We start from the raw sequence: 56,323 nt of genomic DNA, 5'->3' as shown, positions 1-56,323 counted from the left end.
GGCCATCGGCGTGCACCATATGGAAGGTCACTTGCTGGCACCGATGCTGGAAGAGCAGCCGCCGGCCTTTCCGTTCGTCGCCTTGTTGGTGTCCGGTGGCCATACCCAGTTGGTGCGAGTCGATGGCATCGGTCAGTACCAGTTGCTCGGCGAGTCGCTGGACGACGCGGCCGGTGAGGCCTTCGACAAGACCGCCAAGCTGATGGGCCTGAATTATCCGGGCGGTCCGGAAATCGCCAAGCTGGCCGAGCAGGGCACGCCGGGGCGCTTCGTCTTCCCCAGGCCGATGACCGATCGTCCGGGTCTGGATTTCAGCTTCAGCGGCCTCAAGACCTTTGCGCTCAATACCTGGCAGCAATGCCGCGACAGCGGTGACGACCTCGACCAAGCCCGTCGCGACATCGCGCTGGCCTTCCAGCAGGCGGTGGTTGAGACTCTGACCATCAAGTGCAAGCGCGCGCTCAAGCAGAGCGGGCTGAACAGCCTGGTGATCGCCGGTGGCGTGAGTGCCAACAAGGCGTTGCGTGAGCACCTGGAGCGCATGCTGGGCGAGATGAAGGGCAAGGTGTTCTACGCGCGGCCACGTTTCTGCACCGACAATGGCGCGATGATCGCCTATGCCGGATGCCAGCGTTTGCTGGCCGGGCAGCATGAGGACTTGGCGATCAAGGTGCAGGCGCGCTGGCCGATGGAGTCGCTGCCGTCGATTTAACTGGGTCAGATCTTGTAGGAGCGGCTTCAGCCGCGATTTGCAGTCCGATCTGTTGCTTAAAAACGGCGCTCGCGGCCGGCGAACAGATCACGCAGATTGCTGCGGTGGCGCCAGACGATCAGCCCGGTCAGCACGCAGGCTGGCAGCAACGCCGCCGGTTGTTGCCAGGCCAGCAGCGGTAGCGTCAGCGGTGTAGCGATCAGCGAGGCCAGCGAGCTGGTGCGGGTCAGCAGAAATACCAGGGCCCATGCCGCCAGGGCGAGCAGGGCAGCCGGTGGGTAGAGGCCGAGCAGCATGCCGGCGGCAGTGGCCACGCCCTTGCCGCCACGGAAACGGAAGTACAGCGGGTAAAGATGGCCGACGACGGCCGCCAGGCCGATCCAGGCCTGTTGGTGCAGGCTGAGGCCGAGCAGCTTGGCGATCAGGATCGGTAGCAGGCCCTTGAACAGGTCGCCGATCAGCGTCATCACAGCGAGCTTCTTGCCGGCCACGCGTAGCATGTTGGTGGCGCCGGGGTTGCCCGAGCCGCTGGCACGCGGGTCTGGCCCGCCAGCGAGTCGGCTGAGCAGGATGGCGAAGGACAACGAGCCGAGCAGGTAGGCAAGGATTGCCAGAAGCCAGAACATGGTGGCCATTCCAGGGCATGGGGTGGCCCGATTCTAACGAGGTGCAGCGCCCTTGTCGTGGCGCGGAGAGTGCGGGTGGACAGAGTATTTATCGAGGGGCTGGAAGTCGACACGGTGATTGGCGCCTACGATTGGGAGCGCGACATTCGTCAGTGCCTGCTTCTCGACCTGCAGATGGCCTGGGACAACCGTCCGTCCGCAGCCGGTGACGACCTCAACCTGGCGCTCGATTACGCCAGCGTATCCACGCGTATTCAGGCCTTCGCGGCCGAATCGCAGTTCATCCTGGTCGAGGCTTTCGCCGAGCGTCTGGTGCAGACCCTGATGGAGGAATTCAACATCCCTTGGATACGCCTGAGGCTGACCAAGCCCGGCGCGGTGCCTGCCGCACGCGGTGGCGTGGGTGTGGAGATCGAGCGCGGATGTCTCTGACTCGGGTCTTTCTCGGCCTCGGCAGCAATGTCGAGCGCGAGGCTCACCTGGTTGCCGGCCTCGATGCGCTGGCCGGGCTGCTCAGCGATATGCGCTGCTCGCCGGTGTTCGAAAGTCACGCGGTGGGTATCAAGAGCGGCAATTTCTTCAATCTGGTGGTGGTGGGCGAGACGGAGCTGCCGCTACTGGAGCTGGATCGCCGGCTGAAGTTCATCGAGGCCGACAACGGCCGCTACGCGCCGGACCGCAAGGGCTTGCCACTGGACATCGACGTGCTGCTGTATGGCGAGCAGGTCGGCAACTTCAATGGTCTGGTCCTGCCGCGCGCGGAAATTCTCAAGAACGCCTTCGTGCTCTGGCCGTTGGCGCTGTTGGCGCCCGAGGCGCACCATCCGGTCGACGGCCGTTCGTTCGCCGAGTTGTGGGCGTCTGCACAGATCGATCAGCAGCTATGGCCGGCGGCCTTTCAGTGGCGTGGTGTCGAGCTGACGCCGGCTGAGGTGCTGGCTTCTGCGTAGCCCGGATGCAATCCGGGGGCTGGTCTCAGAATCGTCCCGGATTGCATCCGGGCTGCGGCTGCGGCGGCCTGCAGGAGCTGGCTTGCCGGCGATGAGCGTTGCTGGCAGCGATATCGCCCGCAAGCGGGCTCCTACGAGGGGGCATGTTGCGCCTTGTAGGCTTTCGGGTCGTAGCCTGGATGAAATCCAGGACCTGTTTCTGGACTCCCCCGGATTTCATCCGGGCTACGTTCTCTGCTGTTCCTTGTAGGCCTTGAGCGCTTGCAGGCGCTCGCGGTTGAGCGCCTCGCCCAGCTCGGCGCCCTTGAATCCCTTCTCCAATAGCGGTTTGACTGGCACTTGCCGTGCAGCCTCGGCGGCGCCCAGCAGGTAAGCGGCCTGCGGGTACTCGCGTTGCTCCAGGCCCAGGCGCCCGCGCGCATCCATCTCGCAGGCGGCGACGAACTCGGCGAAGCGCTGCGGGCGGCGAAACACGTCGAAGCGTTGCAGCAGTTCCAGCAGCGTCGAGGGGCGCAGCTCCAGCGCGCGATGGCCGTGGGTATGGAATTCACCTACCAGCGATGCCAGCTCGGCACAGTCACGAGGCGCTTTACAGCGTTCGTTGATCGCCTGTATCAGGGGCAGACCTTTGTGCTCATGGGCAATATGCCGTGGCCATTCGCCCTCCGGTGTCAGGCCTTTGCCGACGTCATGCAGCAGGCAGGCCCAGCGCACGTTCAGCGGCTGGTCGTGCTCCGCGCACTGGCGCAACACGCTCAACACATGCACGCCGGTGTCGATTTCCGGGTGGTGCGCCTGCGGTTGCGGCACGCCGAACAGATCGTCGACTTCCGGCAGCAGGGCGGCCAGCGCGCCGCAGTCGCGCAGCACCTGGACGAACACGTCCGGGCACGGCTCCATCAGGGCGCGGGAGATTTCCTTCCAGCTGCGTTCGGCGGTGAGGTGAGCCAGCTCGCCGGAATCGGCCAACTGACGCATCAGCGCCAGGGTTTCTGGCGCGACGCTGAAACCGAGCGGCGCATAGCGCGCGGCGAAGCGGGCCACGCGCAGCACGCGCAGCGGATCTTCGGCGAATGCCGGGGATACGTGGCGCAGGATGCGCGCTTCCAGGTCTTGCTGGCCGCCATAAGGGTCGATCAGGTTACCCTGGTCGTCTTCGGCCATGGCATTGACGCTGAGGTCGCGGCGGATCAGGTCTTGTTCCAGCGTAACGTCGGGGCTGGCGTGAAAAGTAAAACCGCCATAGCCGCGCCCGCTCTTGCGCTCGGTGCGGGCCAGGGCGTACTCATCGCCGGTTTGCGGGTGCAGGAACACCGGAAAGTCGGCGCCCACCGGGCGGTAGCCGAGTTCGAGCATCTGTTCGGCGCTGGCGCCGACCACGACCCAGTCCACTTCACAGACGGGGCGACCGAGCAGGCGATCACGCACTGCGCCGCCGACTTTGTAGATCTGCATGTATGTTCCTCCACTGAGCGCAGAGGATACCGAAGATCGAGGTGGGGCGCGCCTTGCGGGTCGGTATATAGGTCAGGGCGTGGTCATGGCCGGCATCTCGATCAGCAACCGCTCAAATGGGCGGAATGATCAGGTCCAGCCTCGGGTATTCGCTGTCGCCCTCCGAACTGCCGCGCGGTGGCACATGCTGGGTGGTGATCAACTGGTCGCCCTGGCAGACCTCCAGATGAATGTCGAAGCCCCACAGCCGGTGCAGGTGCTTGAGTACCTCGCCGGTGGAGTCACCCAGTGGTTTGCGGTCATGCTGCTGATGGCGCAGGGTCAGCGAGCGGTCGCCGCGACGGTCGATGTTCCAGATCTGCACGTTGGGTTCGCGGTTGCCCAGGTTGTACTGCGCGGCGAGCAGCTCGCGGATGGTGCGGTAACCCGGCTCGTCATGAATGGCCGGCACCAGCAGTTCGTCCTTCTGGTCGTCGTCGAGAATGCCGAACAGCTTGAAGTCGCGAATCACCTTGGGCGAGAGGAACTGCAGGATGAAGCTCTCGTCCTTGAAGCTGTTCATGGCGAACTTGAGCGTGGTCAGCCAGTCGCTACCGGCGATATCCGGGAACCAGCGCTTGTCCTCCTCGGTGGGCGCCTCGCAGATACGGCGGATGTCGCGGTACACGGCAAAACCCAGGGCGTAGGGATTGATACCGCTGTAGTAGGGACTGTCGAACGGTGGCTGGTAGACCACGCTGGTGTGCGACTGCAGGAATTCCATCATGAAGCCGTCGGTGACCAGGCCTTCGTCGTAGAGGTCGTTCATCAGGGTGTAGTGCCAGAAGGTGGCCCAGCCTTCGTTCATCACCTGGGTCTGACGCTGCGGGTAGAAGTACTGGGCGATCTTGCGCACGATGCGGATCACCTCGCGCTGCCACGGCTCCAGCAAGGGCGCGTGTTTTTCCAGGAAGTAGAGGATGTTTTCCTGCGGCTCGGCCGGGAAGCGCTTGCTGTCCTTCTCGCTGCCCTTGTCCGCACTCTTGGGAATGGTGCGCCACAGGTCGTTGATCTGCTTCTGCAGGTGCTCCTCGCGTTCCTTCTGGCGCCGGCGCTCCTCCTCGGCAGAGATGGGGTAGGGGCGCTTGTAGCGGTCGACGCCGTAGTTCATCAGGGCATGGCAGGAGTCGAGCAGCTCCTCCACGGCGTCGATGCCGTAGCGCTCCTCGCACTGCATGATGTACTGCTTGGCGAACACCAGGTAATCGATGATCGAGCTGGCGTCGGTCCAGGTACGGAACAGGTAGTTGCCCTTGAAGAAACTGTTGTGGCCGTAGCAGGCGTGAGCGATCACCAGCGCCTGCATGCAGATGGTGTTCTCTTCCATCAGGTAGGCGATGCACGGATCGGAGTTGATCACGATCTCGTAGGCCAGGCCCATCTGCCCGCGCTTGTAGCCTTTTTCTGTGGAGAGGAAGTGCTTGCCGTACGACCAGTGGTGATAGCCCAGCGGCATGCCGACCGAGGCGTAGGCATCCATCATCTGTTCGGCGGTGATCACTTCGATCTGGTTGGGGTAGGTGTCCAGCGCGTAACGTTCGGCGATGCGCGCGATTTCCTTGTCGTACTGGCGGATCAGGTCGAAGGTCCACTCCGAGCCGGTGGAGATCGGCTCGCGCTTTCTGCTGCTGGCATTCATGGCTTGGCCCTCAACTCACCAGGCGACGCTGGAACAGTTCGCGGAACACCGGGTAGATGTCCGCAGCGGACACCAGTTGCTGCTGGGCGAAGCTGTCGGCGAAGGCTTCGGCCACCTGTTCGTACTCGAACCACAGCGCCTGGTGCTCACGTGGGGTGATCTCGACGTAGGTGAAGTACTGCACGAACGGCATGATCTGGTTGATCAATATATCCCGGCACACCGGCGAGTCGTCGTTCCAGTTGTCGCCGTCCGATGCCTGAGCGGCGTAGATGTTCCACTCGTTGACCGGGTAGCGCTCGGCCATAACTTCCTGCATCAGCTTCAGGGCGCTGGAAACGATGGTGCCGCCGGTCTCGCGGGAGTAGAAGAATTCCTCTTCGTCCACCTCTTTCGCACTCGTATGGTGGCGGATGAACACCACGTCGATCTTGTCGTAATTGCGCTTGAGGAACAGGTACAGGAGGATGAAGAAGCGCTTGGCCACGTCCTTGGTGGCCTGGGTCATGGAGCCGGAAACGTCCATCAGGCAGAACATCACCGCCTTGGAGCTGGGGTTGGGCTGCTTGGTCAGCAGGTTGTACTTGAGGTCGAAGGTGTCGAGAAACGGCACGCGGTGGATGCGCGCACTGAGTCGTTCGATTTCCTCCTGAATCACCTGTATATCGCCGAAGTTGTCCGGTTCTTCCCGTCGCAGTCGCTCCAGCTCGGCCTTGGCTTCGCGCAGTTTGGCGCGGCTGGAACCGGACAGGGCGATGCGCCGCGCATGCGCCGAGCGCAGGGTGCGCACGATGTTGATACGTGACGGGTTGCCTTCGTTACTGATGCCGGCGCGCACGGTCTTGAAGGTTTCCGCACCGGTCAGGTGGCGCTTGACCAGATTGGGCAGCTCCAGATCCTCGAACATGAAGTCGAGAAATTCTTCCTGGGTGATCTGGAAGACGAACTCGTCCATACCTTCACCGGAGTTGCTCGCCTTGCCACTGCCGCGTCCACCGCCGCCGCCTTGTGGGCGCGGAATGCGCTCGCCAGTGGTGAATTCCTTGTTGCCCGGGTGAACGGTGGTCTGCTTGCCGCCGCGGCCGTGATGCAGCACTGGCTCGTCGATATCGCGACCGGGAATGCTGATCTGCTCACCGTGCTCCATGTCAGTGATGGAGCGCCGGCTGACGGCTTCCTCCACCGCCTTCTTGATGTGTTCACGGTAACGCCGCAGGAAGCGCTGGCGGTTAACCGTGCTCTTGTTCTTGCCGTTGAGGCGCCGGTCGATCACGTAGCTCATGACGTCTCCCTAGCCCGCCCGTGGCTACGGGCGAGCAGCGAATGACCCGGCGCGCGCCGCGCGCCGGGTAGGGCTTACTGAGACTTGCGAACCCGCAGGTACCACTCCGACAGCAGGCGCACCTGCTTCTCGGTGTAGCCGCGCTCGACCATGCGTTTGACGAAGTCGTTGTGCTTCTGCTGATCCTCCTTGCTGCCCTTGGCGTTGAAGCTGATGACCGGGAGCAGATCCTCGGTGTTGGAGAACATTTTTTTCTCGATCACCACGCGCAGCTTCTCGTAGCTGAGCCAGGTGGGGTTCTTGCCGTTGTTGTTGGCGCGGGCGCGCAGCACGAAGTTGACGATCTCGTTGCGGAAGTCCTTCGGGTTGCTGATGCCGGCCGGTTTCTCGATTTTTTCCAGCTCCTCGTTGAGCGCCACGCGGTTGAGGATCTCGCCGGTCTCCGGGTCGCGGTACTCCTGATCCTGAATCCAGAAGTCGGCGTACAGCACGTAGCGGTCGAAGATGTTCTGCCCGTATTCGCTGTAGGACTCCAGATAAGCGGTCTGGATTTCCTTGCCGATGAACTCGATATAGCGCGGCGCCAGGTACTCCTTGATGTAGCGCAGGTAGCGCTCGCGCACCTCGGCGGGGAACTGCTCCTGCTCGATCTGCTGCTCCAGCACGTACAACAGGTGCACCGGGTTGGCGGCGATTTCGTGCGGATCGAAGTTGAATACCTTGGACAGAATCTTGAAGGCGAAGCGGGTCGACAGGCCGTTCATGCCCTCATCGACACCCGCGCTGTCGCGGTACTCCTGGATCGACTTGGCTTTCGGGTCGGTGTCCTTGAGGTTCTCGCCGTCGTAGACGCGCATCTTCGAATAGATGTTGGAGTTCTCCGGCTCCTTCAGGCGCGACAGGGTGGAGAACTGAGCGAGCATCTTCAGGGTGTCCGGCGCGCAATGGGCCTTGGCCAGCGAGCTGTTGATCAGCAGCTTGTCGTAGATCTTGATCTCGTCGGTCACGCGCAGGCAGTACGGCACCTTGACGATATAGATACGGTCGATGAAGGCCTCGTTGTTCTTGTTGTTGCGGAAGCTGTGCCACTCGGACTCGTTGGAGTGAGCCAGCAGAATGCCGCTGTAGGGAATCGCGCCGAGGCCTTCGGTGCTGTTGTAGTTGCCCTCCTGGGTAGCGGTGAGCAAGGGGTGCAGCACCTTGATCGGCGCCTTGAACATCTCGACGAATTCCATCAGGCCCTGGTTGGCCCGGCACAGCGCGCCCGAGTAGCTGTAGGCGTCGGCGTCGTTCTGCGGGAATTCTTCCAGTTTGCGGATATCCACCTTGCCGACCAGGGCGGAGATGTCCTGGTTGTTCTCATCGCCTGGTTCGGTCTTGGCCACGGCGATCTGGTTGAGGATCGACGGGTATAGCTTGACCACGCGGAACTGGCTGATGTCGCCGCCGAACTCCTGCAGACGCTTGGTGGCCCAGGGCGACATGATCGAGCTGAGGTAGCGCCGTGGGATGCCGTAATCCTCTTCGAGGATGGCGCCGTCTTCGGTGGCGTTGAACAGCCCCAGCGGCGACTCGAATACCGGCGAGCCCTTGATGGCGTAGAAGGGCACCTTCTCCATCAATTGCTTGAGCTTCTCGGCCAGCGAGGATTTACCACCGCCCACCGGGCCCAGCAGATAGAGGATCTGCTTCTTCTCTTCCAGGCCCTGAGCGGCATGGCGGAAGTAGGAGACGATCTGGTCGATGCACTCTTCCATGCCATGGAAGTCGGCGAAGGCCGGATAACGGCGGATCACCTTGTTGGAAAAGATGCGTGACAGGCGTGAATCGCTGGAGGTGTCCAGCAATTCCGGCTCGCCAATGGCCATCAGCAGGCGCTCGGCCGCAGTGGCGTAGGCGCTGCGATCCTGTTTGCACAGTTCGAGGTACTCCTGCAGCGAGTACTCCTCCTGGCGGGTCGCCTCGAAACGTTGTTGGAAGTGACTGAAAATGCTCATGACTTCACCTCGCTCGATGCTGAAAGCTGGCTCGGGATCGGTCGTGCGTGCAGGTGCTGGGTAACTCCGGCTTAGAGACAAGTCGGGAAGAATCCCCCAAAACCTAAAAGTCGTTACCGATGGCCCGATGCCGGTTGGCCGGCTCTACCTTGAGTGGGATGGCCTGAGTAACAGAATAGTTCGTTCTGCCGAGGGTCAAGGGCTGGGTAACGATAACTGGATGTTACCGTACGTCGGGAAGTGGCGGCAGGCCAGAGCGGGCGCGGCTTGCCGCCTGAAGAAATTTATTCTTCGCTGCTTTGCGCCGTTTCGCTCGGGTAAGTGGCGTGCCACAGCTCGAAACCGCCGTCGAGGCTGTACACCTCAGAGAAGCCCTGGCCGACCAGATAGGCCGCTGCGCCCTGGCTGGAGTTGCCGTGGTAGCAGGAGACGATCAGGGGCGCATCGAGATCGGCATGGGTAATGAAGTCATGCAGCGAGTGGTTGTCGAGGTGACGCGAGCCGCTGATATGGCCACTGGCGAAGCTCTGTGGGTCGCGAATGTCGACCACGACGGCGCCCTGGGTGCGCAGTTCCTGCGCCTGCTGTGGGGAAATACGCTTGAATTCGCTCATGTTCGGTGCCTTCGAGTGATGCGTGGGGGCGCCTCTGGCGCTCATTCCTTGGGACAGGTGCAGCGGTGAAGTACTCCGCTGTCGACATCGAGCAGGGTCATCGCACCGCCCCAGACGCATCCGGTATCCAGTGCGTAGAGGCCCGGCTCCTGGCAGTGGCCTTCCAGCGCTGCCCAGTGACCGAAGATGATCTTCTCACCGCGCATCTTGCGCTGCGGATGGCTGAACCAGGGGGCGAAGCCGGGTGGGGCGCTGCCAACACCCTCCTTGCTCTTCAGATCCAGCGTGCCGTCGGCTCTGCAGAAGCGCATGCGGGTGAAGTAGTTGGTGATCACCCGCAGGCGGGTCACGCCATGCAGGTCCTTGCTCCACTTGGCCGGCTCGTTACCGTACATGCCATCGAGAAACAGCGGCAGGCGGGCATCGTCACGCAAGGCTTCTTCGACTTCGGCTGCGCGGCGCAGTGCCTTGCTCAGTGTCCATTGCGGGGGGATACCGGCATGTACCAGGGTCACTTTGCGTTCGGCGTCGTGGTGAACCAGCTTCTGCATGCGCAGCCAGTCGAGCAGGTCGTTGCGGTCCGGCGCGTCGAGAATCTCGCGCAGGGTGTCGCCCTTCTTCAGACGTTCGACATTGTGCGCTGCGGCCAGCAGGTGCAGGTCGTGGTTGCCCAGCACGCAGGTGACCGCATGGCGAATGGAGTAGAGAAAGCGCAGGGTTTCCAGCGATTGCGGGCCGCGATTGACCAGGTCGCCGACCAGCCAGAGCTGGTCGTGCTGCGCATCGAAAGACACTTGTTCGAGCAGGCACTGGAGCGGTTTCAGGCAGCCCTGCAGGTCGCCGACGGCGTAGACGGCCATCAGTGCAGCGCTCCGGGCACCGCCAGACGGAACGGGGCGATGGTCGCGTCGAAGCGTTTTCCGTCTTCGGCGAGCATCTGGTAGCTGCCCTGCATGGTGCCGACCTGAGTGGCCATGACCGTACCGCTGCTGTACGTGTGGCTGGCGCCGGGTTCGATATGCGGCTGCTGGCCGATCACCCCAGCGCCACGTACTTCCTGCACTCGCCCGTCGCCATCGGTGATGATCCAGTGGCGCGACAGCAGTTGAGCGGGCAACTCGCCGTTATTGACGATGGTCACGGTGTAGGAGAACGCGTAGCGGTTCTGCTCCGGCTGCGACTGCGCGGCCAGGTAGCGGGTGGTGACGCTGACGTCGATCTGATAGCGAGGGTCGGACATGCGAAGAATCCGTTGAGCGTGATTGCAGTTTAGACCTGCTCGGCCGAAGGCTGCAGGGCCAGCTGGTCGGCCAGGCGGACGAAGGCGGCCAGATCCAGCTGCTCGGGGCGCAGGCTGCCGTCGACGCCTGCGGCTTCGATGGCCGCGGCGGGCAGCAACTGCTTGAGCGTGTTGCGCAGGGTCTTGCGGCGCTGGTTGAAGGCTTCACGCACGACGCGCTCGAGCAGGCGATGGTCCTTGGCCGGGTGTGGCAGGATTTCATGCGGCACCAGGCGGACGATGGCCGAGTCGACCTTGGGCGGCGGGTTGAAGGCGCCGGGGCCAACGTTGAACAGATGCTCCACGCGGCAGTGGTACTGCACCATGATCGACAGCCGCCCCCAATCACCGCCGCCAGGGCCGGCGGCCATGCGCTCGACCACTTCCTTCTGCAGCATGAAATGCATGTCGCGAATCAGCGGTGCGTTGTCCAGCAGGTGGAAAATCAGCGGTGTGGAGATGTTGTAGGGCAGGTTGCCGACTACGCGCAGGCTGCGCGGCGCCGCCTCGAGGCGGGCGAAGTCGAACTTCAGGGCGTCGCCCTGATTCAGGCGAAAGCGCGGATTGTCACCGAACTTTCCCTGCAGGATGGGAATCAGGTCGAGGTCGAGTTCGATCACGTCGAGCTGCGCGCCGCTGCCGAGCAAACCCTCGGTAATGGCACCCTGACCTGGGCCGATTTCCAGCAGATGCTCGCCTTCCTTGGCGCGAATGGCGCGCAGGATACGGTCGATCACCCCGGCATCATGCAGGAAGTTCTGGCCGAAGCGCTTGCGCGCGCGGTGTTGGTATTCGGACATGTGCGGCTCCGCGGAGCGCCTCGAGGCGTGGCGCTCGAGGCTGGATGCAAAAAAGAAAGTCGCACAGTCTACCAGCGAATGGCGCCGCGGGCGCGGGCTGCGGCCTCAGTGGTTCACTCCGTGCGGTTGGCGGCCATCTGGTAGGCGGTTTCCAGCGCCACCTGCAGGCTGCCGATATCCACCTTGCCAGTGCCGGCCAGATCCAGGGCGGTACCGTGATCCACCGAGGTGCGGATGATCGGCAGGCCCAGCGTGACGTTGAGCGCCGCGCCGAAGCCCTTGAACTTGAGCACGGGCAGTCCCTGGTCGTGGTACATGGCCAGCACCGCATCGGCATGTTCGAGATACTTGGGGGTGAACAGGGTGTCGGCCGGCAGCGGGCCGATCAGGTTCACGCCTTGAGTGCGCATGCGCTCCAGCGTCGGTTCGATGATCTCGATTTCCTCGCGGCCCAGATGACCACCTTCGCCCGCATGTGGATTGAGCCCGCAGACCAGGATGCGCGGCTCGGCAATACCGAACTTGCTTTGCAGATCGGCATGCAGGATGCGGATAACGCGCTCCAGGCGTTCGGCCGTAATGGCGGCCGCGACGTCTTTCAGCGGCAGGTGCGTGGTGACCAGCGCCACGCGCAAGCCGCGGGTCGCCAGCATCATCACCACCTGCTGGGTGTGGGTGAGTTCGGCGAGAAACTCGGTGTGGCCGGAGAAGGCGATACCGGCCTGGTTGATCACGCCCTTGTGCACGGGGGCGGTGATCATCCCGGCGAACGTGCCGTCCAGGCAGCCCTGGCCCGCGCGGGTGAGGGTCTCCAGCACGTAGGCAGCGTTGGCTGGTGCCAGCTTGCCGGGCTCGACCGTGACTGCCAGTGGAGTATCCCAGACGTACAGAGCGCCCGCTGCGGCAGGACGATCAGGCCATCCTTGCGGGCCGACGCCCAGCAGTTCGATATTCAGCCCCAGCTGCTTGGCGCGCTCAGCCAGCAGCTCGCGACTGGCGATAGCCACCAGTGGTGCAGGCTGCGCCATCTGCGCCAGCAGTAGGCAGAGATCGGGGCCGATGCCGGCGGGCTCGCCTGGTGTGAGGGCAAAGCATTGCTGCACAGTCATGGTCGCTCTCTATACGGGCTGGGGCGTCAGTTTACGCTGCCTGGCCAATAACGAAAAAGCCCGGCGCTGGGCCGGGCTTTGCTGATCGATACCGCTATTACAGCTTGGTCTCGACGTAGGCTTCGTCGCGGATCTGGCGCAGCCAGGCCTGCAGTTCCTCGTCGTACTTGCGGTTACGCAGCACGTTTGCGGCCTGTTGCTCGCGGAACTGCGCGCTGCTGTCAGTGGCGCGGCGGCCCATGACCTGCAGCACGTGCCAGCCGTAAGGGCTCTTGAACGGCTTGGACAGTTCGCCGCTGGCGGTGTTGTTCATCACTTCACGGAACTCGGGCACCAGCGCGTTGGGGTCGATCCAGTTCAGATCGCCGCCGTTGAGCGCAGAACCCGGGTCTTCGGAGAAGCTCTTCGCCAGTTCGGCGAAGTCCTCACCATCGACAATGCGCTGATACAGGCGCTCGACCAGGCGACGGGTTTCTTCTTCGCTGCGAATCTCGCTGGGCTTGATCAGGATGTGGCGAACATGCACTTCGTCACGCACCTGGGTGTCGCCACCGCGCTTCTCGATCAACTTGAGGATGATGAAGCCGCCCGGCGTGCGCACCGGCTCGGTGACTTCGCCTGGATTCAGCTGGCTGATCATGTTGTCGAACGGTGGCGGCAGCTGACCGGCTTTACGCCAGCCCATCTCGCCGCCTTCCAGGGCGGTTTCACTGGCGGAGCGGGAAATCGCCAGTTGGGCGAAGTCTGCGCCTTGTTGCAGTTGCTGATACACCTCCTGCGCCTGACGGTCAGCCGCCTGGATTTCGCTGGAGGAGGCACCCTCGGATACCGGGATCAGGATATTGGCCAGACGGAACTCTTCCGACAGCTGCATCTTGCCCAGGTCAGAGGCGAGGAAGTTCTGCACTTCCTGATCGGTGACCTGGATGCGTTCTGCCACGCGGCGCTGGCGGACACGGCTGATGACCATCTCGCGGCGCACCTGATCACGGGCATCGGCATAGGACAGGCCGTCACGTGCCAGCGCTTCGCGGAACTGCTCCAGGCTCATGCCGTTGCGCTGGGCGATGGTGCCCATGGCCTGGTTCAGCTCTTCGTCGGTGATACGAATGCCGGAGCGGTCGCCGATCTGCAGCTGGATGTTCTCGATGATCAGACGCTCGAGCACCTGCTGGCTGAGTACGTTCTCGGGCGGCAGGGCACCGCCGCGCTTGTCGATGGTTTGTTGCACTTCACGCAGGCGAGCTTCGAGTTGGCTCTGCATGACCACGTCGTTGTCGACGATGGCCACGACGCGATCCAGTGGGCGAACCTGGGCCTGAGCCGTTGCCGCCAGCAGTGCTGCGCCCAATAGCAGGGGGCGCAGGCGATCAGAAAGCTTGGTCTTCACGTTCACGGTAACCTTGAATGCCTTGGTCGAGGAAAGTTTCCACCTTGTTGCCAACAACGCCGCCGAGGCCCTTGAGGACGATCTGCAGGAAGATGCCGCGGTCCGGCTCGTCGTTGCGCGATGGGTCGAGGCTGACTTCGTCGTAATCGATCCAGTAGCGGTTGATCAGGCGCAGCTTCCAGCAGCAGCTGTCGTATTCGAAACCACCGAAGGCTTCGAGGGTACGGTTGCGGCCATAGTCGTACTGCCAGCGCGAGATCAGGCTCCACTGCGGAGCCAGCGGCCAGATGACGGAGAAGTCATGCTGGTCGATCTTGTAGTAGTTCTTGATGTAGTTCGGGTTCGGCGAACCGTCGGCAAGGGTCGAGCTGCCGTAGTCCGGGTTGGTCGTCCAGGTACCGCTGTCGCGGTCGTAACGTACGGTGTCGTTACGATAGCGATAGCCGAAGTTGACGATCTTGTTCGGATTGTCTTCCGGCTGGTAATGGAACATTGCGCTGCCCGAACGGGTGGCGTGCTGGTCCGGATCCCAGTTGAAGGTCGAGGAGAAGCGCCAGTCGCGGTTGAAGCGATACAGGTACTCCAGCGCGTAAGGCGACACGTCGGCGGTGGCTTCCTGGCGGGCACGATAATCGATACCCGGTAGTTGAACCTTGCGGTCTTCGAAGTAGAAGGCCTGGCCGATGCTGAAGCGCTGACGTTCGAAACCGTTCGGCTCGATCCAGCGACTGGTCACACCCAGCGACAGCTTGTTCTCGTCACCGATGCGATCCTTGCCGCTGAAGCGGTTTTCACGCCACAGCGAGGCGTAGCTGAAGGTCGGTTCGCCCGTGTCGAACACCGGGATATCGGTCTGGTCTTCTTCCGGCACATAGAGATAGAAGGCGCGCGGTTCCAGAGTCTGGCGGAAATCCTTGCCGAACAGCTGGGTGTTGCGGTCGAAATACAGGCCGCTGTCGACGCTGAACATACCGACGCCACGGTTGGGTGAGCGCTTGTAGTCGACGCCGAACCACTGGCGGTTCAGGTCGTCGGGATCGTTTGTAGCGCCAGCAATATCAGCCTTGCCCCGACCGTCCAGGTTTACCTGGTACTGCGTCTGCAGATATTTCACCTGAGGTTTGATGAAGCCCCAGCTCCAGTTCAGCGGCAGGCTGACGCCAGGCTCCAGGTGCAGGCGTTCGCCATCCGCACGGTTCAGGCCGGTCAGGCGTTCGTCGTACCAGAGGTCCTGCGGGCGGCCGGTTACGCCGTCTTTGTCAGTGAAAAAGCCGGAGCGCAGGTTGCGATCGAAGCGCACGTATTCGGTGCCGTAGGTGAAGTCCAGGCCGCCCGGATTGAACGGCAGCTTGCCGTCCAGGGTGATCTGCGGCAGGCGATCGTATGGCGTCACATCGGTGATGTTGGCCAGTTCATACGCATGCACGTTCAGGCGTGCGGTATAGCTGTCACCGCGATAGGTCAGGGTGCCGCGCTGGTCGACGTAGGTTTGCTTGTCGATGCCCAGATCGGTATCGAGGTCCTGGAAGTAGTACGGGTCGCTGATGTCGGTGTAGTCGACTTCGGCGAGCAGGCGCGAGTTCAGCCCTTGCTTGTGTTGCCAGCTGTACATCCAGCGCTGATCTTCGTACTCGGACTGCAGTTTGCGCTCGTCTTCGCTGTCGTTCAGCCATGCACCACCGACCTGGCCTTCGCTGCTCTCGGTCAGGTAGCGGAACTCACCCTCCATCAGCAGGCCGCGTTTGGCCATGTAGGTCGGGTACAGCGTGGCGTCGTAGTTCGGTGCCAGGTTGAAGTAGTACGGCGTTTGCAGCGAGAAGCCGTTGCTGCTCGACGTGCCGATGCTTGGTGGCAGGAAGCCGGACTGGCGACGGTCGTCGATGGGGAAGTAGATGTACGGGGTGTAGAACACCGGAATGTCCTTGACCCGCAGCGTCACGTTGGTCGCGGTACCGAAGCCGGTCGCCGGGTTCAGGGTGACGTTGTTGCCCTTCAGGTGCCAGGCATTGTCGCCCGGTTCGCAACGGGTGTAGGTACCATCCTTGAGGCGGATGATCGCGGTTTCTTCGCGCTTGGCGTAGAGCGCGCTGCCGCGCACGTGGGCCTGGTGCATCACGTATTCGGCATTGTCGATACGCGCTTCGCCGTTATCCAGCTGCAGTTCGGCGCGGTCGCCGACCACCAGCATGCCCTTGTCGCGCAGGCGTACGTTACCGACCAGCTCACCACGGTTTTCCGTCTGGTGCAGGCTGGCTTCGTCGGCCTCGACCTGCATGCCGGACTGGCGCAGGACCACATCACCGGCGAGGGTGGCGATCTGCTTTTCCTGCTCGAAGCGTGAGGCTTTGGCGGAAACGAACATCGGCGACTCGTTCAGCGGCGTGGTGTCATCCATGCCCGGACGCAGTGGCTCGACGTAGGCGCCTGCGCAGTAAGGACCGGCCTCGGCCAGCTGCGCGGCAGTCAACTTATCGCGCGGTACCCAGTCCAAGTGACTGTAGTCAGGGCTGCGCGAGGTGAGGGCGCGGCCCTTGCTCTCGGTGACCAGTACCGGGGCGGCATCCTGCTTGGCTACGGCCGTGCTGCTCGAGCCACCGCTGCTGACAGCATCACGGCTGTGCACCGGGCGCGGAGGCAGGGCGCTGGCCGCGGATTTCGGCGCGCAGGCCCAGCCGCCCGTGGGCGACGCCTGGCAATCGTATTGCTCGGCGGCAAAGGACTGTAGGCTGAACGCGGGCTGTAAGGCCAGGAGGCTGCCGGTGACCAGCAGCGGGAATTTCTTGCGGAACGCGGGGTATTTTACTGCCATCTTGTTAGTCCGGGCTTCCTGCGCGCTATCGGCCCAGGGGCCGCACGCCTCTCGATGGGCTGAAAAAGATGCTGGATAATAAAGCATGACCCGCGCAACGGCTAGCGCCGTCGGAGACCCCTTGATGTCTGAACACGATGTACGTCTGCAACAGTTGCAAACCTGGCTCGGCGAGCAGCTGCCCGCCCTCTTCGCAGTGCGCGACTGGGGCGCGGTGCCTGAGGCCGAGCTCACGCCTGCCAGCAGCGATGCCAGCTTTCGTCGCTATTTTCGTTGGCAGGCCGGTGAGCGCAGCCTGATTCTGATGGATGCGCCGCCGCCTCAGGAAAACTGCGAACCTTTCGTCCGTATCGCTGCGTTGCTGGCCAGCGCCGGTGTGCATGTGCCGCAGGTGTTGGCTGCCGATCTCGAACAGGGCTTTCTGATCCTCGATGACCTGGGCCGCCAGACCTACCTGGATGTGATAAACGAACACAACGCCGACGAGCTGTTCGACGAGGCCATCGAAGCCTTGTTGTTGCAGCAGCGTTTGCCGCTGGACGGTGCTCTGCCGCATTACGACGAGGCGTTGCTGCGTCGTGAGTTGCAGCTGTTTCCCGAGTGGTACGTACAACGCCATCTGGGGCATGCCTTTACACCCGAGCAGGAAGCAGCCTGGCAGCGCATCTGTCGCCTGTTGATCGACAGCGCCCTGGAGCAGCCCAAGGTGGTGGTGCACCGCGACTTCATGCCGCGCAACCTGATGCAGAGTGCGCCCAACCCCGGCGTGCTGGATTTCCAGGATGCCGTCAACGGTCCGGTGACTTATGACATCACCTGCCTGTTCAAGGATGCCTTCCTCAGTTGGCCAGAGGCGCGCGTGCAGGCCTGGTTACACGGCTACTGGGAGCGCGCCAAGGCGGCGGGCATTCCGGTGCAGGCATCGTTCGAAGACTTTCTGCGCGCCAGCGATCTGATGGGCGTGCAGCGTCACCTCAAGGTGATCGGCATCTTCGCGCGCATCTGCCACCGCGATGGCAAGCCCAAGTACCTCGGCGATGTGCCGCGTTTCTTCTCTTATATAGAGGTTGTGCTGGCGCGTCGGCCGGAGCTCGCCGAGTTGGCTGAGCTGTTCGCCAGCCTGGCGAAAGATGAAGGGGCGCGTGCATGAAGGCGATGATCCTCGCGGCGGGCAAGGGCGAGCGCATGCGTCCTTTGACGCTGCATACACCCAAACCACTGGTGAAAGCGGCAGGCGTGCCGCTGATCGAGTACCACATCCGCGCCCTGGCCGCTGCTGGCTTCACCGAGCTGGTGATCAACCACGCCTGGCTGGGCCAGCAGATCGAAGATTACCTCGGCGATGGCTCGCGCTTCGGCGTACCAATCGTCTATTCCCCTGAAGGTGAGCCGCTGGAAACGGGGGGCGGTATCTTCAAGGCACTGCCGCTGTTGGGGGCCGAGCCGTTTTTGGTGGTCAACGGTGATGTTTTCACCGACTACGCCTTCGCCGCGCTGCGCGAGCCGCTCGCCGGCCTGGCGCATCTGGTGCTGGTGGATAACCCGGCGCATCACCCGCAGGGTGACTTCGTTCTGGCGGCAGGTCAGGTTCATGACGGCGAGGCGGCAGGCGAACGGTTGACCTACAGTGGTCTCGCCGTGCTGCACCCGCGTCTGTTCGCCTCTTCTCAGCCCGGTGCCTTCAAGCTGGCGCCGCTGTTGCGCGAGTCGATGGCGGCAGGGCAGGTCAGTGGCGAGCACTATGGCGGCTGCTGGGTCGACGTCGGTACGCACGAGCGTCTGGCCGAAGTCGAACGCTTGTTGCAGGAGGCGCGCTAGGTGTTGTGGCCGGCCACCATGCTCGGGGCAGCGGCCGGGCTCGCCCTGGCCAGCATCCCAGGTGCTTTGCTTGGCGGTCTGCTCGGGCAGGTGCTGGATCGCCGTCTGCGCCTGCATGGCTGGGACAATCTGCGCGAGCGGTTGGGCGGCCGTGCGGCACCGGCGGATGATGATTTGCTGTTTCTGATGCTGGGGCGTCTGGCCAAGAGCGACGGCCGGGTAGTGCAGAGTCATATCCAGCAGGCGCGTTCGGAAATGCAACGGCTCGGATTGAACCCCGTCGCTCAGCGGCGCGCCATCGAAGCCTTCGCCCGTGGCAAGACCGGGCGTGACAACCTGCGTGCGCCCCTGCAGCGTCAGCGCGACCGCGCGGATGCCATGCTGCGGGCCTGCTGGCGCATGGCCTGGGTCGACGGGCGGGTATCGGCCAGTGAGCATGAGTTGATCCTGCTCTGGGGCAAGTGGCTTGGCTGGGACAGTGCCCGGCTCGATAGTCTGGGCGAGGAATACGCGCCGCGCCGCAGTCAGCAGCCGGCACCGGCTGGCGGCAGTTACCAGGAGGCGCTGCGTCTGTTGGGCGTGAGTGAAGGCAGCGAGCCTGAGCAGATCAAGCGCGCCTACCGACGGCTGCTCAGTCGGCATCACCCGGACAAGCTGGCCGGCTCCGGCGCCTCGCCTGAGCGCATTCGTGAAGCCACCGACACCACGCGACAACTGCATCAGGCTTACGCGTTGATTCGCCAGCGTCGAGGGATTCGCTAGCAGGTAGTTTTCAGCTGCCTGCTGCGCGGATATGCAGCGTCAGCCAGCCGCGCAGACGGCGGTAGAGCTGCTCTTGCTGAACATCCAGATTGCCCGGCAGGGCCTTCATCGATACCTGTATGTAAGTGGGCAGTTTGGCCCGCTTGCTCGCCTGCAGGCGCTTCAGCGCAGCCATGCGCTCGGTGGCTTGATCCTTGTAGTAGAAGTCGCCGGTGGCCACGGTTAGCTGTGCGACCATCTCATCCAGTGGCGGCGCGAAGCCGGCAGGTAGTTCGGCCGCCACCATCAGCAGATTCTGCACGTTGTCCGGCTGACGTTCGCTCAGGTAGCGCGCAGCCCAGTAGGCGCCACTGCCATGCCCGAGGAGGACGATGTCTCTGGCCTGCTGCTGGCTGGCAAAGGCGATGGCGGCATCGATACGCGCCATTACCCGTTCGACATGCGCCTGGCGCCTTTGCTCGGCGGTGAGTTCCGTTGCGGCTGGTGTGGTTGTCTGCTCTGGCGCGACATCGGCAACGCTTTCATCTTCGCCATTGGTGGCTTCACCGTCAGTTGGCGCAGGCGTTTCGGAGGCCGCGCTGCGTGGCGGCAACGGGTCGCCGTCCGGGTCCGGCAGCGTCAGGCTCAGACTGTGCCAGCCGGCGTCGGGCAGTTTGCGCCGGAGCGGGCCCACCGCGGCGGCGCCATCGGCGTTTTCCACATCGCCGGGCAACAGGATCACCGCACCACTGGGCTCGCCGACGTTGGCTGGTAGCCACAGTGCGAGGAAGCTTTCGGCGCTGGCCTGCAGCATCTGCTGTTCACGTTTGTCCAGGCGTTGCTCCAGCGTCTGCGCGTCGCTGACGCTGCGTTCGGGCAACAGCGGACGTTCGCTTGCCGCAGGGGCGTCGGCGCTATCAGCCGGCGCGTCCTCGACCGGCTCCTCGGCCCAGACCGCGGGACAGGAGAGCAGGCAGAAACCGAGCAGTGCTAGTGAGTGAAGGCGCATCGATGAGGCTCCTGATCGTCTGCTACAGAGCCTAATGCCGGGCTCCGCTTTTGTCAGGCGATTGGTGCAAGACTGGAGTAAGGTAGGGGATCGCGTCACCGGATTCGCCGTGCATGAACTCCCTTCTCCGTTCCCTCTCTCTCCTGCTGATGCTGGCTGTTTCCACCGCCTGGGCCGAGAGCGCGCGCATGCCATTGCGCCCGGCCTTCGATGCCGAGCAGCGCGCCTGGCTCAAGGAGCATCCGGTGTTGCGCGTGGGCCTGCTCCAGCAGGCACCCTGGGTGCAGCGTGGTCAGAATAGGCAGTTGACGGGCGCCAACGTCGAACTGATGCAGCGTTTGCTCGAAGGCATGGGCGTCGCGCCTGACTGGCGTCTATATCCGAACCTGGAGGCCCTGGAACGGGCTGCCAGTGCTGGCGAGGTGGATCTGGCGCCAGGTCTGCAGCAGACGCCGGCGGGTCTGCGCATCTGGCATTACTCGATGCCCTACCTGCGGGTGCCGCATCTGGTGGTTGGCGAGCGTAGCGGCAATGGTGCGGTGGATCTCGATCAGTTGCCGCTGGAGCAGATGGTCGCCCTGCGTACGCCGAGCCAGGCTGCCGAGTATCTGGAGCGCACCCATACCAATCTGCGTTTGCGGGCGACGCCATCGGAGCGCGCGGCGTTGTTGCTGGTGCTGAATCAGGAGGTCAGTTATGCGGTGCTGGACGAGGCGAGCCTCAGCCTGCTGCTGCGCGAATCACGTTTCTCCAGCCTGAGCATCGTTGGCGACATCGGTTTGCCACAGCTAATGCGCCTGGCAACGCGCCGCGATCAGCCGCTGTTGTCCGGCATCGTCGATCAGACCCTGCAGGTGCTGCCAGCTCGCGAGCTGGAGGAATGGCGGGAAACCTGGATGCCTCTGCGCTATCCGCAGTCCACCGATTTCGTCGGCTTCTGGAAGACGCTCGCGCTGTTTTTCGGCCTGGTGCTGATGCTGGGTGCAACCGCGCTCTATCGGCAAAGGCAACAGACGCGTTTGCTGGAGCGTGGGCTGCTGGGCGCACGTGGCGAGCTGGATCGTCACCAGCAGGCAGCCGAGGCGTTGCGCCTGAGCCAGTTCTCCATCGATCACAGCACGGTGGGCATTCTCTGGGTCAACTGGGACAGCCACCTGCGCTACGCCAACCGTGCCGCCGAACGCATGCTCGGCTACGCCAGCGGCGAGCTGGTGGACAAGCCATTGAGCCAGCTCGAGCCCAGCCTGCACATGGATCGCTGGCTCAGCCTGTGGAAGCGCGTGCGCGAGCAGGATGAGGGCTCACCCAGCTTCGAGGTCGACTGCCTGCGCGCCGATGGCAGCCGCATGCCGGCCGATGTTTCCCTGAGTTTTCTGCGTTACCGCCAGGCCGAGTACCTGGTGGTATTTCTCAGCGACGTCACCGAACGCCGCCGTGCCCGCGCGGCGCTGGAGGAAAGCGAGGCGCGCTTCAAGGGCATCGCTGGCAACGTCCCCGGCCTGGTGTTTCGCCTGGAGCGCGCCGGGCCAGGGCAGACGGTCAACTTCGCCTATATCAGCGAGGCCAGCCAGGAAATGGTTGGCTGGCCGGCGCATGAGCTGCAACGTGAGGATCGTGGTATTCGCAGCCTGGTGCATCCGCAGGATCTGAACAGCTACCTGAACAGTCAGACGCTGGCGCTGGAGGGCGAAAGCGACTGGTACTGGCAGGGGCGCATTCTCACTGCCGAGCAGGAGGTGCTGTGGGCCGATATCCGCACCACCGCGCGCCCGCTGGGCAATGGCCGAGTGGTTTGGGACGGCATTCTCTGGGACATCACCGAGAACAAGCTGGCCGAGCTGGCGCTGGCCGATTCGCGGGCGCGCCTGCGTGAGCTGTCGGCGCATCTGGAAAGTGTGCGGGAGGAGGAAAAGGCGCGGATCGCCCGCGAAGTGCACGACGAGCTGGGTCAGGTGCTGACCGTGCTCAAGCTGGAAACGGCGATGTGCGAGCTGGCCTGCGCCGGTCAGGTTGCAGAGCTGGACGAGCGTCTGGCCAGCATGAAGCGCCTGATCGCTCAGTTGTTCCAGCTGGTGCGCGACGTGGCCACTGCCTTGCGGCCGCCGATTCTCGATGCCGGCATTGCCTCAGCCATCGAATGGCAGGTGCGTCGCTTCGAGGAGCGCACGCAGATTCCCTGTCTGGTCGATGTGCCCGAGCACTTGCCGCATCTGCCTGATGCCCAGGCCATCGGCCTGTTCCGTATCCTTCAGGAGGCGTTGACCAACGTCATGCGCCACGCCGGTGCGCACAGCGTCGAGGTGCGCCTGTGGCAGGAGGGGGGCGCCTTGTGTCTGTCGGTCGTCGATGATGGCAAGGGCTTCGATCCGGCGCTGCGCAAGCCGGGGCAATCCTTCGGCCTGGTTGGCATGCAGGAGCGCATGCTCATGCTCGGTGGCCAGTTGCAGATTGACAGCCAGCCGGGCGAGGGCACTACCCTGTGCGCGCGCATCAATCTGGAAGAGGAGATCGCAGCGTGATTCGGGTACTGGTGGCCGAAGACCACACCATCGTGCGGGAAGGCATCAAGCAACTGATCGGCATGGCGCGCGATCTCGAGGTGGCTGGCGAAGCCTGCAATGGCGAGCAGCTGATCGAGGTGCTGCGTCGCACGCCTTGCGACGTGGTGCTGCTGGATATCTCCATGCCCGGCGTCAATGGTCTGGAGGCCATTCCGCGTATCCGCGCGCTGAACGAGGCACCGGCGATTCTGGTGCTGTCGATGCACGACGAGGCGCAGATGGCGGCGCGTGCGCTCAAGGCCGGTGCCGCCGGCTACGCCACCAAGGACAGCGACCCGGCGTTGCTGATCACGGCGATTCGCAAGGTAGCCAGCGGTGGTCGTTATATCGATCCGGCGCTGGCCGACCGCATGGTCTTCGAGGTCGGCCTGACCGACTCGCGCCCGCCCCACGCACAACTGTCCGAGCGCGAGTTCTCGGTGTTCGAGCGTCTGGTGCGGGGCGAGGGCGTCAACGATATCGCTCTGCACCTGGCGATCAGCAACAAGACCGTGAGCACGCACAAGGCGCGCCTGATGCAGAAGCTCGGCGCGCATTCGATGGCCGATCTGGTGCGCTACGCGATGGAGCACCGCCTGGTCTGATCGGGCGCTTTCGTAGGAGCGGCTTCAGCCGCGATGAATCGCCCACCGGAGCTTCGCGGCTGAAGCCGCTCCCACGGTTTTCATGCACTGTATAACCGATGCGATCACTCGGATTTTGTAGGGCAAGCCCTACACGAGATTCTCCTCGCGCCTGATATCAGCTTGTCATCCCGCCCGATTTTTCACCCTGTCTCGCCGACCTAATCTTGGCTCATCGGCCTGAGACAAGAACAAGGGTGTGGTGTGATGGCAAACGATGTACTGGTGAGCTTCCGTGGCGTACAGAAGAGCTATGACGGCGAAACGCTGATCGTCAAAGACCTCAACCTGGATATCCGCAAGGGTGAGTTTCTGACCCTGCTCGGCCCGTCCGGTTCCGGCAAGACCACCAGCCTGATGATGCTGGCCGGTTTCGAGACGCCGACCGCCGGCGAGATCCTCCTCGATGGCCGCTCTCTGAACAAACTGCCGCCGCACAAGCGCGACATCGGCATGGTGTTCCAGAACTACGCGTTGTTCCCGCACATGACCGTGGCCGAGAACCTGGCCTTCCCGCTGAGCGTGCGCGGCATGTCGCGTACCGACATCAGCGAACGGGTCAAGCGTGCGCTGTCGATGGTGCAGCTCGACAGCTTCCGCAACCGTTATCCGGGCCAGCTCTCCGGTGGTCAGCAGCAGCGCGTGGCACTGGCCCGCGCGCTGGTGTTCGAGCCGCAACTGGTGCTGATGGACGAACCCCTTGGCGCGCTGGACAAGCAACTGCGCGAACACATGCAGATGGAGATCAAGCACCTGCACCAGCGCCTGGGCGTGACTGTGGTCTACGTGACCCACGACCAGGGCGAGGCACTGACCATGTCCGACCGCGTGGCCGTGTTCCACCAGGGGGAAATCCAGCAGATCGCTCCGCCGCGCGAACTCTACGAAGCGCCGCACAACACCTTCGTCGCCCAGTTCATCGGTGAGAACAACCGCCTGGCCGGCGAGCTGGTCAGCCACGATGGCGAGCAGTGTGTGGTGCGCCTGGCGCGGGGTGAAGAAGTGCGTGCCACGGCGGTCAACGTCGGCGCCGTGGGGGAGGCGGTGAGCCTGTCGATCCGCCCCGAGCGCATCCGCCTCAACGGCCACAGCGAAGCCTGCCCGAACCGCTTCTCCGGGCGCATCGCCGAGTTCATCTACCTGGGCGACCACGTGCGTATCCGCATGGAGGTCTGCGGCAAATCCGATTTCTACGTCAAGCAACCCGTGGCCGAGCTCGATCCGGCCCTGACGGTTGGTGACCTGGTTCCGCTCGGCTGGTCTGTCGAGCATGTCCGCGCGCTGGATCCACTCCAAGTCGAGTGAGCCTTTTGCGCAGTGCTTCACCTTTACCCCGTAACACAGAGGAGCTGATAAGAATGACGAAATCCCTGAAGCTCGCGGCGTTGGCCCTGGGCGTTAGTTGCGCCATGCCGGCACTGGCGGTGGATCTGACCGCGGTTTCCTTCGGCGGCGCGAACAAGGCGGCGCAGGTCAAGGCGTTCTACGAACCCTTCGAGAAGGAAACCGGCAACAAGGTGCTGGGCGGCGAATACAACGGTGAGATGGCCAAGGTCAAAGCCATGGTCGACACCCGCAGCGTGAGCTGGGATCTGGTGGAGGTGGAGTCGCCGGAACTGGCCCGTGGTTGCGACGAAGGCCTGTTCGAGGAACTCGACCCGGCGCAGTTCGGCGATGAAGCCAACTTCATCGACGGCGCCATCCAGCCCTGCGGTGTGGGCTTCTTCGTCTGGTCCACGGTGCTGGCCTACAACGCCGACAAGCTCAGCGCGGCGCCGACCAGCTGGGCCGATTTCTGGGACGTGAAGACATTCCCGGGCAAGCGCGGCCTGCGCAAGGGTGCCAAGTACACTCTGGAATTCGCCCTGATGGCCGACGGCGTGCCGGTCAAGGACGTGTACAAGGTGCTGGCCACCAAGGAAGGCCAGGATCGTGCGTTCAAGAAGCTCGACGAACTCAAGCCCAACATCCAGTGGTGGGAAGCTGGCGCCCAGCCGCCGCAGTATCTCGCCTCCGGCGACGTGGTGATGAGCTCGGCCTACAACGGTCGTATCGCTGCCGTGCAGGCCGAGAGCAACCTGCAAGTGGTGTGGAACGGCGGCATCTACGACTTCGACTCCTGGGCCATCCCGCGTGGGGCCAAGAATGCCGAACTGGCCAAAGAGTTCATCGCCTTCTCGGTCAAACCCGAAGCGCAGAAGACCTATTCGGAGAACATCGCCTACGGCCCGGCCAACAAGCAGGCCATCGAGCTGCTGGCGCCGGAGCGTCTGAACCTGATGCCGACCACCCCGGAAAACATCGCCAACCAGGTGGCCATCGACGTGACCTTCTGGGCTGACTACGGCGAGCAGCTGGAGCAGCGCTTCAACGCCTGGGCCGCCCGCTAACCAGGGCGTCGCGCAGCGACGCCTTCCTCGCCCCCTTCTCCTGCGGGAGAAGGGGATGAGGGTGACGGAGCTGCCCAAGCGATGTTTGTCGTATCCCCGAATTTCTGCCGCCTGGTGCGGCCTTAGCTTGCGGAGTTGTCCATGGCCGCCGTACTGCCTGCCAATGATTTGCCCGGGCCGAGCCTGAAGCAGCGACTGGCTCGTGCCGAGCGTTTCAATCGCCTGAAATCCAAGGCGCTGATCCTGCCGCTGTTGCTGTTTCTTCTGCTGACCTTCCTGCTGCCCATCGGCGCGCTACTCATGCGTAGCGTGGATAACCCCGAGGTGGTCGGCAGCCTGCCACGCACCGTCGAGGCGATCGCCGCCTGGGATGGCCGTGGTCTGCCGGATGAGTCGGTGTACCGGGCGATTGCCAGCGATATGCTCGAAGCGCGGCGTAATCAGAGCCTGGGCGATCTGTCCAAGCGCCTGAACATGGAACTGGCGGGCTTTCGCAGCCTGGTCAGCAGCACCGCACGCAAGCTGCCGCTGGGCGAGGAGCCGGCGTCCTACCAGGAAGCCTTCCTCGATATGGACGAGCGCTGGGGCGACCCCGCCTACTGGCAGGTGATACGCCGCAATGCCTCGTCGGTGACGCCGTACTACCTGCTGGCCGCGCTCGATCATCGTATCGACGACCTCGGCGAACTGGCCAAGGCCACGCCGGATCAGGCCATCTATCTGGACATCTTCACCCGCACCTTCTGGATGAGCCTGGTGATCACGGTCATCTGTCTGGTGTTGGCCTATCCACTGGCCTACCTGCTGGCCAACCTGCCGACGCGGCAGGGCAACCTGCTGATGATTCTGGTGCTGCTGCCGTTCTGGACCTCGATCCTGGTGCGCGTCGCCGCCTGGATCGTGTTGCTGCAGTCGGGCGGGCTGATCAACAGCGCGCTGATATCGCTGGGCATCATCGAGCAACCGCTGCAACTGGTGTTCAACCGCAGCGGCGTGTACGTGGCCATGGTGCACATCATGCTGCCGTTCATGATTCTGCCGATCTACAGCGTGATGAAGGGCATCTCACCCAGTTACATGCGTGCGGCGGTGTCGCTCGGCTGCCACCCGTTCGCCAGCTTCTGGCGGGTGTACTTCCCGCAGACCCTGGCCGGTGTCGGCGCCGGTTGCCTGCTGGTGTTCATCCTGTCCATCGGCTACTACATCACCCCGGCGCTGCTGGGCAGCCCGAACGACCAGATGATCAGCTACTTCGTCGCCTTCTACACCAACACCACCATCAACTGGGGCATGGCCACGGCTCTTGGCGGTCTGCTGCTGGCCGCGACCCTGGTGCTCTACGTGGTGTACAGCTGGCTGGTCGGTGCCAGCAAGCTGAGGCTTGCCTAGAAAACGGCCTGCGCAGCAGGCCATCTGATGACCCTCTCCCGCTTGCGGGAGAGGGTGCCCGAAGGGCGGGAGAGGGTGCTTGTTTAGGCACTCTGCTTCTCGGTAACCGAACACGGGAGGATGGCGCAAGAAGAGCGCTCTCTCTCCCAGCCCCTCTCCCATAAATGGGAGAGGGGAGCTTAACGCTCACTGGAGTAAAACCCATGCTCAGCCCCTACATGTCACCCGTCGAGCGCCTCTGGTACTACGGCCTGCGCATTCTCTGCGGCCTGGTGCTGCTGTTTCTGATCCTGCCGGTGCTGGTGATCGTGCCGCTGTCGTTCAACTCCGGCACTTTCCTGGTCTACCCGCTGCAGGGCTTCTCGCTGCGCTGGTATGAGGACTTCTTCATGTCCGCCGACTGGATGCGCTCGCTGAAGAACAGCCTGATCATCGCCCCGGCCGCGACGCTGCTGGCCATGGTCTTCGGCACCCTGGCCGCCATCGGCCTGACCCGTGGCGAGTTTCGCGGCAAGGCGCTGGTGATGAGCCTGCTGATCTCGCCGATGATCGTGCCGGTGGTGATCATCGGTGTGGCCAGCTACCTGTTCTTCGCGCCGCTGGGCATGGGCAACAGCTACCTGTCGCTGATCCTCGTGCATGCGGTGCTCGGTGTGCCGTTCGTGATCATCACCGTGTCGGCCACGCTGCAGGGCTTCAACCACAACCTGGTGCGTGCCGCCGCCAGCCTTGGCGCCTCGCCGCTGACGGCATTTCGCCGGGTGACCCTGCCGCTGATCGCGCCGGGGGTGATTTCCGGGGCACTGTTCGCTTTCGCCACCTCGTTCGACGAAGTGGTGGTGACCCTGTTCCTCGCCGGCCCCGAGCAGGCCACCCTGCCGCGGCAGATGTTCAGCGGCATTCGCGAGAACCTGTCGCCGACCATCGCCGCCGCCGCGACACTGCTGATCGGCTTCTCCATCCTGTTGCTGCTGACCCTGGAGTGGTTGCGCGGGCGTAGCGAGAAGCTGCGTACCTCCACGCCGGAGTAGATCGCCGCAGCTGCATGTTCAGGGCCTCGCCGGGAAACCGGCGGGGCCTTGCTCGTTTCCGGGCGTAGAATGTGCAGTTTCTCCTGACCCAACAAGGCGGCCAGATGGACTTCGATGATCCCGGTTTTCGCGAGCTGATCGATGCGTTGCACGATGGCGTCTACATCACCGACGCCGATGGCATCACCCTCAAGGTCAACAGTGCCTATGAGCGCCTGACCGGGTTGCGTGCCGAGGACGTCGTCGGCCAGCACATGCAGGCGTTGGTGGAGCAGGGCGTGATCTCGCAGTCGGTGTCGCTGCGCGTGCTCAAGGAAGGCAAGGCGCTGTCGCTGATGCAGAGCGTCAGCCAGGGCAAGCGTCTGCTGGTCAGTGGTACACCGATCTTCGCCGCCGATGGCCGGGTGCGCTACGTGGTCAGTACCGTGCGCGACATGACCGAACTGCTGCGCATGAAGCATGAGCGCGACGAGCTGCAGCAGCTGAAGCAGTTACGCAACAGCACCGCCAAGCTGCATGCCGGGCAGCGTGACGATCTGCTCGATGCCTCGCCAGTGGCCAGCCTGCCGGCGTCAGGGCGGGTCTTCGCTCAGGCCCGGCAGGTCGCCGCCAGTGACGTGAAGGTGCTGCTGCAGGGGGAAACCGGCGTCGGCAAGACCCTGATCGCGCAGTACATCCACAAGAGCAGCCCGCGCGCGGCGCAGCCGTTCCTGGCGCTGAACTGTGGCGCGCTGCCGGAAAACCTGATCGAGGCCGAGCTGTTCGGTTATGTGCCGGGCGCTTTCACCGGCGCCGGCAGCAAGGGCAAACGCGGGCTGCTGGAACTGGCGCACCAGGGCACGGTTTTTCTCGATGAGATCGGTGATCTGCCGCTAGCGCTACAGGTCAAGCTGCTCAAGGTCATCGAGGAGAGCCGCTTCATTCCGGTCGGTGGCCTGGAGCTGAAAGAGGTGGACGTGCGCATCATCACCGCCACCCACCATGATTTGCGCAAGATGGTCGCCGACGGGCGTTTTCGCGCCGACCTCTATTACCGGCTCAACGTGGTGCCGATCCATATCCCGGCCTTGCGCGAGCGGCCCGAGGAAATTCAACCGCTGCTGGACTTCTATCTGAGCGAATTCAACCAGCGTTATGGCCGCGCACTGAGCTGGGAGCTCGAAGCGCTCGATGCACTGACCGACTACGCCTGGCCCGGCAACATCCGCGAGCTGATCAATCTGGTCGAGCGCCTGGTGGTCACCGTCAGCGGCGAACGCATCGAGCTGTTCGACCTGCCGGAGGAGATGCGCATCGCCCGTAGCGACGCCGGCGAAGACGATCTGCTGCCACTGCGCAAGCAGGTGGAGAACCTCGAACGGCGCCTCATCCGCCGTGCGCTGATGCAGCACAAGACCACCCGAGAAGCGGCCAAGGTGCTGGGTCTCAGCCAGGCGACCCTGGTGCAGAAGATGAAGCGCTGGGAACAGGGGTGATTGGAAAATGGATCGAATTACGGTCTTTTGATTGATTTTCTGATCAAGCGCGTTCTGCGCAGCACTGTGACAAATCGACGCAAGCCTTCTACCACGCCGCTTTCAGCAAGCTGGCACAGGAATGGCTATGACAGGTCCTGAACCCGTTCAGCACAACAACGCATAAAGGGCCTGCTGATGAGTATTGCTGCATTCAAGATCGCCAATAAGCTGCTGACCGGCCAGGGTGCCGTGGAGCAACTGGCGGTCGAACTGCCCCGTCTGAATATCACCAACCCGCTGATCGTCACCGATGCCATCCTGATCAAGTCCGGTACGGTCGAACATGTCCTCAAGCAGCTCGGCGAGCGCCGCTATGGCATCTATGACGGTGTCGAGCCGGAGCCGGAAATCGCCATCGTCGAAGCCTGCGCCAAGGTCTATCGCGACGGCGGCCACGATGGTCTGATCGGCGTCGGTGGCGGCAGCGCCATCGATATCGCCAAGGCCGTGGCCGGTTACGTTGGTCATGACGGTGCGCTGGAAGAGCTGTTCGGCGTCGATCAGATCAAGCGCAAAGGGCCGCCGCTGATCGCCATTCCGACCACTGCCGGCACCGGCTCGGAAGTGACCAACGTATCGATCCTGTCGGACAAGAAAGCGCAGCTGAAAAAGGGCATCGTCAGCGACTACCTGCTGCCCGACGTCGCCCTGGTCAGCCCGGTGATGACCCTTACCTGCCCGCGCGGCGTGACCGCAGCCAGTGGCGTCGACGCCCTGGTGCACGCGGTGGAGTCCTACCTGTCGGTCAATGCCTCGCCGATCACCGATGCCCTGGCCATTGGCGCGATCAAGCTGATCGCCAAGGCACTGCCCAAGGCCTACGCCAACCCGGCTGACCTGGTGGCGCGCGAAGACATGGCCACCGCCAGCCTCATGGCCGGCATGGCCTTCGGCAATGCCGGTGTCGGCGCCGTGCATGCGCTGGCCTATCCCCTGGGCGGGCGCTTCAACATCGCTCACGGCGTCAGCAATGCCTTGCTGCTGCCCTACGTGATGGCCTGGAACAAGCTGGCCTGTGTCGAGCGCATGGCCGAGATCGCTGCCGCCTTGGGCGTGCAGACTCACGGTCTGAGCGACAAGGTCGCCGCCGACCTGGCCGTCGAGGCCATGGCCGAGCTGTGCGCCAGCGTCGACATTCCCAAGGGCATGCGCAGCTTCGGTGTGCCGGAAGATGCCATCCCGGCGATGGCCGAGGAAGCGAGCAAGATCGACCGCCTGATGCGCAACAATCCGCGTCGCCTGACGGCGGGCGATATCGAGCAGATCTACCGCGCTGCCTACTGATCTACGCAACAACCGATGAACAGCCCCGGCAATGTCGGGGCTCGCTGCTTACAACTCTAATAAAGCTGGGTGACTCAAATGTCCGAACTGCATCAGCAAGACCTTGGTGTGGAAGCCCCCTACTGGCCGGTGGGGCCATTCAAGGTGCGTCTGCCTTTCATTCATTACCGCTTCGAACTCTCCGACTACATGCAGGGCCTGCTCATGTGTGCGGTGGATCTGGCGGCGATTCCGCTGATGACCGAATTCCTCGGCATGCCTTTCGAGGTGGCGCTGGCGGTGGTCATGCTCAACGGGCTGCTGTACCTGACCCACCACTTGCTGGGCGACCCCGTCGTCCCGGGCTGGATCACCCCGGCGATTCCCTTGCTCATGGCTTACTGCAGCCAGTTCCCGGAGGGCCCGGAGCGGGTGCATGCGCTGATCGCCTTTCAGTTGATGCTGGGGATATTTTCCATCGGCCTGGGCATGACCGGCATGGCGCGCAAGGTGGTGTCATTGGTGCCCTCTGCACTCAAGGCCGGCATCATCATGGGCGCGGGCCTGAGTGCGGTGGTGACTGTGTTCAAGGAGGGCGGTCGCTTCGACAGCTTCCCCTGGACCATTTCCATCGCCGTCGGTATCGCCTTCTATCTGGTGTTCTCCCTGCACTTCCAGCAGTTGAAGAAGCGCAGCCGCTTGTGGTGGAACTTCGCCAAGCTGGGCATTTTCCCGATCATCCTCCTGGCGGTCTTCGTCGCGCCGATCTTCGGTGAGGCGCCTTGGCCGAGCATCGAGTGGGGCATCAGCAAGCCGGACTTCGTCACCCTGTGGAACGAGTACACCGTGTTCGGCCTCGGCATGCCGCCGCTGATGATGTTCGTCACCGCCATTCCTACCGTCCTGGCCGCCTACCTGGTGGTGTTCGGTGACGTGCTGGGTGCCAAGGCGATCCTCGGCGAGGCCGACCACATCCGCAGTGACGAGAAGGTCGACTTCAACCCCAACCGTTCGCACCTGATCTTTGGCGGGCGCAACGCCTTCATGAGCATCTTCGGCCCGGACGTGGCCATGTGCGGCCCGCAATGGTCGGCCATGCAGGTGGTGATCACCGAGCGCTTCAAGGGCGGCGCCAAGGCGATGAAGTCCATCTACGGCGGCGTCGGCTCGTTCCGCTGGGGCACCAATACCGGCCTGTTGCTGCTGCCGGTGGTGACCCTGTTGCAGCCGATTCTCGGCGTGGCACTGGCGCTGACCCTGCTGATCCAGGGCTACGTCAGCGTGCGCCTGGGCATCATGGAGGCGCGCAGTCAGCGCGACCTGGGCATCGCCGGGGTCATTGGCGCGGTATTGGCGATCAAGGGCGCTGGCTGGGCTTTCGCCATCGGCGTCGGCCTGTGTGCGCTGATCTACGGGGCACAGATGTTCCGCGGTGAGAACGACCAGACCTTCACCAAGGACCTGCCGCCCGGCGAGTGAGGCCTTTCGAGTCCCTTATCCAGCCGGGGGGCGATTTCTTCCCTCGGCTGCAGGAGAAAATCATGCAATTGAACGATCCCGATCTGCTGCGCCACCAGGCCTATATCGACGGCCAGTGGTGCGAAGCCAGCGATGGCTCCATCACTGAAATTCTCAATCCGGCCAATGGCGCGTCTCTGGGGACGGTCCCGAACATCGGGGCCGAGCAGACCCGCCAGGCCATCGAGGCGGCGCAGGCTGCCCAGCCGGCCTGGCGTGCGCTCACTGCCAAGGAGCGCGCGGCGCGCCTGCGCAAATGGTATGAGCTGATGCTGGCCAACCAGGAGGACCTGGCGCGGATCATGACGGCCGAGCAAGGCAAGCCGCTGACCGAGGCCCGTGGCGAAGTGCTGTACGCGGCATCCTTCATCGAGTGGTTCGCCGAAGAGGCCAAGCGTGTCTACGGCGACACCATTCCCGGCCATCAGCCGGACAAGCGCCTGATCGTGACCAAGGAACCCATTGGTGTGGCCGCGGCCATCACACCGTGGAACTTCCCGGCGGCGATGATCACCCGCAAGGCCGGCCCGGCGCTGGCCGCCGGCTGCGCCATGGTGCTCAAGCCCGCGCCACAGACACCGTTTAGCGCGCTGGCGCTGGCGGTACTGGCCGAGCGCGCGGGCATCCCGGCCGGGCTGTTCAGCGTGTTGCCGGCCGATACCGAGCGTTCCCGTGAGGTGGGCCTTGAGCTGTGCGCCAACCCGATTGTGCGCAAGCTGTCGTTTACCGGCTCCACGGGGGTGGGCATCAAACTGATGGAGCAATGTGCGCCGACCCTGAAGAAGCTTTCACTCGAGCTGGGCGGCAATGCGCCGTTCATCGTCTTCGAGGATGCCGACCTGGATGCCGCAGTCGAAGGCGCACTGGTCGCCAAGTACCGCAACGCCGGGCAGACCTGCGTCTGCGCCAATCGCCTGTATGTGCACGATGCCGTCTACGACGCCTTTGCCGAGAAACTGGCCGCTGCCGTGGCCAAACTGCGGGTCGGCCCTGGTGATGAAGAGGGCGTCGTCATTGGTCCGCTGATCGACGGCAATGCCGTGGCCAAGGTGCAGGCGCATCTGGCCGATGCGCTGGAGAAGGGCGCCAGGGTGCTGCAGGGCGGCAAGGCGCACGCGCTGGGCGGGCATTTCTTCGAGCCGACGGTCATCACTGGTGTCACCGCGGATATGCGCGTGGCCCGCGAAGAGACCTTTGGGCCGCTGGCGCCGTTGTTCCGTTTCAGCGATGAAGCCGAAGTGGTGCGACAGGCCAACGACACCGAGTTTGGCCTGGCAGGCTACTTCTATACCCGCGATCTGGGCCGCACCTTCCGTGTAGCCGAAGCGCTGGAGTACGGCATGGTCGGTATCAACACCGGGCTGATCTCCAATGAAGTGGCGCCATTCGGTGGCATGAAGGCCTCGGGGCTCGGTCGCGAAGGCTCCAAGTACGGCCTGGATGAGTACCTGGAGATCAAATACCTCTGCCTCGGCGGTATCTGAGGCAGGCGGCTCATTGGGGGAGGGGCTTTAGCCGCGATTGGCACCAACGCTCGCCGCTGAAGCACCTTCCACTATGCAGTGCATAGGGTGGACAGCGCGAAGCTTGTCCACCTTTCTTGTTGCGTTGCTGCCGGCCCATGGTGGACAAGCCTTCGGCATGTCACACCCTACGCGAGGCTGGCTTCGGTCGATTGAAGGCTCTACAGCCGTTACAATGCGCGCCACCGTGACCCAAGCCCTTAGAGGTGCGCCATGCAACCCTTCGCCATCGCCCCGTCGATCCTATCCGCCGACTTCGCCCGCTTGGGCGAGGAAGTGGACAACGTACTCGCCGCCGGTGCGGACATCGTCCACTTCGACGTGATGGACAACCACTACGTACCCAACCTGACCATCGGCCCGATGGTCTGCTCGGCGCTGCGCAAGTACGGCATCACCGCGCCGATCGACGCGCACCTGATGGTCAAGCCGGTGGATCGCATCATCGGCGACTTCATCGAGGCCGGCGCTTCGTACATCACCTTCCACCCGGAAGCTTCCGAGCACATCGACCGCTCGCTGCAGCTGATCAAGGCGGGTGGTGCCAAGGCCGGCCTGGTGTTCAACCCGGCCACCCCGCTGGACGTGCTCAAGTACGTGATGGACAAGGTCGACATGATCCTGCTGATGAGCGTCAACCCCGGTTTCGGTGGGCAGAAGTTCATCCCCGGCACCCTCGACAAGCTGCGCGAAGCCCGCGCGCTGATCGACGCCAGTGGCCGCGAGATCCGTCTGGAGATCGACGGTGGCGTCAACGTGCAGAACATCCGCGAGATTGCCGCGGCGGGCGCCGACACCTTCGTTGCCGGTTCGGCGATCTTCAACCAGCCGGACTACAAGGCGGTGATCGACGCCATGCGCGCCGAACTGGCCCAGGTGCGTGGATGAAACCGCTGCGCGCGCTATGCGGCGGTGAGCTGCCGCGCCTGGTTATGTTCGACCTGGACGGCACGCTGATCGACTCGGTGCCGGACCTGGCCGCAGCGGTCGACCGCATGCTGGTGGAACTGGGGCGCGCGCCGGTTGGCGTTGAAAAAGTCCGCGACTGGGTCGGCAATGGCGCGCGCGTGCTGGTGCGCCGCGCCCTGGCCGGCGGTCTGGATCACGCGACAGTGGGCGAGGCCGAGACGGAAGAGGCGCTGGCGCGCTTTCTCGATATCTACGCCGATTGCCATCACCTGACTGCGCTGTACCCGGGCGTGCATGAGCTGCTCGAAGCGCTGAGCACGGCGGCCGTCGAGCTCGCGGTGGTGACCAACAAGCCGGAGCGCTTTGTCGCGCCGCTGCTGGAGCAGGTCGGCCTCGGCGGCTATTTCCGCTGGATCATCGGTGGCGACACCCTGCCGCAGCAGAAGCCTGACCCGGCAGCACTGCTGCAGGTGATGCATCTGGCTGGGGTCGACGCGGCGCAAGCGCTGTTCGTCGGCGACTCGCGCAACGACGTGCTGGCCGCGCGCGCTGCCGCGGTGCCCTGCGTCGCCGTGAGCTACGGCTACAACCATGGCCGCCCGATCGCCGAAGAAAAACCGAACCTGGTAGTCGATAACCTCGCCGAGTTGTTCTGACGAATCTTCAGCTGCGCCATTCGGCTTTTGTAGGAGCGGATTTATCCGCGAAACTGGCGATTGAGATCGCGGATAAATCCGCTCCTACCAAGCTATCGCTTTGCCCCGCTTGCAGCGCTTGGCGTGTAGCTGCTACCTTGGCCGCTCTCCTTATTCCCCCGCCTGTCGAGATCGCACCGTGGTGGTTAGCTGCAAACTCTGGATGAAAGTGATCAAGGCTCTGGCCCGTTGGCGCTGGCGCGCCTGATCTCGTCCTGCCGCCGCCGCGCGGCCCGTTTGCACCCGACCGTTTACCCCGAGCCATGAGGCTGATCATGACCCATGAAGAATTCCTGCGTTTAGCCGCTGAAGGCTACAACCGCATTCCGCTTGCCTGCGAAACCATCGCCGACTTCGATACGCCGCTGTCGATCTACCTGAAACTGGCCGATGCGCCCAACTCCTACCTGCTGGAATCCGTGCAGGGCGGCGAAAAGTGGGGTCGCTACTCGATCATCGGCCTACCGGCGCGCACCGTGCTGCGTGTGCACGGTCATGAGGTGGTGATCACCACCGACGGCGTCGAGGTCGAGCGTCATGAGTGCGCCGATCCGCTGGCCTTCGTCGAGCAGTTCAAGGCGCGCTACAAGGTGCCGACCATCGCCGGGCTGCCGCGTTTCAATGGTGGCCTGGTCGGTTACTTCGCCTATGACAGTGTGCGTTACGTGGAGCCCAAGCTGGCTGCCGGGGTCAATCCCGATGCGCTGGGCACGCCGGACATCCTGCTCAACGTCTCCGATGCCGTGGTGGTGTTCGATAACCTGGCGGGCAAGATGCACGCCATCGTTCTGGCTGATCCGGCCGAGGCGGATGCCTTCGAGCGTGGCCAGGCGCACCTGCAGGAAATCCTGCACAAGCTGCGTCAGCCGTTCGCCCCGCGTCTGGGCGTGGATCTGAACAAGCCTGCAGGTGAGGAGCCCGCGTTTCGCTCCAGCTTCAGTCGCGAGGATTACGAACGCTCGGTCAGCGCCATCAAGGATTACATCCTGGCTGGCGACTGCATGCAGGTGGTGATTTCCCAGCGCATGACGATCGGGTTCAAAGCGGCGCCCATCGACCTGTACCGCGCGCTGCGCTGCATCAATCCGACGCCTTACATGTACTTCTTCAACTTCGGCGATTTCCATGTGGTGGGTTCGTCGCCCGAGGTGCTGGTGCGCGTCGAGGATAACCTGGTCACCGTACGGCCCATCGCCGGCACCCGTCCGCGAGGTGCGACCGAAGAGGCCGACCTGGCGCTGGAAGAAGATCTGCTGGCCGACGCCAAGGAAGTCGCCGAGCATCTGATGCTGATCGACCTGGGCCGCAACGACACCGGGCGCGTCTCGGAAGTCGGCTCGGTGAAGCTGACCGAGAAGATGGTCATCGAGCGTTATTCCAACGTCATGCACATCGTTTCCAACGTCACAGGCGAGCTGAAGAAGGGCCTGACCTCGATGGACGCGCTACGTGCGATCCTGCCGGCCGGCACCCTGTCCGGTGCGCCGAAGATCCGCGCGATGGAGATCATCGACGAGCTGGAACCGGTCAAGCGTGGCGTCTACGGCGGCGCGGTCGGTTACTACGCCTGGAACGGCAACATGGACACCGCGATTGCGATTCGTACGGCGGTGATCAAGGACGGTGAACTGCACGTGCAGGCCGGCGCCGGCATCGTTGCCGACTCGGTGCCCGCGCTGGAGTGGGAAGAAACCCTGAACAAGCGCCGCGCCATGTTCCGCGCCGTCGCGCTCGCCGAACAGACTGCCGTCCAGGCCCAGGAATAAGAGGAGCCGTACCATGCTTTTGATGATCGACAACTACGACTCCTTCACCTACAACGTCGTGCAGTACCTGGGTGAGCTGGGCGCCGACGTGCACGTGATTCGCAACGACGAACTGACCATCGCCGAGATCGAAGCGCTCAAGCCCGAGCGCATCGTCGTCTCGCCCGGCCCGTGCACGCCGACCGAGGCGGGCGTGTCCATCGAGGCCATCCTGCATTTCGCCGGCAAGCTGCCGATCCTGGGTGTCTGCCTCGGCCACCAGAGCATCGGCCAGGCCTACGGCGGTGACGTGGTGCGTGCGCGCCAGGTGATGCACGGCAAGACCAGCCCGGTGTTCCATGAAGACAAGGGCGTGTTCGCCGGCCTCAACAACCCGCTCACCGTGACCCGCTATCATTCCCTGGTGGTCAAGCGCGAAACCCTGCCGGACTGCCTGGAGATCACCGCCTGGACCCAGCATGAAGACGGCTCGGTCGACGAGATCATGGGCCTGCGCCACAAGACCCTGAACATCGAGGGCGTGCAGTTCCATCCCGAATCCATCCTCACCGAGCAGGGCCATGAACTGTTCGCCAACTTCCTCAAGCAGACCGGAGGCGTGCGCGCATGAATATCAAGGAAGCCCTGGGCCGCATCGTCGCTCAGCTCGATCTGACCACCGAGGAAATGCAGGCGGTGATGCGCGAGATCATGACCGGTCAGTGCACCGACGCGCAGATCGGCGCCTTCCTCATGGGTATGCGCATGAAGAGCGAGACCATCGACGAGATTGTCGGTGCCGCCAGCGTCATGCGCGAGCTGGCCGCGCCCGTGGTCATCGATGCCGAGCGACTGGTCGACACCTGCGGTACCGGTGGCGATGGCATGAACATTTTCAACGTCTCCACCGCTGCGGCCTTCGTCGTCGCGGCAGCCGGTGGCAAGGTGGCCAAGCACGGCAACCGCGCAGTCTCCGGCAAGAGTGGCAGTGCCGATCTGCTCGAGGCTGCCGGCGTCTACCTGGGACTCAAACCGGAGCAGGTGGCGCGCTGCGTCGAGAGCGTGGGCGTCGGTTTCATGTTCGCGCCGTCCCATCACGGGGCGATGAAGCATGCCATCGGCCCGCGTCGCGAGCTGGGCCTGCGTACCATCTTCAATATGCTTGGCCCGATGACCAACCCGGCCGGCGCCAAACACCAGGTGATCGGCGTGTTCAGCCAGGCCCTGTGCCGACCGATGGCCGAAGTGCTGCAGCGTCTGGGCAGCGAGCACGTACTGGTGGTGCACGCGCAGGACGGTCTGGACGAGATCAGCCTTGCCGCGCCGACCTTCATTGCCGAGCTGAAGAATGGCGTGGTCAGCGAGTACCGCATCCAGCCTGAGGATTTCGCGATCAAGAGTCAGAGCCTGATCGGCCTGACCGTCGACAACGCCGAGCAGTCGCTGGCGCTGATCCACGATGCCCTCGGTCGGCGCAAGACCGACAACGGCCAGAAGGCCGCCGACATGATCGTGCTCAATGCCGGTGCCGCCCTCTACGCTGCCGATCATGCCAGCAGCCTGCGCGAAGGCATGCAGCTGGCGCATGATGCACTGCACACCGGCCTGGCGCGCGAGAAGCTGGAAGAGCTGGTGTCCTTTACCGCGGTATTCAAACAGGAGAACGAAGGGTGAGCGTACCAACCGTACTGGAGAAGATCGTCGCCCGTAAGTTCGAGGAAGTGGCGGCGCGTCGCGCTCAGGTCAGCCTGGCTGAGGTTGAGACTGCCGCGCGCAGTGCCGATGCACCGCGTGGCTTTGCCCGTGCGCTGCTCGAGCAGGCTGCGCGCAAGCAGCCGGCAGTGATCGCCGAGATCAAGAAAGCCTCGCCGAGCAAGGGCGTGCTGCGCGCCGACTTCGTGCCGGCGGATATCGCCCGCAGCTACGAAGCGGGCGGCGCCACCTGCCTGTCGGTGTTGACCGATATCGATTTCTTCCAGGGCGCCGACGAATACCTGCAGCAGGCCCGCGCGGCCTGCGCGCTGCCGGTGATTCGCAAGGACTTCATGGTCGATCCCTACCAGATCGTCGAAGCCCGTGCCCTCGGTGCGGACTGCGTGCTGCTGATCGTTTCCTGCCTGGATGACGTGCGCATGGCCGAACTGGCCTCAGTGGCCAAGGACGTCGGTCTCGACGTGCTGGTGGAGGTGCATGACGGCGACGAGCTGGAACGTGCGCTGAAGACTCTGGACACACCGCTGGTGGGCATCAACAACCGTAACCTGCACAGTTTCGAGGTGTCCCTGGAAACTACTCTCGACTTGCTGCCGCGTATTCCGCGTGATCGCCTGGTGGTGACCGAAAGCGGCATTCTCAACCGCGCCGATGTCGAGCTGATGGAGATCAACGAGGTCTACGCCTTCCTGGTCGGCGAGGCTTTCATGCGCGCGGAAAGCCCGGGCAGCGAATTGCAGCGTCTGTTCTTTCCCGAACGCGGCCGGCCTGCAGTAATCGGCACGGACCCGGAATAACGCGCATGAAAAAGCCGGCAATCAAGCCGGCTTTTTCTATTGGGGGCTGGTTCAGCGCGTGCCGAAGACCACCATGGTCTTGCCCTTCACATGTACCAGGCCCTGTTCTTCCAGGGACTTGAGTACACGGCCGACCATCTCACGGGAGCAGCCGACGATGCGGCCGATTTCCTGACGCGTGATCTTGATCTGCATGCCATCCGGGTGGGTCATCGCGTCCGGCTGCTTGCACAGGTCGAGCAGGGTGCGCGCGACACGGCCAGTGACATCGAGGAACGCCAGGTCGCCGACCTTGCGCGTGGTATTGCGCAGGCGCTCGGCCATCTGGCTACCGAGGGCGAAGAGGATTTCGGGGTCTTGCTGGGTCAGCTCGCGGAACTTGGCGTAGCTGATTTCCGCTACTTCGCATTCGGTCTTGGCGCGAACCCAGGCGCTGCGTTCCTTCTCGGAGCCATCCTTCTCGAACAGGCCCATTTCGCCGAAAAAGTCGCCAGAGTTGAGATAGGCGATGATCATCTCGCGGCCATCGTCATCCTCGATCAGGATGGTGACCGAGCCCTTGACGATGAAGAACAGAGTTTCGCAGCGATCACCTGCGTAGATGATGGTGCTTTTGGCTGTGTAACGACGACGATGACAATGTGCAAGAAGCTTGTCGAGGTTCTTGATTTTTGGTGTAAGGGTAATAGCAACCATGCCCGAGTCCCGAATATGAAAAGTGAAGGCCTTTGTCCAACGGCAATTTCTTATTTGTTATCCGGCCAAGTGTGCCAGCATTCCGACGCCAGCTTAACAGACATACTATGACCAGGTAGTTTTTTGCGACCTGGGTAACGTAACTGTGCGGAACTTTCGCGCATTCGGTGCACATCGGATTGCAGCCTGCCTGTGCTAATCTGCCGAACTTTTCCACTCTGGGAGCCAATCTCGATGAAAGCGCGTGTGCAATGGGCCGGTGAAGCTCTGTTCCTCGGCGAGTCCGGTAGTGGCCATGTCGTGGTGATGGACGGTCCGCCCGATGCTGGTGGTCGTAATCTCGGTGTTCGACCGATGGAGATGCTGCTGATCGGCCTCGGTGGCTGCAGCAACTTCGATGTGGTCAGCATTCTGCGCAAGGGCCGCCAGCCGGTAGAAAGCTGCGAAGTCTTCCTCGACGCCGAGCGTGCCGACGAGGAGCCCAAGGTGTTCACCAAGATCCACCTGCACTTCGTGGTCAAGGGCCGCGGGCTGAAAGAGGCGCAGGTGAAGAGGGCGGTGGAACTGTCGGCGGAGAAGTACTGCTCGGCCTCGATCATGCTGGGTCGTGCCGGCGTCGATATCAGCCACGATTACGAAATCGTCGAGCTGGGTTGAATCGAGTCGTGTCAGTAACGAGGGCGCCAATGGCGCCCTCGTTCGTTTCAGACGCGGTAGGTGCTCTTGGTCATCACCTTCGACAACAAGGTCATGCCGAACTTCACCGGTGCCGGGAAGCGTACGCCGCCCGCTGCCAGGGCGCTGTTGGCGTGCTGCTGTTCGTCGATGCGCATCTGCTCGAGGATGGCGCGTGACTTGGCGTCGTGCTCGGGCAGTTGCTCCAGGTGCTCGTCCAGGTGTTTACACACCTGATCTTCGGTGGCGGCGACGAAACCCAGGCTGACGCGATCACTGACCAGTCCGGCAACGGCACCAACGCCGAAGGACAGACCGTAGAACAGCGGGTTGAGCACGCTGGGCTGGCTGCCCAGTTCGCGAATACGCTGTTCGCACCAGGCCAGGTGGTCGATCTCCTCGTCGGCCGCATGCTCCATGGCGCTGCGCACTTCCGGCAGCTTGGCGGTCAGCGCCTGGCCCTGATAGAGCGCCTGGGCGCACACTTCACCGGTGTGATTGATGCGCATCAGGCCGGCGACGTGGCGCGACTCCTCACTGCTCAGCTCGGTCTCGTTCTGCACGATGGCAGGCGAGGGGCGACTCGACGCGCCGCTGAATGGCAGCAGCGTGCGCAACGCGGCATCGGCTTGCAGCAGCAGGCGGTCGACGGGGGAATACTGGCGTTCGCTGGCCATGGGGCACCTCCAGAGGTAACAACCCGGCTAGTTTACTGCAAAGTCGCCAAGTCGTCCGTGGCTCAGAGGCTGTTCTAAAGTCTCGCGAGCCAGGATCGTGCAATACCGATGACGGCCCCGCAAAAACAGATGAGGAACGGTCGGAGTCGCGGGCGACTGTACTTTTGTACATGAGCATGACTCGCTCCGCTCGCCCCTTCGGGGCCGCCCTGAAGGATGTTGGCCGCAAGCGGCCTCCGAGCCTGTTTTTAACGCAGCAGGGCCGACGCGCAGCAGACTTTGGGCAGTCTCTCAGGGTAGCTCGCGCAGCACGCGAAACCCCAGGGCATAGTCGCGGTGATGCGGTTGCTTGAGATCGCGCATGCTGCTGCGCAGGTAGACCGGGCCACTGTTCCAGGCGCCGCCGCGCACCACGCGCGGGCTGCTGTCGAGCAGGCCGGCGCTCTGCGTTTCGCTGCCGTCGAAGCGCTGGGTGAAGTTCGAGGCCGTCCACTCCCAGACGTTGCCCGCCGTGTCGTGCAAGCCGAAGCCATTGGCCGGGAACTGGCCGACGGCTGCCGTCTTGTTGCGTAACAGGCGCGAGCTGGCGCAACCGCGGCAGTGAGCGCGTGGCGCCTGCTCGCTGCTGTCGAGTTCGTCGCCCCACCAGTAGTAGCTCTGGCTGCCTCCGCGCGCTGCATACTCCCATTCGGCTTCGGTCGGCAGGCGATAGCGCGCGCCCGTCTCGCGTGATAACCACTGGGTGTAGGCGTGAGCGTCACGCCAGGACACATGAATCACCGGGCGCTGCGCCGAAAGGCCCCAGCCCTCGTTGTCAGGCATGGGCAACTGGTTGGCGTCGGCGTACTTCTGCCAGTCGGCGAAGGTGACTTCGTAGCGGCCCATGGCGAAGGGTTGAGCGAACGCAATAGATCGTTGTGGACGCTCGTTGTCATTGCCGCGACCGCTGGCATCGCCCATGCGGAACTCGCCAGCCGCAATGACCACCATTTCGGGGCCCTGAGCGCCGCCGGGCAACGGGTCGCTGAAGGTTTCGATAGCAACGGCCGGCAGGTTGACCAGCAGGCCGGCTGCGATGGCCATGGATACTGTGACGCAACGCGCTTTCAGCACTTGCACGGCGTGATGCCTCCGGCGACGATCTGCGTGTTCAGGCGGTCCATGCGGTAAGTTCTCGATTCTGTGAAACCGCGGATGGTAACCCTGCGTGCCTGGCTGGCCAAATCTCACAAGGAGTCGGTGTTGAAGAACGATATTCATGATCTTGGACTGGTGCTGGACTCCAAGGTCAAGCTGGTGGTGATCGAGTCCTGGGACGAGCTGCGCGTGCTGGAGACCCTGACTGGCCTGGCGATCAAGCGCGGCCTCGGTCTGCACACCTGGTCGGTGACCGAGGGCCTGCAGCGTCTGGGTTTCGGCGGTGCACCAGTGGACGAGTCGCCGACCCTGGAGCCCGAAGCGGCGCTGCGCATGATCAAGGTCGATCCGCAGCCGAACCTCTACGTGATGTGCGACCTGCATCCGTTCCTCGATGACAACCCCAGGCTGGTGCGTCTGCTCAAGGAAATCGCCATGAGCGAGGCCGCGCACAAGCCGACACTGGTGCTGGTGTCGCATGCGATCAAGCTGCCTGCCGAAGTACAGCGTTTCGCGGCACGTTTCAGCCTGGCCTTGCCGTCGGAGGACGAGCTGCTGAGCATCGTGCGTGACGAGGCGACGCGCTGGAGCGAAGGCAATCGCGGTGCGCGAGTGCGCACCGATAACCGTACCCTGCAGCAGGTGGTGAAGAACCTGCGCGGCCTCAGCCACGCCGAGGCACGCGCGCTGGCACGCAACGTGATCTGCGACGACGGGGCGATCACCCAGGAAGACATCCCTGAGCTGAACAAGACCAAGTTCCAGCTGCTGGATCTGGAGGGCGTGCTCAGCTTCGAATACGACACTGCACGCTTCGCCGAAGTCGGCGGGTTGGTCAACCTCAAACGCTGGCTGGCCGAACGTCAGGCCGGCTTTCTCGAAGGCAAACTCCTGGATGCGCCGAAAGGCGTGATGCTGGTCGGGGTACAGGGCGGCGGCAAGAGCCTGGCGGCCAAGGCAGTGGCCGGACTCTGGGGCTTGCCACTGCTGCGTCTGGATTTTGCCTGCCTGTACAACAAGTTCTTTGGCGAGACCGAACGCAATCTGCGTGAGGCGCTGCGTCTGGCCGAGCAGATGGCGCCCTGCGTGCTGTGGATGGACGAGGTAGAGAAAGGGTTGGCCAGTGGCGATCACGATGGCGGCGTGAGCCAGCGGGTGCTCGGCACCTTGCTGACCTGGATGGCCGAGCGCAAGGCGCCGGTGTTCGTGGTGGCCACGGCCAATGCCATCGACCGTCTGCCGCCCGAACTGGTACGCAAGGGGCGCTTCGACGAGCTGTTCTTCGTCGACCTGCCCAGCGCCGAGGTGCGCGCCGATATCTTCCGTATCCACCTGCAACGCCGTGAACTGGAACCAGGCGGCTTCGATCTCGCGCAGCTGGCTGCTGCCAGTGAGGGCTACTCGGGCGCCGAGATCGAGCAGGCAGTGGTTAGCGCGCTATACGCTGGTCAGGCGCAGCAGCAGGCGGTCGATCAGGGGTTGCTGCTGCGCGCACTGCAGAGCACCGCGCCGCTGTCCGTGGTGATGGCCGAGCGCTTGATGGCGTTGCGCGAGTGGGCCGATGGGAGGACGGTCAACGCCGGCTGAGTGCCTGGTCAGGCGCTGGTGAAGGGGCGGGTCAGTCGACCACTGATTTTGCGCACCAGCCAGCGCGGCCCCAGGCGCGGACTCAGGGCCAGCAGGCGATTGCGCCAGCCGGGAATGATGATGGCGCGGTTCTTTTCCAATGCGCGAACGGTGATCAGCGCGACTTCTTCGGCGCTCATCATCAGCTTGCTACCGGCAATCCGCGTGACGTCCATCTGCGCCGCGCGGAAGAAGGCGCTGTGGGTCGGGCCGGGGCAGAGTACAGATACACGTACGCCGCGGCTTTTCAGCTCTTCGCGCAAACCCTCGGAAAAGTGCAGCACATAGGCCTTGCTGGCGTAGTAGCTGCTCATCCAGGGGCCGGGCTGGAAGGCGGCCACCGAGGCGACGTTGAGAATCTGCCCGCTGCCGTGCTCGGCCATGCGCTGACCGAGTGCGTGACACAGGCGGGTCAGCGCCAGCACGTTGACTTCCAGCTGCTCCAGCTCGCGACTCCAGTCCTGCTCCAGGAACGGACCGGCGCAACCCAGGCCGGCGTTGTTCACCAGCAGGTCGACATGCCACTGACCTTCTTCCAGCTCCAGCAGCAGGCCGGACAGTTGCAGCGGCTCGCTCAGGTCGCAGAGGCGAAACAGCACCTCGACGCCGAAGCGTTGCGCCAGCTCGCAGGCGATGCTTTCCAGCGCATCACGTCGGCGCGCCACCAGGATCAGGTTGCGCCCCCGGCGTGCCAGGGCTTCGGCCAAGGCCAGGCCAATGCCGCTGGAGGCGCCGGTGATCAGTGCATAGCTGCGCATGGTCGAGGGCTAGCGCTCCTGGTACTCGGCGGCGCGCTCGACATAGCTCTGATACTGGGGCAGGGCGATGGCGGCCACGATGCCGGTTACTGGCACCAGCAGGAACAGCCAGGCCAGCACCTTGACCCCGGTGCTGTTCGGCGGTGGCGGCGGACCGTAGCGGTTGACGCCTTGAGTGCCAGGGATGATCAGCATCAGCAGGGCAAAGACGGTGCCGATGAAGGGAACAAAGTTGACCAGCCACAGCCAGCCGGACCAGCCCATGTCGTGCAGGCGCTGAACGCCGATGAACACGCCAACCACGATCATGGCGATCACCGCGACACCCAGTATCAGCGTACCCAGCACGCTGGACATGACCGAGGCGCCGGCGAACACCAGCATCAGCGGCAACATGCACAGCAGCATGGCCATGGTCCAGCCCAGATAACGCACGCGGCCGATCCGGCCGCTGACGCTGAACACCTTGAGCTCGGAGTACTGCGGCAACTGCTCGGCGACATTCGCCTGAGGTGGCGCGTAGGGCGATGCCGTCGCTGCGACGGGAGCCGGGGCAGGAGCGGCTTCGGCCAGTTGTGCCTGGCGGGCGAGGTATTTCTCGATGATGATGCCGCAGGCGGAGCACTCGATCGCCTTGGCTTGCTCGTGGCCGCATTTGGGGCAGGTCATGCTCGAGGTGGCGGCTTCCACGGCCTGCTCGGTTTCGGCTTCGGTTGGCACCAGGCTGAGGCTGGCAGCCTGATCCAGCTCCTTGCGCACATTGGCGCCCGCTTTCTGCAGCGCGTTGAGGTACTGCTCTGCCTCGCCCTCGCCCAGATCACGCTTGAGCGCCACCGGCGCCCCACTGAACAGATTTTCGATGCGGGCAGGGTCGCTCTTGAACAGGCGAGCCAGGTTGTCCTTGACCGTTTCCAGTGAGGCCTCGGGCATCAGTTGGCCGTCGAACACGATCTTGTAGCGCGGTTGATTCATGCGAGCTTCCTTGTCGGCGGGAAGTGGAGGTGGGCGCAGCGCCCGTTGAGCAAGCGAGGCATAAGCCTAGAGTGCCGCGAGGCCAATATACAAGCGGCCTGACGCGCCGCTCATGGCTATTTTTCAGGTGTTGCCTATTGTGCTCCAGCGGCCGACCAGTTGGCCGCGGCGTAGTAGACGTATTTCGCTGAAATCGCCCAGCACCCCTTCGCTGATCGTGGGGCGCAGAAAAACCCAATCATTGCTCGTCAATTGTGTGCCTTCACCACCCATCAGGCGCTCTTGATTGGCGCTACGGCCGTACAGTTCGTCGTAGCCGAGCCCGGCCGGTGAGACGGGCTGCGCCGGCCAGCGACCGCCGTAGAGGTAGTAGGCGGTCTGTCGGTTGGGGTTCCAGGCTCTGACCAGCGGTTGGAGCGGTTGCAGATAGGGCAGGGCGCCGTCGACCACCTTGAGCACGGGGCTGGCGATCCACAGGGCTGGTTGATGCTCTTCCAGCAGTGGCGTGTCGAACTCCGCGGGTTTGAGCAGGGCAGAACCGACGGCGACTTCATTGAGCGACGTCTCCTGCTGGCTGTGCAGCAGGTAGGTCAGACTGCCGGCACCGTTGAGCAGCGGCTTTGCTGGCCAAAGATCGCTGAACCCCTGCGCGCTGTTGATGAACTGCCGATAGCGGGCCTCGGCTTCGTTGAATGCCCGTTGCTGACTCTGCCAGGGCGGGCTGTGCGCGACATGCGCGTCATAACCCATCAGGCCCTGCAGTCGCAGTGCCGGTTGCTGGCGAAGCTGTTGCAGCGCCTGGCTCAATGCCTGCGGCGTGGCGAAGCCACCGCGTTCCAGGCCAACGTCGATTTCCAGCACGATGCGCAGCGGTCGCCCCAGCGCCTTGGCCAGCTCACTGTATTGCATCAGGCGCAGCTGGCTGTCGATCAGCCAGGTCACCTGGCGGTCGGGATCGAAATCCAGGCGCTGCGGAAGCTGGCGATAGAAGTTCAGGGCTGCTGCCACCGGCAAGGGTTTGCCAAGCAGCAGGTCGGCCTGGGGAAAGCTCCTGGCCAGCTGGTTCAGCTGCGGCTGATGAAAGACCATGAAACGCTGGGTTTGCAGACGTTTGGCGAGGTATTCCAGCAGGCCGATGCTGGCCAGCGATTTGGCTACCAGGCGCAGCTGGAGGCGGCCGCCTAGCCTTGCTGCCAGCAGGTCGGCGTTGGTGTCGAGCCGATCGAGATCGAGCAGCAGGGTGGGGATGCCCTCGCCATCGCGCTGCAGTTGCCGATTGAGCTCGGCGAAGTAGGCGTCATGCTGGCGAGCTCGATCAGTTGGGCGCAGCGCCCAGCCGCCGAGTAGACCGAGCGCGCCCAGCCCCAGCAGGTGGCGACGCTTCATCGCGGCCAGCGTTGCCCCAGCTGTTGGCTGCGTGTCAGGGCGGCGCGATATTCGCGGTCGAGACGCGCCACCAGCTCCTGCACCGATGGCAGATCGTCGATGCCGCCGACGCCCTGGCCGGCCGACCAGACGGTTTTCCAGGCCTTGGCTTCTTCATCCATCGGCTTGAGCTTCTCGCCGTAGTTGATATCGCCCTTGTTCTGCAGCTGTTTCAGGTCGTAGCCAGCCTGTTCCAGGCTCTGGCGCATGAAGCTGGCCGGCACACCGGACACTGCGGGCGTGTGAATGATATCGGCGGCCCGTGCGTCGAGAATCATCGCCTTGTAATCGGCCGACGCGTTGTTCTCGGTCGTGGCGATGAAACGGGTGCCCATATAGGCCAGGTCGGCGCCGAGCAATTGCGCCGCGAGAATTTCGTGGCCGTGGTTGAGGCAGCCGGACAGCAGTACGGTCTTGTCGAAGAACTGACGAATCTCGGCCAGCAGGGCGAATGGACTCCAGGTACCGGCGTGGCCGCCAGCCCCGGCTGCCACGGCGATCAGGCCATCCACGCCGGCCTCGGCAGCTTTTTCGGCATGGCGGCGAGTGGTCACGTCATGGAACACCAGACCGCCATAACTGTGCACGGCATCGACCACTTCCTTCACCGCGCCCAGGCTGGTAATGACGATGGGCACACGGCGCTCGACGCAGATGGCCAGGTCCGCCTGCAGGCGGGGGTTGCTGTTGTGCACGATCAGGTTGACGGCGAAGGGCGCGGCGTCAGCTGCGAGGCTGGCTTCGATCTCGTCGAGCCAGGCGGCGAAGCCGGCGCTCTCGCGCTGGTTCAGGGCTGGGAAACTGCCGACGATGCCGCTGTTGCAGCAGGCACTGACCAGCGCCGGGTTGGATACCAGAAACATCGGCGCAGCTACCAGAGGCAGGCGCAGGCGTTGTTCGAGCAGGGCGGGCAGAGACATGGCGAACTCCTTAGAAGGGGCGGACGACGACCAGGATTACGATGCCCAGCAGGGCTAGCACCGGCGCCTCATTGAACCAACGATAGAACACGTGACTGCGACTGTTCTCGCCGCGGGCAAAGCGCTTGAGCTGAGCGCCGCAGAGGTGGTGATAGATCACCAGCGCCACCACCAGCGTGAGCTTGGCGTGCATCCAGCCCTGCGTGAAGTAGTACGCCGAGTTGAGGCTGAGCAACCAGATACCCAGGCCCAGCGTGGCGATCATCGACGGGATCATGATGCCGCGATACAGCTTGCGCTCCATGATGCAGAAACGTTCGTGGCTGGCAGCGTCGCTGCTCATGGCGTGATAGACGAACAGGCGCGGCAGATAGAACAGGCCAGCGAACCAGCAGACCATGGCGATGATGTGCAGAGCCTTGAGCCAGAGATAGAGCATTTTCGCTTCTCGCGCTGAAAAATGGCCTCGATAGTAGAGGCAGCTGACGGTCTGCGTCACCTCCGCGGTTGGAGCTTGGCCGATGCGGCTTTATCATCGGCAACTTTCCAATGGCTTTTGCAAAGGGGCATGTGATGATCAAGGTCGGTATCGTCGGCGGCACGGGCTACACCGGTGTCGAATTGCTGCGTCTGCTGGCGCAACACCCGCAGGCAGAGGTGACCGTGATCACTTCCCGTTCCGAGGCCGGCCTGCGCGTCGACGAGATGTACCCCAACCTGCGCGGCCACTACCCCGAACTCGCGTTCAGCGTGCCGGATGTCGCCACCCTGGGCGCCTGCGACGTGGTGTTCTTCGCCACCCCGCACGGCGTGGCCCATGCCCTGGCTGGCGAGTTGCTCGCTGCCGGTACGCGGGTGATCGATCTGTCCGCTGACTTCCGTCTGCAGGACGCCGAGGAGTGGGCCAAGTGGTACGGCCAGCCGCATGGCGCCCCCGAGCTGCTGAGCGAGGCGGTGTATGGTCTGCCCGAGGTCAATCGTGAGGCGATCAAGACTGCCCGCTTGATTGCTGTACCCGGCTGCTATCCGACCGCTACTCAGCTGGGTCTGATCCCGCTGCTCGAAGCCGGGCTGGCTGAGACCGGCAGCCTGATCGCCGACTGCAAGAGCGGTGTCAGCGGTGCCGGCCGTGGCGCCAGCGTTGGCTCGCTGTTCTGCGAGGCCGGCGAGAGCATGAAGGCCTACTCGGTCAAGGGCCACCGCCACCTCCCGGAAATTCGTCAGGGGCTGCGCCAGGCCGCCGGCAGCGACGTCGGCCTGACCTTCGTCCCGCACCTGACCCCGATGATTCGCGGTATTCACGCGACCCTGTATGCGCGTGTGGCCGATACCTCGGTCGATCTCCAGGCGCTGTTCGAGAAGCGTTACGCCGGCGAGCCCTTCGTCGATGTGATGCCGGCGGGCAGTCACCCGGAAACCCGCAGCGTGCGTGGCGGCAACGTTTGCCGTATCGCCGTGCACCGTCCGCAGGGCGGCGATCTGGTGGTGGTGCTGTCGGTAATCGACAACCTGGTCAAGGGTGCCTCCGGTCAGGCCGTGCAGAACATGAACATCCTCTTTGGTCTCGACGAGCGTCTCGGCCTGTCGCACGCGGCCCTGCTGCCGTGATACCGGGCTGGGAGGTCCGCCTCAGCGATCCGCGTCGTGAGCGCAGACGCCGTTGGCTGCTGGTGCTGCTGGTGCTCGCCGTACCAGCGGCCTTTGCCCTGGGTTGGTATTGGCCGCAAGTGCAGCTTCGGCAGGCACCCGAGGATTCGCACGCACTGCTGACTCGCGTTGCCGAACAGGAGCAGGAACTGGAGTTGTTGCGCCAGCGCCTGGCGGTGGTCGGCAGTAGCGACAAAGTCACTCAACAGGCCATGGAGCAGAATCGTCGCACCATCAAGCTGCTGGAGGAGCAGATCTTCAAGCAGCAACAGGACTTGGCTTTCTACAAAGGCGTGCTGGCACCTGCCAGTCGTCGTGAAGGCATTCGCATTCGCGCCTTTGAGCTGCAAGCCACGGACGTGTCGCAGCGATTCCGCTACAAATTGCTGCTCAGCCGAGTCGGTACCAGTGATGAGGCCTTGCAGGGGCATTTGCGTATTACTGTCGAAGGGCAGCAGGACGGTAAGCCGGCCACTCTGGAGCTGGCGGCGCTGTCCGACGAAGTAAGCGAGAGCAGCATTGCGTTCTCCTTCAAGCACTTCCAGTCCTTCCCCGAAGCGGGTCGCTTCGGCGAGCTACAACTACCTGAGGGCTTCGAGCCGCGTCAGGTCAAGGTTCAGGCGGAGGTCAAGGGCGACAAACCGCAGAGCCGTACATTCGAATGGATAAAATCAGGAGCGATAGCCACCCATGTGGAGTAAAGACAAGACCAAACCCGACTTGCAGCGTTTCAGCGGTAAGACCAGCCTGATTGCCGCTGGCGCCGAGCTGGTAGGCGACATGCGCTTTCAGGGCGCGGTGCAAGTGGATGGTCGGGTCACCGGTAATCTGCTGGCTACCGAGGGACTGGTGCGCGTGAGCGCAGGCGGCCTGGTTGAAGGTGAGATACGTGCACCCCATATAGTGATAGATGGAGAGGTGAGTGGCGATGTGTTCGCCAGCGGCCATCTTGAGTTGGGTTCACGCTCCCGGGTTCGCGGCAACCTGCACTACGGCCTGATGGAGATGGCCATGGGGGCGCAGATCGAGGGGCGCCTCTGTCACCTCAAGGACGGTGAGCGGCCGCTCGAGCTTCCGGCAACGCTGGAAATCGAGCAATAGTTGACCAATTTCGTAGGGCAAGCGGATAATGCACGCCCAAAGCAGTATGGCGCATGGCGCCGGGAGTCCAGAATGAGCGTCGAAACCTTCACCCCTGCCCCCTTGCGCTTTACCCAAGGCGCGGCCAGCAAGGTGAAGAACCTGGTCGATGAAGAGGGCAATCCGCGCCTGAAGCTGCGCGTGTTCGTCACGGGCGGTGGCTGCTCGGGCTTTCAGTACGGCTTCACCTTCGATGAGGACGTGGCCGAGGACGACACCATCGTCGAGCGTGAAGGCGTGAGTCTGGTGGTCGATGCCATGAGCTTCCAGTATCTGGCTGGCTCCGAGGTCGACTATCAGGAAGGGCTGGAAGGTTCGCGTTTCGTGATCAAGAACCCCAATGCCACCACCACCTGTGGTTGCGGGTCGTCCTTCTCGATCTGAATGATTGGCCTGATGACAGACGCCGCGCTCGATGCGCGGCGTTTTCGTTTCAGGCCGGGTAGATGGCGCCGAGCACGCGCAGGCCTTTGGCGCCGGTCACGCTCGGGCGATTGCCAGCAATGCCTTCAAGTGCGCAATGTGCCAGCCAGGCGAAGGCCATGGCTTCGACCCAGTCCGGGTCCACCCCTTCAGCTGCGGTGCTGCTGACCTCGGTTCCAGCCAGCATCTCGCCCAAGCGCTTCATCAGGCAAGCGTTGTGAGCACCTCCGCCACACACCAGCAGAACATCGGTGTGAGCTTGTGCGCTGCGCAAGGCGCTGACGACACTACGCGCGGTGAGTTCTACCAAGGTGGCCTGAACGTCTTCGCCGGCCAACTGTGGCAACGCTTGCAGATGGCCAAGCAACCAGCCGAGGTTGAACAGCTCGCGACCAGTACTCTTCGGTCCCTGGGTGGCGAAGAAGGGATCGCTCAGCAGTCGTTTCAATAGCTCCGGGTGTACGGTGCCGCTGGCTCCCCAGGCACCGTCACGGTCATAGGCGAGGCCCTGGCAGTGCTGTATCCAGGCATCGAGCAGAACGTTGCCGGGGCCACTGTCGAATCCCAGAACTTGTTGCCCCGGGGACAGCAGGCTGAGGTTGCTGAAGCCGCCGACATTGAGCACGGCGACCTGCCGCTGGCTATTGCCGAACAGATCATGGTGGAAGGCTGGGACCAGAGGAGCCCCTTGACCGCCGGCGGCAACATCGCGACGGCGAAAGTCTGCGACCACACAAATGCCTGTCAGCTCTGCCAGCAGTGCCGGGTTGCCGATCTGGATGGTGAAGCCGCGTGCGGGCTCATGGCGCACGGTCTGGCCATGGCTGCCGATGGCGCGAATTTGCTGCGCGGTCAGGTTCTGTTGTTGCAAGAGCTCGTTGATCGCGGCGGCGGCCAGTTCGACCCAGTGCTGTTCGGCAATGGCCGCGCGCGCCAGCTCATCATCGCCCGAGGTGCACAGCGCCAGCAGGTCGCTACGCAGCTGTTCTGGCATGGGGCGGTAGAGTGTCGCGAGGAGGTGAGGGCGCTGATCCTGATCGATCAGCGCGATGTCCAGCCCATCCAGGCTGGTGCCGGACATCACACCAATATAGAGGGGCACGGCTTACTGCTGGTTGGCGGCTAGCATGGTGGCCTTTTCCTGGTCCATGCGCGCCATCAGCGGTTTGCTCAGTTGCATGAAGCGCTGCTTCTCGCTCGCTGCAATGGGGTCGGCCATCGGCAGCTTCTGGCTGAGAGGGTCGACGTGTACGCCGTTGACTTGGAACTCATAGTGCAGGTGAGGACCGGTGGACAGACCGGTCGTGCCGATATAGCCGATGATCTGGCCTTGCTTGACGTTCGCGCCGTTGCGCACACCTTTGGCAAAACCCTGCATGTGTGCGTAAAGAGTGCGATAGCGCTGGCCGTGCTGGATGATCACGGTATTGCCGTAGCCACCGTTACGCCCTGCCAGCGTCACGCGGCCGTCACCGGCAGCTTTGATCGGCGTGCCACGGGGGGCGGCATAGTCGACGCCCTTGTGTGCGCGGATCTTGTTCAGGATCGGGTGCTTGCGGCCGGTGGAGAAGCGCGAGCTGATGCGAGCGAAGTCCACCGGCGTACGGATGAACGCCTTGCGCATGCTTTCGCCATCGGCGTTGTAGTAGCTGGTGGTGCCTTGCTTGCTGGTGTAACGCACGGCGGTATAGGTCTTGCCGCGGTTGGTGAAGCGTGCCGAGAGGATGTTGCCGGTGCCGACACGCTTGCCGTCCACCATCTTCTCTTCGTAAATCACCTCGAACTCGTCACCTTCACGAATATCCATGGCGAAGTCGATGTCGTAGCCGAACACGTTCGCCAGATCCATGGTCAGGCTATGCGACAGACCGGCACGCTTGGCAGAGAGGAATAGCGAGCTGTTGATCACGCCGCGGCTATAAGCAGTCACCACCTCTGGCTTGACCTGATCGCGCTGGAAATCGAAACCCTTGTCGCTGCGGCTGAGGCGAATGGTTTCCAGGTCGCTGAGCTTGCTCTGCAGATTCTTCAGCTTGCCGTCTTCGTTCAGTTCGAACTCCAGCACCTGGCCCACTTTGAGGCGGCTGAACTGCTTGGCGTCCTTGCTGCTATTGAGCGCTTCATGCAGATCATTGGCGTTCAGACCGACCTTGGCGAACACGGTAGAAAGCGTATCGCCATTGCTGACCGTGATGTTGTGGTGGTTGGGGTCGGAAGGAGGAGTGGTGTCAGCTGTTTCTAGGAGGTCTTTGTCAGCGTCTTCTGCGCTGTTCTCGGCGGTGTTCGCGCTTTGCTCGATCTTGGCGAAGGGCGAAGCGGCGCCAGGCACTGGCAGTCCCGCTCGGAGGTCGTCCTTTTCCTGCAGCACCTGCTCGGTATCGTTACCGAGATCCAAGTCGAGAAAGGTTTTCTGCGCTTCGACTTCACGCGAAGGAAACACCAGGAGGGCAAGGCTGAGCAGCGCGGCCACGCCGCTCGCTGCAAGGATATGGGTCTTTGGATAGAGTGGCGGCGCTTTAGATGTAGAGGTCATAGGGCTGCTTTTGAAGTGAAAAGGTGAAGATTAAAAGAAGAGCATGATGAATATGCACTAACTGTATAAAATATAACCAAAACCGCCCGGAGGCAACCCTGCGGATGATGATCGACGCCTGGTCTGCCTTGCGCTGAGCAAAACTTGTGATTTGTCAGCGTTCTTGTATGGTTGGTTCCCTTTTGAATGTGGTCATTGTGAGTCATTTTATGAAGTCGGTCGAAGAGCAGCTGGTGCTGATCAAGCGCGGTGCGGAAGAGGTTCTGGTTGAGGCTGAGCTGGTCGAAAAACTCAAGCGTGGTCAGCCGCTGCGGATCAAGGCGGGTTTCGACCCTACTGCGCCGGATCTGCATCTCGGTCACACCGTCCTTATTAATAAGCTGCGTCAGTTTCAGGAGCTTGGTCATCAGGTCATCTTCCTGATTGGCGACTTCACCGGGATGATCGGCGATCCCAGCGGCAAGAGCGCTACCCGTCCGCCGCTGACTCGCGAGCAAGTTCTGGACAATGCCGAGACTTATAAACAGCAGGTCTTCAAGATTCTCGACCCGGCCAGGACCGAGGTGGCTTTCAACTCTACCTGGATGGATCAGATGGGGCCTGCCGATTTCATTCGTCTGACGTCGCAGTACACCGTAGCGCGCATGCTCGAGCGTGATGACTTCGACAAGCGCTACAGCAGCAACCAGCCGATCGCCATTCACGAGTTTCTCTACCCGCTGGTTCAGGGCTACGACTCCGTGGCGCTGAAGGCTGATGTCGAGCTGGGCGGCACCGATCAGAAGTTCAACCTGCTGATGGGGCGCGAGCTTCAGCGCGCCTATGGTCAGGAGTCTCAGTGCATCGTCACCATGCCGTTGCTGGAAGGTCTCGATGGCGTGAAGAAGATGTCCAAGTCTCTGGGCAATTACGTGGGCATCCAGGAAGCGCCGGGGGTGATGTACAACAAGCTGGTATCCATGCCGGATGCCTTGATGTGGCGTTACTTCGAGCTCCTCAGCTTCCGCTCCATGGAGGAAATCGAGCAATTCAAGCGTGATGTCGAGCAGGGTGCCAATCCGCGTGACATTAAGATCAAGCTGGCTGAAGAGCTCGTTGCGCGCTTCCATGGCGAAGAGGCTGCTGCCAATGCTCACCGCTCTGCAGGTAATCGCATGAAGGATGGCGAGCTGCCGGAGGATCTGCCGGAGGTCGAGCTGATCTCGGCTGAAGATATGCCGATCTCATCCGTCCTTAATAAGGCAGGCCTGGTGAAGAACGCTGCGGTCGCTCGCGACCTGTTGGGTTCGGGCGGTGTGCGTGTTGATGGCGAGGTGGTTGATCGCGCCTTCTTGTTCACGCTGGGTTCGACCCATGTCTGTCAGGCCGGCAAGAAGGCCTTTGCGCGTATCACCCTCAAGGCCGAGTAACAAAACTGCAAAATAAGCTTGACGCGCATTCTGCTGGCGGTAGAATGCGCGCCACTTCAGCGATGAAGCGCTTCAAAAACTGCTTGTTAATCAATAAGTTAAGTTGAATGAAGGGTTTGCAAAGCTGAGTGAGGCGTGTAGAATGCGCGCCGGTCGACAGGGTGGTGGTTTGATCCTGTTGACGCTTCGGTCGAATGGATCGAAAGCGGTTTGAAAGAGGTGGTTGACAGCGGTTTTGAACGCTGTAGAATGCGCCTCCCGCTGGAGAGAAGAAGTTCAGATCGAAGGCGCAAGTGGTTGAGTAGAAAGAAGTTTCTCCGGAAACAAATTCGAAAAACAGCT

Annotated in this window: 52 protein-coding genes and 1 pseudogene (1 of these 53 cut by a window edge); 29 read left to right on the top strand and 24 right to left on the bottom strand. The window is 63.1% G+C overall.

Features of this window, described 5'->3' with window-relative positions; genetic code table 11:
• Positions 1 to 712, top strand: the 3' portion of a protein-coding gene (gene tsaD / locus BLR77_RS16485; RefSeq protein ID WP_074679663.1) for a tRNA (adenosine(37)-N6)-threonylcarbamoyltransferase complex transferase subunit TsaD. It extends 314 nt beyond the left edge of the window; 712 of the gene's 1,026 nt are visible here — the last part of the coding sequence; the start codon falls outside the window, past its left edge; the stop codon is at positions 710 to 712.
• 56 nt (positions 713 to 768) lie between these two features.
• Here tsaD and plsY read toward each other — a convergent pair whose 3' ends face one another.
• On the bottom strand, positions 769 to 1,338 hold the full coding sequence (gene plsY / locus BLR77_RS16480; protein WP_024309705.1) for a glycerol-3-phosphate 1-O-acyltransferase PlsY: 570 nt from the start codon (positions 1,336 to 1,338) through the stop codon (positions 769 to 771).
• 75 nt (positions 1,339 to 1,413) lie between these two features.
• On the opposite strand from plsY, the gene folB reads away from it, so the two are divergent.
• Both folB and folK read left to right on the top strand, forming a co-directional pair.
• Positions 1,414 to 1,770, top strand: a complete 357-nt coding sequence (gene folB / locus BLR77_RS16475) for a dihydroneopterin aldolase (protein WP_074679661.1) — start codon at positions 1,414 to 1,416, stop codon at positions 1,768 to 1,770.
• Entirely contained in the window at positions 1,761 to 2,288 is a 528-nt protein-coding gene (gene folK, locus BLR77_RS16470; RefSeq protein WP_074679659.1) for a 2-amino-4-hydroxy-6-hydroxymethyldihydropteridine diphosphokinase, read from the top strand. The genes folB and folK overlap by 10 nt, the downstream gene beginning before the upstream one ends.
• A gap of 225 nt (positions 2,289 to 2,513) precedes the next feature.
• Here the strand turns inward: folK and BLR77_RS16465 are convergent, their stop codons facing one another.
• The 11 genes from BLR77_RS16465 to BLR77_RS16415 form a co-directional block, all read right to left on the bottom strand.
• Positions 2,514 to 3,743: a multifunctional CCA addition/repair protein gene (locus BLR77_RS16465; protein WP_074679657.1), complete on the bottom strand. Its 1,230-nt coding sequence runs from the start codon at positions 3,741 to 3,743 to the stop codon at positions 2,514 to 2,516.
• A 112-nt stretch (positions 3,744 to 3,855) separates the two neighbouring features.
• The gene (locus BLR77_RS16460; RefSeq protein WP_074679655.1) at positions 3,856 to 5,421 is read right to left on the bottom strand and encodes a SpoVR family protein; all 1,566 of its coding nucleotides are present in this window, start codon (positions 5,419 to 5,421) and stop codon (positions 3,856 to 3,858) included.
• A gap of 10 nt (positions 5,422 to 5,431) precedes the next feature.
• Positions 5,432 to 6,703: a YeaH/YhbH family protein gene (locus BLR77_RS16455; RefSeq protein WP_074679645.1), complete on the bottom strand. Its 1,272-nt coding sequence runs from the start codon at positions 6,701 to 6,703 to the stop codon at positions 5,432 to 5,434.
• 74 nt (positions 6,704 to 6,777) lie between these two features.
• Entirely contained in the window at positions 6,778 to 8,700 is a 1,923-nt protein-coding gene (locus BLR77_RS16450; RefSeq protein WP_074679643.1) for a PrkA family serine protein kinase, read from the bottom strand.
• Positions 8,701 to 8,984: 284 nt separating this feature from the next.
• Positions 8,985 to 9,314, bottom strand: coding sequence for a thiosulfate sulfurtransferase GlpE (gene glpE, locus BLR77_RS16445; protein ID WP_074679641.1), 330 nt, complete (start codon positions 9,312 to 9,314; stop codon positions 8,985 to 8,987).
• A 41-nt stretch (positions 9,315 to 9,355) separates the two neighbouring features.
• Positions 9,356 to 10,174 carry a symmetrical bis(5'-nucleosyl)-tetraphosphatase gene (locus BLR77_RS16440; protein ID WP_074679639.1) on the bottom strand — a complete coding sequence of 273 codons (819 nt, stop codon included), beginning with the start codon at positions 10,172 to 10,174 and terminating at the stop codon, positions 9,356 to 9,358.
• Positions 10,174 to 10,554 carry a Co2+/Mg2+ efflux protein ApaG gene (gene apaG / locus BLR77_RS16435; protein ID WP_074679637.1) on the bottom strand — a complete coding sequence of 127 codons (381 nt, stop codon included), beginning with the start codon at positions 10,552 to 10,554 and terminating at the stop codon, positions 10,174 to 10,176. Before apaG ends, BLR77_RS16440 begins: the two co-directional genes overlap by 1 nt.
• A gap of 29 nt (positions 10,555 to 10,583) precedes the next feature.
• Entirely contained in the window at positions 10,584 to 11,393 is an 810-nt protein-coding gene (gene rsmA, locus BLR77_RS16430) for a 16S rRNA (adenine(1518)-N(6)/adenine(1519)-N(6))-dimethyltransferase RsmA (RefSeq protein ID WP_074679635.1), read from the bottom strand.
• A gap of 113 nt (positions 11,394 to 11,506) precedes the next feature.
• Positions 11,507 to 12,502: a 4-hydroxythreonine-4-phosphate dehydrogenase PdxA gene (gene pdxA / locus BLR77_RS16425; RefSeq protein WP_074679633.1), complete on the bottom strand. Its 996-nt coding sequence runs from the start codon at positions 12,500 to 12,502 to the stop codon at positions 11,507 to 11,509.
• A gap of 97 nt (positions 12,503 to 12,599) precedes the next feature.
• Complete coding sequence (locus BLR77_RS16420) at positions 12,600 to 13,892, bottom strand: peptidylprolyl isomerase (RefSeq protein WP_139203010.1); 1,293 nt, start codon at positions 13,890 to 13,892, stop codon at positions 12,600 to 12,602.
• On the bottom strand, positions 13,873 to 16,701 hold the full coding sequence (locus BLR77_RS16415) for an LPS-assembly protein LptD (protein ID WP_074679629.1): 2,829 nt from the start codon (positions 16,699 to 16,701) through the stop codon (positions 13,873 to 13,875). Before BLR77_RS16415 ends, BLR77_RS16420 begins: the two co-directional genes overlap by 20 nt.
• Before the next feature lie 124 nt (positions 16,702 to 16,825).
• Between BLR77_RS16415 and BLR77_RS16410 the strand changes: the two genes are divergently transcribed.
• From BLR77_RS16410 to BLR77_RS16400, 3 genes are read left to right on the top strand one after another with little or no spacing between them, the layout of a single operon-like run.
• Positions 16,826 to 17,851: an aminoglycoside phosphotransferase family protein gene (locus tag BLR77_RS16410; RefSeq protein ID WP_074679627.1), complete on the top strand. Its 1,026-nt coding sequence runs from the start codon at positions 16,826 to 16,828 to the stop codon at positions 17,849 to 17,851.
• Positions 17,848 to 18,519 (top strand): N-acetylmuramate alpha-1-phosphate uridylyltransferase MurU, encoded by a 672-nt coding sequence (gene murU / locus BLR77_RS16405; RefSeq protein WP_074679625.1) that lies wholly within the window; start codon positions 17,848 to 17,850, stop codon positions 18,517 to 18,519. The genes BLR77_RS16410 and murU overlap by 4 nt, the downstream gene beginning before the upstream one ends.
• On the top strand, positions 18,520 to 19,281 hold the full coding sequence (locus tag BLR77_RS16400; protein WP_074679623.1) for a DnaJ domain-containing protein: 762 nt from the start codon (positions 18,520 to 18,522) through the stop codon (positions 19,279 to 19,281). It abuts the gene before it with no gap.
• Between the two features lie 10 nt (positions 19,282 to 19,291).
• Here the strand turns inward: BLR77_RS16400 and BLR77_RS16395 are convergent, their stop codons facing one another.
• Positions 19,292 to 20,269, bottom strand: a complete 978-nt coding sequence (locus BLR77_RS16395; protein WP_074679621.1) for an alpha/beta hydrolase family protein — start codon at positions 20,267 to 20,269, stop codon at positions 19,292 to 19,294.
• A 113-nt stretch (positions 20,270 to 20,382) separates the two neighbouring features.
• Between BLR77_RS16395 and BLR77_RS16390 the strand changes: the two genes are divergently transcribed.
• The 16 genes and pseudogenes from BLR77_RS16390 (at position 20,383) to trpC (ending at position 39,943) form a co-directional block, all read left to right on the top strand.
• A complete protein-coding gene (locus tag BLR77_RS16390; protein ID WP_074679619.1) occupies positions 20,383 to 22,788 on the top strand; it encodes a PAS domain-containing sensor histidine kinase in 2,406 nt (801 codons plus the stop codon).
• Positions 22,785 to 23,414: a response regulator gene (locus BLR77_RS16385; RefSeq protein WP_074679617.1), complete on the top strand. Its 630-nt coding sequence runs from the start codon at positions 22,785 to 22,787 to the stop codon at positions 23,412 to 23,414. The genes BLR77_RS16390 and BLR77_RS16385 overlap by 4 nt, the downstream gene beginning before the upstream one ends.
• Before the next feature lie 246 nt (positions 23,415 to 23,660).
• The gene (locus tag BLR77_RS16380; protein ID WP_074679615.1) at positions 23,661 to 24,758 is read left to right on the top strand and encodes an ABC transporter ATP-binding protein; all 1,098 of its coding nucleotides are present in this window, start codon (positions 23,661 to 23,663) and stop codon (positions 24,756 to 24,758) included.
• Between the two features lie 53 nt (positions 24,759 to 24,811).
• Entirely contained in the window at positions 24,812 to 25,843 is a 1,032-nt protein-coding gene (locus BLR77_RS16375) for an ABC transporter substrate-binding protein (RefSeq protein ID WP_074679613.1), read from the top strand.
• A gap of 141 nt (positions 25,844 to 25,984) precedes the next feature.
• Positions 25,985 to 27,232, top strand: a complete 1,248-nt coding sequence (locus BLR77_RS16370; RefSeq protein ID WP_074679611.1) for an ABC transporter permease — start codon at positions 25,985 to 25,987, stop codon at positions 27,230 to 27,232.
• A 203-nt stretch (positions 27,233 to 27,435) separates the two neighbouring features.
• Positions 27,436 to 28,263: an ABC transporter permease gene (locus BLR77_RS16365; protein ID WP_003463515.1), complete on the top strand. Its 828-nt coding sequence runs from the start codon at positions 27,436 to 27,438 to the stop codon at positions 28,261 to 28,263.
• Between the two features lie 104 nt (positions 28,264 to 28,367).
• Positions 28,368 to 29,738 carry a sigma-54 interaction domain-containing protein gene (locus BLR77_RS16360; RefSeq protein ID WP_074679609.1) on the top strand — a complete coding sequence of 457 codons (1,371 nt, stop codon included), beginning with the start codon at positions 28,368 to 28,370 and terminating at the stop codon, positions 29,736 to 29,738.
• Positions 29,739 to 29,915: 177 nt separating this feature from the next.
• The gene (locus BLR77_RS16355; RefSeq protein WP_074679607.1) at positions 29,916 to 31,064 is read left to right on the top strand and encodes an iron-containing alcohol dehydrogenase; all 1,149 of its coding nucleotides are present in this window, start codon (positions 29,916 to 29,918) and stop codon (positions 31,062 to 31,064) included.
• Positions 31,065 to 31,142: 78 nt separating this feature from the next.
• Positions 31,143 to 32,522 carry a hypothetical protein gene (locus BLR77_RS16350; protein WP_074679605.1) on the top strand — a complete coding sequence of 460 codons (1,380 nt, stop codon included), beginning with the start codon at positions 31,143 to 31,145 and terminating at the stop codon, positions 32,520 to 32,522.
• A 62-nt stretch (positions 32,523 to 32,584) separates the two neighbouring features.
• Complete coding sequence (gene gabD / locus BLR77_RS16345) at positions 32,585 to 34,045, top strand: NADP-dependent succinate-semialdehyde dehydrogenase (protein ID WP_074679603.1); 1,461 nt, start codon at positions 32,585 to 32,587, stop codon at positions 34,043 to 34,045.
• Positions 34,046 to 34,297: 252 nt separating this feature from the next.
• Positions 34,298 to 34,972 carry a ribulose-phosphate 3-epimerase gene (rpe, locus tag BLR77_RS16340; RefSeq protein WP_061242602.1) on the top strand — a complete coding sequence of 225 codons (675 nt, stop codon included), beginning with the start codon at positions 34,298 to 34,300 and terminating at the stop codon, positions 34,970 to 34,972.
• Positions 34,969 to 35,896: pseudogene (locus tag BLR77_RS16335) on the top strand (phosphoglycolate phosphatase). Before rpe ends, BLR77_RS16335 begins: the two are co-directional and overlap by 4 nt.
• 67 nt (positions 35,897 to 35,963) lie before the next feature.
• Positions 35,964 to 37,454, top strand: coding sequence for an anthranilate synthase component I (gene trpE, locus BLR77_RS16330; RefSeq protein WP_074679599.1), 1,491 nt, complete (start codon positions 35,964 to 35,966; stop codon positions 37,452 to 37,454).
• Between the two features lie 13 nt (positions 37,455 to 37,467).
• Entirely contained in the window at positions 37,468 to 38,064 is a 597-nt protein-coding gene (locus tag BLR77_RS16325; protein ID WP_074679597.1) for an aminodeoxychorismate/anthranilate synthase component II, read from the top strand.
• Positions 38,061 to 39,107 carry an anthranilate phosphoribosyltransferase gene (trpD, locus tag BLR77_RS16320; RefSeq protein WP_074679595.1) on the top strand — a complete coding sequence of 349 codons (1,047 nt, stop codon included), beginning with the start codon at positions 38,061 to 38,063 and terminating at the stop codon, positions 39,105 to 39,107. Before BLR77_RS16325 ends, trpD begins: the two co-directional genes overlap by 4 nt.
• Complete coding sequence (gene trpC / locus BLR77_RS16315) at positions 39,104 to 39,943, top strand: indole-3-glycerol phosphate synthase TrpC (RefSeq protein ID WP_074679593.1); 840 nt, start codon at positions 39,104 to 39,106, stop codon at positions 39,941 to 39,943. The genes trpD and trpC overlap by 4 nt, the downstream gene beginning before the upstream one ends.
• A gap of 51 nt (positions 39,944 to 39,994) precedes the next feature.
• Here trpC and crp read toward each other — a convergent pair whose 3' ends face one another.
• Positions 39,995 to 40,639: a cAMP-activated global transcriptional regulator CRP gene (gene crp / locus BLR77_RS16310; RefSeq protein ID WP_017675648.1), complete on the bottom strand. Its 645-nt coding sequence runs from the start codon at positions 40,637 to 40,639 to the stop codon at positions 39,995 to 39,997.
• A 234-nt stretch (positions 40,640 to 40,873) separates the two neighbouring features.
• Here crp and BLR77_RS16305 point away from each other — a divergent pair, with 234 nt between their 5' ends.
• Entirely contained in the window at positions 40,874 to 41,296 is a 423-nt protein-coding gene (locus BLR77_RS16305; RefSeq protein ID WP_074679591.1) for an OsmC family protein, read from the top strand.
• A gap of 47 nt (positions 41,297 to 41,343) precedes the next feature.
• Here BLR77_RS16305 and coq7 read toward each other — a convergent pair whose 3' ends face one another.
• Positions 41,344 to 41,991, bottom strand: coding sequence for a 2-polyprenyl-3-methyl-6-methoxy-1,4-benzoquinone monooxygenase (coq7, locus tag BLR77_RS16300; RefSeq protein ID WP_074679589.1), 648 nt, complete (start codon positions 41,989 to 41,991; stop codon positions 41,344 to 41,346).
• Positions 41,992 to 42,282: 291 nt separating this feature from the next.
• Positions 42,283 to 43,110, bottom strand: coding sequence for a formylglycine-generating enzyme family protein (locus BLR77_RS16295; protein WP_074679587.1), 828 nt, complete (start codon positions 43,108 to 43,110; stop codon positions 42,283 to 42,285).
• 123 nt (positions 43,111 to 43,233) lie between these two features.
• Here BLR77_RS16295 and BLR77_RS16290 point away from each other — a divergent pair, with 123 nt between their 5' ends.
• Complete coding sequence (locus tag BLR77_RS16290; protein WP_139203024.1) at positions 43,234 to 44,715, top strand: AAA family ATPase; 1,482 nt, start codon at positions 43,234 to 43,236, stop codon at positions 44,713 to 44,715.
• An 8-nt stretch (positions 44,716 to 44,723) separates the two neighbouring features.
• Here the strand turns inward: BLR77_RS16290 and BLR77_RS16285 are convergent, their stop codons facing one another.
• The 5 genes from BLR77_RS16285 to hemJ form a co-directional block, all read right to left on the bottom strand.
• Positions 44,724 to 45,512, bottom strand: a complete 789-nt coding sequence (locus BLR77_RS16285; RefSeq protein WP_074679583.1) for an SDR family NAD(P)-dependent oxidoreductase — start codon at positions 45,510 to 45,512, stop codon at positions 44,724 to 44,726.
• Between the two features lie 9 nt (positions 45,513 to 45,521).
• Positions 45,522 to 46,484 carry a DUF805 domain-containing protein gene (locus BLR77_RS16280; protein ID WP_074679581.1) on the bottom strand — a complete coding sequence of 321 codons (963 nt, stop codon included), beginning with the start codon at positions 46,482 to 46,484 and terminating at the stop codon, positions 45,522 to 45,524.
• Positions 46,485 to 46,607: 123 nt separating this feature from the next.
• Positions 46,608 to 47,870: an alanine racemase gene (locus tag BLR77_RS16275; RefSeq protein WP_074679579.1), complete on the bottom strand. Its 1,263-nt coding sequence runs from the start codon at positions 47,868 to 47,870 to the stop codon at positions 46,608 to 46,610.
• The gene (locus BLR77_RS16270; RefSeq protein WP_074679577.1) at positions 47,867 to 48,829 is read right to left on the bottom strand and encodes an NAD(P)H-dependent flavin oxidoreductase; all 963 of its coding nucleotides are present in this window, start codon (positions 48,827 to 48,829) and stop codon (positions 47,867 to 47,869) included. Before BLR77_RS16270 ends, BLR77_RS16275 begins: the two co-directional genes overlap by 4 nt.
• Positions 48,830 to 48,839: 10 nt before the next feature.
• Positions 48,840 to 49,268 carry a protoporphyrinogen oxidase HemJ gene (hemJ, locus tag BLR77_RS16265; protein ID WP_017675639.1) on the bottom strand — a complete coding sequence of 143 codons (429 nt, stop codon included), beginning with the start codon at positions 49,266 to 49,268 and terminating at the stop codon, positions 48,840 to 48,842.
• Between the two features lie 134 nt (positions 49,269 to 49,402).
• Here hemJ and argC point away from each other — a divergent pair, with 134 nt between their 5' ends.
• The 4 genes from argC (at position 49,403) to erpA (ending at position 52,000) form a co-directional block, all read left to right on the top strand.
• Entirely contained in the window at positions 49,403 to 50,437 is a 1,035-nt protein-coding gene (gene argC, locus BLR77_RS16260) for an N-acetyl-gamma-glutamyl-phosphate reductase (RefSeq protein WP_003463435.1), read from the top strand.
• A complete protein-coding gene (locus BLR77_RS16255) occupies positions 50,434 to 51,177 on the top strand; it encodes a DUF6776 family protein (protein ID WP_238380586.1) in 744 nt (247 codons plus the stop codon). Before argC ends, BLR77_RS16255 begins: the two co-directional genes overlap by 4 nt.
• A complete protein-coding gene (locus tag BLR77_RS16250; protein ID WP_017675636.1) occupies positions 51,167 to 51,577 on the top strand; it encodes a bactofilin family protein in 411 nt (136 codons plus the stop codon). The genes BLR77_RS16255 and BLR77_RS16250 overlap by 11 nt, the downstream gene beginning before the upstream one ends.
• Positions 51,578 to 51,649: 72 nt before the next feature.
• Positions 51,650 to 52,000: an iron-sulfur cluster insertion protein ErpA gene (gene erpA, locus BLR77_RS16245; protein ID WP_074679575.1), complete on the top strand. Its 351-nt coding sequence runs from the start codon at positions 51,650 to 51,652 to the stop codon at positions 51,998 to 52,000.
• 49 nt (positions 52,001 to 52,049) lie between these two features.
• On the opposite strand, the gene BLR77_RS16240 is transcribed toward erpA, so the two are convergent.
• Complete coding sequence (locus BLR77_RS16240; RefSeq protein WP_074679573.1) at positions 52,050 to 53,141, bottom strand: anhydro-N-acetylmuramic acid kinase; 1,092 nt, start codon at positions 53,139 to 53,141, stop codon at positions 52,050 to 52,052.
• 3 nt (positions 53,142 to 53,144) lie between these two features.
• A complete protein-coding gene (locus BLR77_RS16235; RefSeq protein WP_074679571.1) occupies positions 53,145 to 54,572 on the bottom strand; it encodes a peptidoglycan DD-metalloendopeptidase family protein in 1,428 nt (475 codons plus the stop codon).
• 209 nt (positions 54,573 to 54,781) lie between these two features.
• Between BLR77_RS16235 and tyrS the strand changes: the two genes are divergently transcribed.
• Positions 54,782 to 55,981, top strand: coding sequence for a tyrosine--tRNA ligase (gene tyrS, locus BLR77_RS16230; RefSeq protein ID WP_074679569.1), 1,200 nt, complete (start codon positions 54,782 to 54,784; stop codon positions 55,979 to 55,981).
• Here the strand turns inward: tyrS and BLR77_RS25690 are convergent.
• On the bottom strand, positions 55,968 to 56,323 hold a 356-nt coding region (locus BLR77_RS25690; RefSeq protein WP_238380585.1), incomplete at its 5' end, for a hypothetical protein. The two genes, tyrS and BLR77_RS25690, sit on opposite strands and share 14 nt — an antisense overlap.

Source organism: Ectopseudomonas alcaliphila, assembly GCF_900101755.1.
Lineage (GTDB): Bacteria > Pseudomonadota > Gammaproteobacteria > Pseudomonadales > Pseudomonadaceae > Aquipseudomonas > Aquipseudomonas alcaliphila.
This window is presented reverse-complemented; position numbering and strand designations above follow the sequence as displayed.

What these genes read in the sequence shown, in the direction of transcription:
- plsY (WP_024309705.1), bottom strand. Translation starts at nt 1,338, where the DNA reads ATGTTCTGGCTTCTGGCAATCCTTGCCTACCTGCTCGGCTCGTTGTCC.
- folK (WP_074679659.1), top strand. Translation starts at nt 1,761, where the DNA reads ATGTCTCTGACTCGGGTCTTTCTCGGCCTCGGCAGCAATGTCGAGCGC.
- BLR77_RS16465 (WP_074679657.1), bottom strand. Translation starts at nt 3,743, where the DNA reads ATGCAGATCTACAAAGTCGGCGGCGCAGTGCGTGATCGCCTGCTCGGT.
- BLR77_RS16460 (WP_074679655.1), bottom strand. Translation starts at nt 5,421, where the DNA reads ATGAATGCCAGCAGCAGAAAGCGCGAGCCGATCTCCACCGGCTCGGAG.
- BLR77_RS16455 (WP_074679645.1), bottom strand. Translation starts at nt 6,703, where the DNA reads ATGAGCTACGTGATCGACCGGCGCCTCAACGGCAAGAACAAGAGCACG.
- BLR77_RS16450 (WP_074679643.1), bottom strand. Translation starts at nt 8,700, where the DNA reads ATGAGCATTTTCAGTCACTTCCAACAACGTTTCGAGGCGACCCGCCAG.
- glpE (WP_074679641.1), bottom strand. Translation starts at nt 9,314, where the DNA reads ATGAGCGAATTCAAGCGTATTTCCCCACAGCAGGCGCAGGAACTGCGC.
- BLR77_RS16440 (WP_074679639.1), bottom strand. Translation starts at nt 10,174, where the DNA reads ATGGCCGTCTACGCCGTCGGCGACCTGCAGGGCTGCCTGAAACCGCTC.
- apaG (WP_074679637.1), bottom strand. Translation starts at nt 10,554, where the DNA reads ATGTCCGACCCTCGCTATCAGATCGACGTCAGCGTCACCACCCGCTAC.
- rsmA (WP_074679635.1), bottom strand. Translation starts at nt 11,393, where the DNA reads ATGTCCGAATACCAACACCGCGCGCGCAAGCGCTTCGGCCAGAACTTC.
- pdxA (WP_074679633.1), bottom strand. Translation starts at nt 12,502, where the DNA reads ATGACTGTGCAGCAATGCTTTGCCCTCACACCAGGCGAGCCCGCCGGC.
- BLR77_RS16415 (WP_074679629.1), bottom strand. Translation starts at nt 16,701, where the DNA reads ATGGCAGTAAAATACCCCGCGTTCCGCAAGAAATTCCCGCTGCTGGTC.
- BLR77_RS16410 (WP_074679627.1), top strand. Translation starts at nt 16,826, where the DNA reads ATGTCTGAACACGATGTACGTCTGCAACAGTTGCAAACCTGGCTCGGC.
- murU (WP_074679625.1), top strand. Translation starts at nt 17,848, where the DNA reads ATGAAGGCGATGATCCTCGCGGCGGGCAAGGGCGAGCGCATGCGTCCT.
- BLR77_RS16395 (WP_074679621.1), bottom strand. Translation starts at nt 20,269, where the DNA reads ATGCGCCTTCACTCACTAGCACTGCTCGGTTTCTGCCTGCTCTCCTGT.
- BLR77_RS16390 (WP_074679619.1), top strand. Translation starts at nt 20,383, where the DNA reads ATGAACTCCCTTCTCCGTTCCCTCTCTCTCCTGCTGATGCTGGCTGTT.
- BLR77_RS16380 (WP_074679615.1), top strand. Translation starts at nt 23,661, where the DNA reads ATGGCAAACGATGTACTGGTGAGCTTCCGTGGCGTACAGAAGAGCTAT.
- BLR77_RS16375 (WP_074679613.1), top strand. Translation starts at nt 24,812, where the DNA reads ATGACGAAATCCCTGAAGCTCGCGGCGTTGGCCCTGGGCGTTAGTTGC.
- BLR77_RS16370 (WP_074679611.1), top strand. Translation starts at nt 25,985, where the DNA reads ATGGCCGCCGTACTGCCTGCCAATGATTTGCCCGGGCCGAGCCTGAAG.
- BLR77_RS16365 (WP_003463515.1), top strand. Translation starts at nt 27,436, where the DNA reads ATGCTCAGCCCCTACATGTCACCCGTCGAGCGCCTCTGGTACTACGGC.
- BLR77_RS16360 (WP_074679609.1), top strand. Translation starts at nt 28,368, where the DNA reads ATGGACTTCGATGATCCCGGTTTTCGCGAGCTGATCGATGCGTTGCAC.
- BLR77_RS16355 (WP_074679607.1), top strand. Translation starts at nt 29,916, where the DNA reads ATGAGTATTGCTGCATTCAAGATCGCCAATAAGCTGCTGACCGGCCAG.
- BLR77_RS16350 (WP_074679605.1), top strand. Translation starts at nt 31,143, where the DNA reads ATGTCCGAACTGCATCAGCAAGACCTTGGTGTGGAAGCCCCCTACTGG.
- gabD (WP_074679603.1), top strand. Translation starts at nt 32,585, where the DNA reads ATGCAATTGAACGATCCCGATCTGCTGCGCCACCAGGCCTATATCGAC.
- rpe (WP_061242602.1), top strand. Translation starts at nt 34,298, where the DNA reads ATGCAACCCTTCGCCATCGCCCCGTCGATCCTATCCGCCGACTTCGCC.
- trpE (WP_074679599.1), top strand. Translation starts at nt 35,964, where the DNA reads ATGACCCATGAAGAATTCCTGCGTTTAGCCGCTGAAGGCTACAACCGC.
- BLR77_RS16325 (WP_074679597.1), top strand. Translation starts at nt 37,468, where the DNA reads ATGCTTTTGATGATCGACAACTACGACTCCTTCACCTACAACGTCGTG.
- trpD (WP_074679595.1), top strand. Translation starts at nt 38,061, where the DNA reads ATGAATATCAAGGAAGCCCTGGGCCGCATCGTCGCTCAGCTCGATCTG.
- crp (WP_017675648.1), bottom strand. Translation starts at nt 40,639, where the DNA reads ATGGTTGCTATTACCCTTACACCAAAAATCAAGAACCTCGACAAGCTT.
- BLR77_RS16305 (WP_074679591.1), top strand. Translation starts at nt 40,874, where the DNA reads ATGAAAGCGCGTGTGCAATGGGCCGGTGAAGCTCTGTTCCTCGGCGAG.
- coq7 (WP_074679589.1), bottom strand. Translation starts at nt 41,991, where the DNA reads ATGGCCAGCGAACGCCAGTATTCCCCCGTCGACCGCCTGCTGCTGCAA.
- BLR77_RS16285 (WP_074679583.1), bottom strand. Translation starts at nt 45,512, where the DNA reads ATGCGCAGCTATGCACTGATCACCGGCGCCTCCAGCGGCATTGGCCTG.
- BLR77_RS16280 (WP_074679581.1), bottom strand. Translation starts at nt 46,484, where the DNA reads ATGAATCAACCGCGCTACAAGATCGTGTTCGACGGCCAACTGATGCCC.
- BLR77_RS16275 (WP_074679579.1), bottom strand. Translation starts at nt 47,870, where the DNA reads ATGAAGCGTCGCCACCTGCTGGGGCTGGGCGCGCTCGGTCTACTCGGC.
- BLR77_RS16270 (WP_074679577.1), bottom strand. Translation starts at nt 48,829, where the DNA reads ATGTCTCTGCCCGCCCTGCTCGAACAACGCCTGCGCCTGCCTCTGGTA.
- hemJ (WP_017675639.1), bottom strand. Translation starts at nt 49,268, where the DNA reads ATGCTCTATCTCTGGCTCAAGGCTCTGCACATCATCGCCATGGTCTGC.
- argC (WP_003463435.1), top strand. Translation starts at nt 49,403, where the DNA reads ATGATCAAGGTCGGTATCGTCGGCGGCACGGGCTACACCGGTGTCGAA.
- BLR77_RS16250 (WP_017675636.1), top strand. Translation starts at nt 51,167, where the DNA reads ATGTGGAGTAAAGACAAGACCAAACCCGACTTGCAGCGTTTCAGCGGT.
- erpA (WP_074679575.1), top strand. Translation starts at nt 51,650, where the DNA reads ATGAGCGTCGAAACCTTCACCCCTGCCCCCTTGCGCTTTACCCAAGGC.
- BLR77_RS16235 (WP_074679571.1), bottom strand. Translation starts at nt 54,572, where the DNA reads ATGACCTCTACATCTAAAGCGCCGCCACTCTATCCAAAGACCCATATC.
- tyrS (WP_074679569.1), top strand. Translation starts at nt 54,782, where the DNA reads ATGAAGTCGGTCGAAGAGCAGCTGGTGCTGATCAAGCGCGGTGCGGAA.